This is a genomic window from Geodermatophilus sp. TF02-6, assembly GCF_003319115.1.
In the GTDB taxonomy this organism is placed as follows: domain Bacteria; phylum Actinomycetota; class Actinomycetes; order Mycobacteriales; family Geodermatophilaceae; genus Geodermatophilus.
This window is the reverse complement of sequence record NZ_QOHF01000005.1, coordinates 56,200-111,727: the sequence shown is the minus strand read 5'-3', so window position 1 is coordinate 111,727 and position 55,528 is coordinate 56,200. Positions and strand designations below refer to the sequence as shown.

Sequence of the window (55,528 nt, the reverse complement as noted above, 5' to 3'; positions counted from 1 at the left end):
CTTACTACACCCTGGTGGCGCCGGAGCCCCAAGCCGGCCACCGCAGGCCCGCAAGAGTAGTCAGCGGCCTGGGCAGGCAAGCGCGCGGGCGCCGGGCTGGCCGACGGATCGCTTGCCGAGTCGCGAAAGCGAGCGATCTATCAGTTCTCCGAGCTCTCGGAGGCAGGGATCCGTGGCGTACTTGTTGATGATTATCCGCCTTGGGCCAGGCCCTGCGACGACGTCCGTATTGCCGGCAGCTGCGACATATGCCTCGGGCTGTGACGCGACCACAGCTCCCCAGAGAAGTCAGGATCGAGGACCGTCACACGTCTTGCACTCCCGGTGGAGGGCTGGGGAGACCCGCAGCGACGGGAGGCGATGGAGCAGTTCGAGCTCAGGATGCGGTCGTGATGGGCAGCTCCCATCCGCGGGTGGTGTGGGCGAGCGGGTGGAAGCCGGCTTGCCGCAGGAAGGCGCGGTAGCCCCTGTCGTCCGGGCTGCAGTAGTCGAGCAGCCGGTCAACGTGGCCGAGGTGCAGCCAATCGGCGGCCTGGCCGAGCAGCCAGCCAGCGATGCCGCGGCGGCGGTGGGCGGGGTCGACGTGCAGGTTGCCGATGTCGGCCAAGCGGTGCTGAGCGACCAGGCGGCCGGCGTCACCACGCTGCTGAACCTCCAGATAGCCGACCGCCCGGCCGTCGAGCAGCGCGGTGAAGCGGGTGCCGTTGACCCCCAGCGTGCGGGCCACGGACAGTCCGGCCAGCGGTGACGGCGGGCGGGGCAGGGCGGAGACGTCGGCGAGCAGGACGAGCTCGGCATGCTCTCCGGGGGTGAAGCCGGCGCGGCGCAGGACGGCGTGCACGTGCGGCCACTGCTCGGGCAGCCCGTACACACCGGGAGTGGGCAGGGTCCCGTCGGCGTAGAGCCGCCGGGCGCCGGTGGCCTGCAGCCAGGTGACCGCGGCGGTGGCCAGCGCGTCGCCGGCGGCCTCGGTGTCGGGCCAGAACGGCGCCGGTGGCCAGTACAGCAGCCAGCGGATCTCCCCGACGTCCCGGTAGCTGTCCCCGACGTCACCGTCGCCGCGGTAGCGCAGCAGGTGCGCCGCGGCGACCACGCGGCCGCGCTGCTCGGCGACCAGGGTGGCGCGCTGGTCGACCCAGGGGTCGACGATGAACTCGCCCGGCTCGGCCTCCAGCTGGCTGAGCACGGTGTTCACCGACACCACGACGCCGGGCACGACGGCCTGGGCGTGCGCATTGACCAGTGCGGTCAGCTGGTCGCGGTCGGCGCGGTGGAACGGGCGCACACGGACGGGGGTCATCGGCAGCCTCCAGCGGGCGAGCGTGGTCCAGGAGGCCGCTACCGGTGCGGAACAGGCCGCACGCTACCGCCGTCCCGCCCCCGGCCCCCAGCTCCCTCTGCTGGCCAGCACTGCAGGTCCACAGGAGGACTACAGGAGAAGTACTGGAGGACCACTGAAGCGGATCCGAGGTGTACCGGAGATCGACCGGAGGATCACCCCGCCGCTACCGGGCGATCACCCAGGGCTCACTGGAGGTTCCCGGCAGAAGAACAGGAGGTCCTGTTCCTACGGTCCGCGGCCGTGATGACGCTGCACAAGCTGACCGCCGGGGACGGGTACACGTACCTGACGCGGCAGGTGGCAGCGTTCGACGCCACCGCCCGGGGCCGGGACGGACTGGGCGACTACTACACCCAGCGCGGGGAGTCACCGGGCCGGTGGGCCGGTGCCGGCCTGGCCGGCCTGGGTACGCCGGTCGCCGGGGACCCGGTCATCGAGGAGCAGATGCGGTCGCTCTTCGGCGCCGGCCGCCATCCCGACGCCGCCCGGCTCGAGCGCCAGGCACTGACCGACGGGCAGACCCCTGAGCAGGCCCGGACGGCCGGCGCGCTGGGCCGGCCGCTCCCTGTCCACACTTCCCCGGCGGACGGGTTCCGGGCACGGTGCGCCCACGAGTTCGCCGCGGTCAACGCCGCACGCGGCCGGCCACCCGGCGCGCCGCTGGCAGCCCAGGAGCGGGCGCGGATCCGCAGCGAGCTGGCCGCGGCCCTGTTCGCCCAAGAGCACGGCCGCGCTCCAGCCGACGCCCGCGAACTGTCGGGGTTCCTCGCCCGGGTATCCCGTCCGGGGTCCAGCGCGGTGGCCGGCTACGACCTGACCTTCTCCCCGGTCAAGTCGGTCTCGGCGCTGTGGGCGATCGCGCCGCAGCAGGTGGCCGAGCAGGTCGAGGCCGCGCACGCCGCCGCGGTCGCCGACACCCTGAACTGGCTGGAGCGGCACGCCAGCTTCACCCGGCTGGGCGCCGGCGGTGTGCGCCAGGTGGAGACCACGGGGCTGATCGCCGCGGTGTTCACCCACCGCGACTCCCGCGCCGGAGACCCGGATCTGCACACCCACGTGGCGGTCAGCAACAAGGTGCAGACCCGCGACGGCCGCTGGCGGGCGCTGGACGGGCGGGTGCTGCACCAGGCCGCCGTGGCCGCCTCCGAGCGCTATGACACCCGGTTGGAGGCCGAGCTGCTCGACCGGCTCGGCCTGGCCTTCACCGAACGGCCGGGCACCAAGCCCGGACACCGGCCGATCCGCGAGGTCGTCGGCGTGGATCCGCGGCTGCTGGCCGCCTGGTCCTCACGGCGCCGGGCGATCGAGGCCCGCCGCAGCGTGCTGGCCGCCGACTTCCACCGCCAGCACGACCGCCCACCCACCCCGGTCGAGGCGATCGCCCTGGCGCAGCAGGCCACCTTGGAGACCCGGGCGGCGAAGCACGAGCCGCGCTCACTCGCCGAGCAGCGAGCGGCCTGGCGGCAGGAGGCACAGGTGGTTCTTGGCGGACCGGACGGCGTGGCCGCCATGCTCGACCGCGCCCTGCACCCTCGTCGGCCACTCCCGCCCCGTTTCGGCGATGAGTGGGTGCGCGACGCCGCGACCCGCGTGGTCGACGCCGTCAGTGGCGGGCGAGCGACCTGGCAGGCTTGGCACCTGCACGCCGAAGCCGAGCGGCTGGTGCGTGCGGCCGCACTGGCCCGCGGCGACGTCGACAGGGCGGTCGCCCGGATCGTGGAGGCGGCCCTCTCCCCCGGCCTGTCGATCCCCCTGGGGGACTCGGACGAGGTGGCCGAGCCAGCGGAGCTGCGCCGCTCGGACGGCGCCAGCGTGTACACCGTTGCCGGTGCCCGGCTCTACACCAGCCAGGCGATCCTCGACGCCGAACAGCATCTGTTCACCGCCGCCGGAAACCACGACGGGCGCCGCGCCGATCCGGCCACCGTGGAACTGGCGCTGCTGGAGGCCACCGCCAACGGTGCCCGGCTCAACGACGGTCAGGCGCGGCTGGTGCGCGACCTGGCCGGCAGCGGCGCCCGGCTGCAGCTCGCGTTGGCTCCGGCCGGGGCGGGCAAGACCACCGCGCTGGCCACCCTCGCCCGCGCCTGGAGCGCCGGCGGCGGCACCGTGCTCGGACTGGCTCCGTCGGCCGCCGCGGCCGGCGCTCTGCGGAACAGCCTCGGCGGACCGTGCGACACCCTGGCCAAGCTGGCCTGGTCCCTCGGCACCGGCTCGCTGCCCGACTGGGCGGCCGACATCGGCCCGGGCACGCTCGTTGTCGTCGACGAGGCCGGTATGGCCGGCACCCTCGAGCTGTCCCGGGTCGTGGAGTACGTGCTCGGCCGGGGCGGGTCAATGCGGCTGGTCGGCGACGACCGGCAGCTGGCCGCCGTGGCCGCCGGCGGCGTGCTCTCGGCGATCGCCGCCGCCCACGGCGCAGTCACCCTCGACGAGCTGGTGCGCTTCGCCGATCCGGCCGAGGCCGCCGCCACCGCTGCCGTCCGCGCTGGTAACCCCATCGGGCTGGGTTTCTACCTCGACGCCGACCGGGTGCACATAGGCGACGTCGCCGGCTGCGCCGAGCAGGCTTACGCCGCCTGGGCCGCCGACCGCGCCCGAGGCGTCGACGCGCTGCTGCTGGCCGCCACCCGGGACCAGGTCGCCCAGCTCAACGTCCGGGCCCGGGCCGACCGGCTCGCCGCCACCTGCGGCCCGCCCGGACCGGAGGTGGCGCTCGTCGACGGCACCCGAGTGAGTGCCGGTGATCCGATCATCACCCGGGCCAACAACCGGGCCCTGCCGATCACCGCGGTCGAGTGGGTGAAGAACGGCGACCGCTTCACCGTAACCGCCGCGCACCCCGACGGCGCCCTCGCCGCCGTGCACACCGCCACCGGCCGGCAGGTCACCCTGCCCGCCGGGTACGTGCGCGAGCACGTGCAGCTGGGCTACGCGGCCACCGTGCACACCGCCCAGGGCACCACTGCCGAGGTCTGCCACACCGTCCTGTCCGGTACCGAGACCCGGCAGCTGCTGTACGTGGCCCTCTCCCGCGGACGAGCAGCCAACCACCTCTACCTGACCACCGCCGGCGGCAGCGACCCGCACACGCTCACCCAGCCCCAGACGGTGAGCCCGCCGACTGCCACCGAGTTCCTCCAGGCAGTGCTAGGCCGGGACGGCGCCCAGACTGCGGCGACCGCCGTCCGGCGCACGGACGCCGAGCCGGCCGGGCGGCTGCACCAGGTCGCCACCCGCTACGTCGACACGCTGCGGTTCGCCGCCGACCACCGCCTCGGACCGGAGACGGCAGAGCAACTGGAGGACGCCGCCGAGCAGATCCGCCACGGGCTGACCGCTGAGCCGGCCTGGCCGACGCTGCGCGGCCACCTGGCCCTGCTAGCCCTGGGCGGACCGACCCCGCCGACGCTCTACGCGCGGCCGTCGCGACCCGCGAGCTGGACAGCGCGGCCGATCCGGCCGCCGTCCTCGTCTGGCGCCTCGACGGCGGCGGACCGCCCGGGCCGCTGCCTTGGCTGCCCGGCATCCCGGCCGCCCTCGTCGACGATCCGCACTAGGGGCCTTACCTGGCCGCCTGCGCCGCCCGGGTGGGCGCCGGCGCGGATACCATCGCCCGCGCCACTGCGGCCATGACCCTCACCACCGCCCCCGGCTGTGCCCGTCCGCTGCCCGACCCGCAGCACGCCGCGCTGCGCGCCGAGCTGGCCGTCTGGCGCGCCGCCCACGGCGTGCCCGACACCGACCGCCGTCCCACCGGTCCACCCCTGCCTGGCGCCGTCGAGCGACGGCACCAGCGCCGGCTCGACGACGCCCTGAGCGCCGCCGGACCCGCCCGGTCCGGCGCGCTGTGGGCGGCGCTGGCCGACGCCCTCGACCCGCGGATCCGTCGCGACCAGCACTGGCCGGCGCTGGCCGAGCGGCTCGCGGACGCCGATGACGCCGGTCTGGACGCCGCCTCCCTCCTCGCCGTCGTCGCCGGAGCCCGGCCGCTGCCCGACGACCTGCCCGCCGCCGTCCTCTGGTCGCGGCTGACGCCCCACCTGGTCCCCGGAACCGACCCGGACCGGGCGGTCGCCGGGCCGCAACGGCCGGGCTGGTGCGCCACCCTGCTCGATCGACTCCCCGACGAGCTCCGGCGGCGGGTGCCGGCCGACCCCGCCTGGCCGGCGCTGGTCGCCGCCGTTACCGCGGGCGCCCGCACCGGCTGGCTTCCGGACACGCTGATCACCGCCGCACTGGCCGGGCTGCCCGCGGACGTGCCGCCCGGCCGGACGGCCGAGGTCCTGGTCTTCCGCATCCAGGCCCTCACCAACCCCACCCCCGTCGACACCGTCGAGCCGCTGCCGGCCGACCTACAGCCACCCGACGACGCCCACCTCCTCCCCAACACCGACGATGCCGCCGGGATCGTGGCCTGCGACGTGTCCGCCGGCGAGGCGACCTCACGCCGCCTGGCGTCGCAGCCGGTCGCCGCTGGTCCGTTCGCCCCGCCTGCCGACCCTGCCGCGGACGAGGCCGACTACCTGCTCGAGCAGCACTTCTGGGCCACCGCCGCCGTCGGTCGCGCCCGGCTCATCGAGCTCAACACCCAGACCGCCGCCTTCTACGCCGGCCGCTACCGCGACTCCTGGGCGCCTACCTACCTACGCGGTCGGCTGGGCCCCGACCTGCTCGACGACGACCGCTTCGTCGTCGGCCATGCCCCCGGCGGCTGGACCGCCCTCGTCGACCATCTGCGCGGGCTCGGCGCCACCGACGAGGAGCTCCTCGCCGCCGGCCTGGGCATCCGGGCGCGCACCGGGCACCTCGTCGACCGCTTCCGTGACCGGCTGGTCCTCCCCGTCCAGGACGCCGACGGCGCCGTCCGCGGCTTCATCGCCCGCCGCTCCCCCGCCAACGGTGACGGCCGCGTCGGCCCGAAGTACCTGAACACCCCGACCACCGACCTCTACCGCAAGGGCGAGCACCTGTTCGGCCTCGTCGAGAACCGGACCGCGCTGGCCGCCGGAGCCGTCCCGGCGATCGTTGAGGGTCCGTTGGATGCGATCGCTCTCACCCTCGCCGGTGACGGCTCCACCGTGGGGGTCGCCGCCCTCGGCGCCGGCTTGACCGAGCAGCAGGCAGACCTGCTCCGCCCGTGGATCGGCGCCGGACGGCCCGGCGTGCTGGTCGCCACCGACGACGACCCCGCCGGCTGCCGCGCCGCCGAGCGCCTCTTCTGGCAGCTGACCGCCCGCGGCGACGATCCCCGCCGACTGCAGCTGCCGGCCGGCGACGACCCCACCGCCCTGCTCTGCCGGCACGGCGCCGGCGCACTGCGGCAGGCCATCGCCACGGCCGGCAGCCTCGCCCACCAGCTGCTCGACGCCCGTCTCGCCGTCGCGCGGAGCGGCCATCGGGCCGACGTCGACGCCGCGATCCGTGACGTGGCTGCCGTCATCACCGCGCTGCCGCCGTCGCGGTGGCTGTCGCAGATCGACCGGGTCACCGAGGCTCTCCTGCTACCCGTCGGCGTCGTCCACTCGGCGGTGCTGGCGGCCAGTGACCGGCGAGCGCCGGCCGTCGACGTGCCGGCTCCCAGGCCCGGGCCGCGGCGGCCCGCATCCGGCCCCGTCTCCCCGAGGAACCACGCCCCCGAGGAGGCGTTCCTCGTCCGGCCCGCGGTGATCACGGTGGCACCCGAGCGGTAGGTCGCGCACCGAGGAACGCCTACGACTCCAGCGGAACGCTGCGCGGGGTGCCGGTGCGGGTCATGGCCGCGCCGCTCAGGCCGTTAGCTGAGCTCGGCCGTCCAGCTCGTAGGTGAGTGCGCTCCACACCCGGGCTTCGGTCAGGCCGAAGGCTTCGGCGATCTCCTCGTCACTCTCACCGGCTCGGTGGTGCCCAGACGACCTCGGTGCTCACCTCCCTGCTCCCCGGTCCCGAGCACCCATCTCCTCACCAGAGGGACCTGGGCGACACGGTGACGCGATCGAGAGCTCCGTCCGCGGCGCCGACCACCGCTCACTCCTGGAACTGGAGGAATACCGGAGATGTACAGGAGGAACGACCGACACGCTCCCGACCATGACCGTGACGCGAGGAGCCCGGACTCCGGTTGCGCCCACCGAGCTGCTGACCATCGAGCAGGCCGCTGCACACCTGGGCACCGGCGAACGCTTCGTCCGTCGGCTGATCAGCCAACGGCGGATCCCGTTCGTCAAGCTAGGGCGGCACGTCCGCTTGGAGCGCTCCGCGCTCGATGAGTTCATCGACGACGGCCGGATACCGAGCCGGTGAGGCCGACCGCCGCTCCGGCAGGACCTCCTCCGCGCGATCTGTGGACGGCCGTGCCGCCGTCCACAGGCCGCGTTGGCAGCCTGCTGAGGTCTTGACACGGTCGCGCCATGGCCAAGCGAGCCGCCTTCGGCACGGTCGACCGGCTGCCCAGCGGCCGCTACCGGGCCCGCTATGTCGGTCCCGACGGGCGCCGGCGGTCGAAGATCTTCGGCACGGTCAAGGCCGACGCCTGGGCCTGGCTGGCCACCCAGCAAGCCGATCTGGTCCGGCAGGCGTGGCGGGCGCCGGAGGCTGGTCGCCGGACCGTCGGCGCATACGCGTCCGACTACCTCGACCGTGACGACCTGCGCGAGTCGACCCGTGCGCTGTACGTCGGCCTGTGGCGGCTCCACCTCGCCGAGCACTGGGAGTCGGTCGCGGTCGGGGACGTCACCCCGGCCAAGGTGCGTACCTGGCACACCGGCGCGGCGAAGAGCACCGGCCCGACGGCCCTGGCGCAGGCCTACCGGTTGCTGCGGTCGATCCTCGGCGTCGCCGTCGCCGACGAGGTCATCACCGCCAATCCGTGCCGACTGCGCAACGCCGGCACACCCAAGGCGGCCCGCCCATCGCGAGCGCTGACCGCGGCCGAGGCCCGGCTCCTCGCCGACCAGCTCGCGGCAGACCGCCGCACCGAGCGCTACCGGACGCTCGTGCTGGTGCTCGCCTTCGGCGGCCTCCGGTTTGGCGAGGCCACCGCCCTGCGCCGCCAGGACGTCGGTGCGGACGGCGCCCGACTGACCGTGTCCCGGTCGGTGCGCTACGTGGGCGGCCGGTGGCTGGTCGGTGACCCGAAGACCGACGCCGGCCGGCGGACCGTGTCGCTGCCGTCCAGCGTCGCCGCCGCGCTCGTCGACCACCTCGACCGCTTCGTGCCCGCAGGACCCGATGCGCTGGTGTTCGGCACCAGCGCGGGGACGTACCTGCACTCGGCCAACTTCGGCGTCGTGTTCCGGCGTGCGGTGCAGCGGGCCGGCCTTCCGCCGGTCCGCCCGCACGAGCTACGGCACACCGGCGCCACCCTGGCCGCGGCTACCGGCGCGACGACCAAGGAGCTGATGCGGCGGCTGGGGCACTCCTCCTCGGCCGCGGCGCTGATGTACCAGCACGCCGCCGACGAACGTGACGGCGAGATCGCCCGGGCACTCGACGCCATGATCGGCGATGCCGCAGCGGCCCCTCCGTGACCGCCTCGCCGGGTCAGCGACGGCGGCCGCGCACTCGCTCGCTGCTCTTGGGGTGACCCGGAGCGACCTCGTGGACGAGCACGCGCCCGGCGTGCTTGCCCGCCGGCGTCCGGTCGACGAAGTACCAGATCCGCCCACCGTCGGTCAGCTTGTACTGCCAGTGGACGTACGTCGCCCCCTGGTAGACCCCGGTGCCCAGGTCGCCCTTGAGCGGGTACTGCCGCGCGCTCCGCTGCTCGGGCGCGGTGGTCAGCTGCTCCCAGGCGTCGACGGTGGCGTTGCGTGCGGTGGCCAGCATGTCGCGCCAGCCCTTCTCGGCGCCGCTGTTGGTCAGGAAGACCTCGTACTCGGCCTTGCGCAGCGGCCTGGGCAGGGAGGCATCGCGACTCACCGGCCGGCGACGGTGCTGGCGTCGGAGTCCAGCGGGGACGGGGCCGGGATCGCGTCGTCCCCCGGCTGGCCGAGGCGGGCGAGCAGGTCGGGGTCGGCGTAGATCTCCGCGGTGGACTTCCAGGCCTCGATCATCTGGTCGAACGCGGAGAAGCGGTCGACCGTGGCGCTGGCCCGCAGCACCCGGAAGAACTCGTCGAGGAAGGCCCGGCGCTCGTGCGCGGGCAGGAACTCCAGCCAGGGGTACTCGTCGCTCAACGAGTCGGCCAGGACGTCGACTAGCTCGCCGCGCTCGAGCGCGTGGGCCAGCAGGTGGGACAGCGCCGCGACCGCGTGCCGATCGCCCTCCCGCCGCCGCAGCGACGACAGCAGCAGCAGCTCCCCCCCGCGCTGGGACAGCACGACCTCGCCGTCGTCGAGGGAGTCGATGACGGGGCGGTAGTCCCGCACGAAGTTCGACAAGGGGATGGGAGCAGCCACGCACCTATACTTCTGCGAAACCGCAGAAGTGTCAACCGTCCAGCCGGTGCTGCCTTGCCCGACGGAGACGGCGCAGCGGAGTGAGTCGCAATCGAGCTCCGAAGAGACCCGCGCGAGGCGGACCCTACCGTCGGTCGACCGACCGGCTCGTGACCGCAAGATCCGCCGGGCGTCGGTCACATGCAGGTCATGGATCACTCCGCGAGAAAGCGAACAGGCCTTTGAGCAGCAAGGATGTGCACAGGTGAGTCAGCTTCCCAAGCTGACAGTGGGGGTTCGATTCCCCTCACCCGCTCCACCCGAAAGCGCAGGTCACGTGGCCGCCAGGGGTTCTGGAGACCGGAGGAGCCCCTGAAGGCCCCGTCGGTGGCCCCGGTGACCCCTGTTCTGCCGCTCGTCAGGTCATGGACAGGTCACGCCAGAGGGCACGTCTGCGCAGGTCACGAGCCCTACTTCGTCGGTCCCGACTCCGTCCGGGACGTCGTGGGCTGCCCACGGGTCGATCCGACTGCCGTTGCTCGACCTGCGCGCCTCATCGCGCACAGTCGTCGCAAGACGGCGATGGGTGCGGTGGGTCTTGATGCTGACGTCGCGCGAGCTCCCGGCATCCTCGGCGCTGCGGTCGCCCCTTCGTGCTGGCCGACAACGCCTCCGACGTCACTCGAGCCCCGTGCAGCGTCGATGATGTCAGCGCAGCTTCCGCCGGCGGCTTGCCGAGCTCAGGAGCACCCAGGCAGTCCAGATCAGGTCGACCGCGAACACGATCACCCAGATCCGGCCCGCGCCGTAGAAGAGGCTGCGCAGGCCCTCGAGCTGCGGGGAACTGCCGGACAGGAGGTGTGCGCGTAGGTCGTCGGCGACTGCGAGGTCGGCTATCCAGGACAGGTCCAGCACGAGCAGCAGCACCTGGGCGATGAGGAACAGGACGGCGTGCTGGCCCAGCTCGACGAGGCGGCGGCCGGGGCTCTTGGTCCTCGTGGAAGGGACTGCCGCCATGCGCTCCGGCGCCTCTCGGTCACCGGACATCGGCTGCTGGGCCGGCTCCGGCCGGCGCTTCGCCGCGGCCCCCTGGGGAGCGGGCAGCTCCACCGGCTCTTCGGGCCCTGCTTCTCCGGGCTCTGCTCCGCTACCGGGAGCCACGCGGTTCGTCGTCGTTCGGCCAGGCAGCGGGCCTGGTACGGCGGCTGGAACGGCGGGCGTGTGGCGCTGCGGCACGTCCGGTACGCCGAGGCGTCGGACGGCTCGGGGCACGACGACGGCACCGCCGAGGGTGACCGCGGCGAAGAACAGGCACGCCGCCGTCCACGAGCTGGTCTCGTACAGCGCGCCCGCGAGGACCGCGCCGACGGCTCCGCCGATCAGCGTGGCGGACTCGTACAGCCCGAGGCCGCGGCCGGTGCTCGCACCGGATACCTCGGCGACGACGGCCTGCTGCACCGGCAGGACGGCCGCCCAAGCCCCGCCGCTACTGACCCCCTTCTTCGCCAGCCAGGAAGCGCTGCACCTCTACGCCATGCAGCTCCTCATCGCGCGCACATCGGCACGGGTGCGTGCGCTCGACTGGCACGGTGCGGCACGGGACGTCGCCGAGCGAGCCGTCGTGGAGACGTTGCCGCTCACCGAGGAGACGCGTTTCGAGGCCGGCGGCTACTACGCCTTCCTTCCTCGCGAGGGCCCGGGTGCCACCAGCGTTTCTCGAGGTGGCGGACGCGGTCGATGCCGACCTGTACGGGCTGTACCGACGACTCGTCGACCTGCTCCGGGACGACGGTGCCATCCACCCCGGCAACGACACGGATCTGCTGCCACGCGAGCTCCAGGCGCTGGCCGAGGGTCTCGCCTTCCAGCTCGTCACCTGGCCGCACCGGTACTCGCCGATCGATGCGCGACAGGTGGTGGCCCGCTGGCTCGATGCTCTGTGCGATCCACCAGCGCCCGGGAAGTGAAGGAGTCGCGGGAGGCCGAAGGAGCTGACGGCACAGGCGCAGCCTCCCGCGGCGCGGCCGCAACGGGACCTGCTCCCGCATGGGGAACCCGATACGGCGACGTCCGGTCGAACGGGACAGGGTGGTCGGTTGCCGTGTCCGGCAGGGGATCCCTCAGCGGGACGTCCGCAGTGACGAGTCCAAGACGCTCATGAGCTGCTCGACGCGGCTCCAGCCCCGTGGGAACTCCGGATACCGGTTGAGCACATCGATCAGCACAGGCGTTGCACGGCGTCGCGCGTCCTCGATCGCCGAGGCCCCCGCGAGGGGGTCGTCGTTCGTCAATTCACGGATGCGGGCGGTGCACGCTGCTGCCCGGAGGATGTGGCCCACCTGGCGCCCCTGCGCGATCGGGTGGAGGTAGGCGGCAGAGGCGGCGTCACCCGCAGCGCGCGCAGCGAGTCGCGCAGCTTCGGTGGGCGCCTCTCTCGCGGCTCGGTGCGCGTCGAGCGACGTCATCCGCTGGAGGTTGGACCGTCTCGCACCGTTGATGAACTGCCACGCGGCATCGATCGCCGCGCGAGGACGAGGATCATCCGGGCAGACCTCCGCGAAGAACGGGTAGACGCCCTCCGCGCTCTTCGCGACGTAGTGAGCCACGGCCCGCAACTCGTCCATCGTCAGGTCGAAGTCGCCGGAAGCCGTCGTCATGGCGTCGATCATCCCGGTTGCGCCCGTATGGCGATCGCTCGTCGTGCGTCGCCCTGCGACGAAGGGGACGTGGGTCAGCATGCTGAGCGTGTGGTCTCAGGTCGGTTGGTGGCCGAGGCGGTGGACGGCGTAGGCCTTGATCGCGGCGGACAGCCAGGGCGGTAGGTCTGGGTCGACCTGGGCGATCATGGCTCGTTGGTCGGGGTTGTCGAGCAGGAGGTCGCCGAGGGCGTGGTAGGCGGCGGCATCGGCCGGCCACACGGCGAGCACCTGTGCGTGGTGTCGGGTCACCAGGTCCAGGGCCTCGGTTGCGTCGGGTGCGATGCCCAGTGCGCGGGCTCGGGACATCTCGTCCAACAGGTGCCGCCCCTCGGCGGCAGCGCGTTGGTAGTCCTGCCGACCCCAGCCGGCGGTGGCCTCTCCGGCGGCGACGAAGTGTTCTCTGGCGGCGGCGCCGTAGCGGTCGGCGAGGTCTTCGCGCAGCCGGGACCGGCCCACGGCGAGCCCGGCGAAGAACTCCTCGTCACTGACGGTGCTGTCACCGCAGAGCGTGGCGATGGTGCGCTCGACCGTATCGATGACCTGTTGCAGGCGGTCCCGCTCGCCGACCAGCTCGCCGCGGTGCCGGCGCAGCGCGGTGAGCTCGTCGGTCTGTCCGTCGAGGATCTCGCGCATCTGTGACAGCGGGACGTCGAGCTCCCGCAGCAGCAGGATCCGTTGCAGGCGCAGCAGCTGCCGGCGCCCGTACCAACGGTATCCACTGCTCGAGATCCGGGAGGGGACCAGCAGTCCGATGTCGTGGTAGTGACGCAAGGTCCGAGATGAGATCCCGGCCAGGCGAGCGAGCTGGCTGATCGAGTGCTCCACGGACACGAACATAAGTGCTGGACCTTCTCGTTACGTCAACTTCTAGCCTCGCCGGTGTGCCGCTCCACCAGCCCTTCACGGTTCGCGACGTGCGCCTCTTCGACGGCACCCGGCTGCTCGACGCCACCTGCCTGCGGGTCGTCGACGGGCGCATCGAGGCGCTCGGCGACACCTCGATCGCCCGTGCCGGTGATGCGTTGATCGACGGTGGCGGCGGCACGCTGCTGCCAGGGCTGATCGACGCCCACGTGCACCTGCTGCCCGGCTGCACCCAGCTGGCCGCCACCTTCGGCGTCACCACGGTGATCGACCAGTTCAGCAAGCCCGAGGTCATCGACCCGGAGACCGCCGCCGTCCGGACGGCCGAGGCCGGCGACGGACCGCCGCGGGCGGACCTGCGCACCTCCAGCATCGGCGCCACCGCACCGGGCGGACACCCGTCGATCGCCTACGCCCCGTTCCCGTACGTGACCGGGCCCGCCGACGCACTGCCGTTCACCGAAGCCCGGCTCGCCGAGGGCGCCACCCACCTGAAGATCGTCTACGACGACGGCTCCGGCGCCCTGCTCGACATCCCCTCCCTGGACGCCGCCACCATCGAGGCGCTCGTCGCCGCCGCCCACCGGCACGGCCTGCCGGTGGTCGCGCACGTCTCCACCGCCGCCGGTGCCGTCCTGGTCGCCCGCCGCGGGGTCGACGTGCTGGCCCACGCCCCGTTCGACCGGATGTCGGAGCTCGAGGTCCGCGACGTCGCCCGAACCGGTGTCGCGCTGATCGCCACGCTGTCCATCATCGACGGCTTCCCCGGTCCCGACGGCGTGCTGCCTGTGATGGCCCAGCCGGCGCTGGCCGCTCGGCTGAGCCCACGGTGGCGTCGGGTCCTGGCCGGCCAGGCCACCCGATGGATGCCACCGAACCCACCGGACGGGGCGGCGGCTCGGGAGAACACCATCGCGCTGTTCGAGTCCGGGGTGCGCGTGCTGGCCGGCACGGATGCACCCAACCCCGGCCTGGTGCACGGTGCGAGCCTGCACCGCGAGCTGCAGCACCTCGTCCGAGCCGGCTTGCGCCCCGGGGAAGCGCTGAGCGCCGCCACGGCCACCCCAGCAGAGGTGTTCGGCCTGACCGACCGCGGACGCGTACGCGTCGGCGCGCGCGCCGACCTGGTCCTCGTCGACGGCGACCCGACCACGGACGTCACCGGAACCCAGGACCTGCGACAGACCTGGGTAGCAGGACGCGCGGTGCGGACGGAGGACTACGCCGGCAGCTCCGGCGAGCGGCAGGGCATCGCCTGGCTGCGAGCCTCCACCGAGAGGATCGTCGCCGCGATCCGCGAGTCCTGGCCCGGCATCCCGGGCCCGGAGGAGGTCCGCCGTGACGACGGCGAGTTGCTCGGCCGCCTGACTCCCACCTCCGGCGGCTGGCAGGCCCTGACCACGTTCGGCGCTCGGCTCGGCGAGATCACCACCCACGACGAGGCGCTGGAGACCGTGCACGCTCGCGGGTTGTCCTACCTGGCCGACCCGTGGTGGATGCGCCCGGTCGGCGAGGTGGAGTGGCGCGAGGTGCACCTCGTGGAGGTCCAGCCCGACCGGATCCGGGTGCGCTGGACGGACCGGATGGTCGACCAGCCTCCCTCCGGGCGGTGGTTCGACCTCGACGACGTCGAGGTGGCGCACCAGCGCCCCGTCGTCCCGGAGGTAGAAAGGGGTGAGGGCTGAGCAGGCTCACGATGGCGTACCGGGCCGAGACGGCGACGGACCGGTGCGGGTCGCTGTGCGAGCCCGGCGCCACGCTCACGGCGGTCGCCCACAAGGTCGGCTACGGCAGCCCGTTCGCCCTCAGCACGGCGTTCAAGCGGGAGCGAGGCATCAGCCCGGCCCGCTACCGCGACGCCTGCGGCTGACCTCGCGCCCGGCTGCGAGGGACCGGGGGACACGACCACCCTCCGAGCTCGACGCCATCCGGCTCGGCAACAGCGCGGCACCCACCCCGAACGGGCAGGTCGGCCCGGCCGACGCGGGGAGGCGCTCGCGCTGATCTGTGAGACTCGAGGCGTGGACGAGTCGCCGGAGCCGGCCGGGCAGGAGGCCGCGCGGGCCGGCGTCAGCCGGCAGCGGATCCTGGAGCTGCTGCGTGCCGCTCCCGATGGGCTCGGGGTGCAGGAGCTGGCCGAGCGGACGGGGCTGCACGGCAACACGGTGCGCTTCCACCTCGACCGGCTGGTCGGGGACGGGATGGCCCAGCGGCGCGTCGAGGAGCGCGGCGAGCCGGGCCGCCCGCGACTGACCTTCACCGCCGCTCCCCGGCCGGACCCCGCCCGCGACAGCCGCAACTACCAGTTCCTCTCGGAGATCCTCGCCAGCTACCTGAGCGGCACGGCCGGGGAGCCGGCGGCGGTGGCCGTGGAGGTCGGGCGCACGTGGGGCCGCTACCTGACCGAGCGGCCGGCTCCGTACCAGCGGGTCTCCGAGGAGGAGGCGGTGCAGCGGCTGCTGCGCATCCTCGACGACATCGGGTTCGCCCCCGAGCTGGCGGCCGACGACCCCCGGCAGATCCGGATCCCGCACTGCCCGTTCCGCGAGGTCGCCGAGGCCCACCGCGAGGTGGTCTGCTCGGTGCACCTCGGTCTCATGCGGGGAGCGCTGGCGGAGATGGACGCCCCCGTGACCGCCGACCGGCTGATCCCCTTCGTCACCCCCTCGCTGTGCGTGGCCCACCTCGCGCCGGTGGCCGACGGGGAGCCGGACGCCGCGCACTGAGACCTGTCCGGCGCGATGGGCCTCGGCGGTTTCTCCCAGCCCGAGTCGTAACTACGAAGCCGAGTTGTTACGTTCGGCACGCCCCGCCGAGCCGCTCCCCGAGCGGGTGCGCGCCCGGTGCACGCCCCTCCGACGCCACGCCCCTCCGACGCAAGGAGTCCGAGTGCTCTCCGACCGATCCCGACCCGTCGTCCAGGCCACGCTCCCCGTCGTCGCCGAGAACATCGGCCAGATCGCCAAGCGGTTCTACGGGCACATGCTCGGCGAGCAGCACCCGGAGCTGCTGGACGGGGTCTTCAACCGCGGCAACCAGGCCGAGGGCACCCAGCAGGTCGCGCTGGCCGGTTCGGTGGCCGCCTTCGCCAGCGCCCTGGTGCAGGACCCCGAGCAGCTCCCCGACAAGCTGCTCTCGCGGATCGCCCACAAGCACGCCTCGCTCGGCATCCGCCCCGACCAGTACCAGATCGTCCACGACAACCTGTTCTGGGCGATCGCCGACGTCCTCGGCGACGCGGTCACCCCCGAGGTGGCCGCCGCCTGGGACGAGGTCTACTGGCTGATGGCCTACGCGCTGACCAACCAGGAGCGCGGCCTCTACAGCGCCCGCGGGGTCCGCCCGGAGACGGTCTGGCGGCCCTGGCAGGTGGAGCGGAAGATCACCGAGACCGACGACGTGGTCACCTTCGTGGTCAAGCGCATCGACGACCGGCTGGTCAAGACGTCCCTGCCCGGCCAGTACGTGACCGTGCAGATGACGATGCCCGACGGCGTCCGCCAGCCGCGGCAGTACAGCCTCACCCGCGCCGACGACGGCGAGCACCGCCAGTTCTCGGTCAAGCGGGTGCACGGGGGCGACAAGCCCGACGGCGAGGTCTCCAACCTGCTGCACGACACCGTCGACGTCGGCGACACCGTCACCATGTCCCTGCCCTTCGGCGACGTCGTCCTCGACGACTCCGGCCGCCCGGTGGTCTTCGCCAGCGCCGGCATCGGCATCACCCCGATGGCCGGCATGCTCTCCCACCTGGTCACCGCCGGTTCCGGCCTCGACGTCACCCTCCTGCACGCCGACCTCGACGAGGCCGACTGGGCGCTGCGCGGTCAGGTGGTCGACGACATCCGGGCACTGTCAGACGGCTCGGTGCACGTCTGGTTCGAGCGGGGCGCCGAGTGCAGCCTGCCCGTGGACAGCGTGCACAGCGGGCTGATGGACCTGTCCGCGGTGCAGCTGCCCGAGGACGCCGTGTACTACCTGTGCGGGCCCCTGCCGTTCATGCAGGCCGTCCGCAGCGCGCTCGTCGACCGCGGCGTGCCCCCTCGCGACATCCAGTACGAGGTGTTCGGCCCCGACCTCTGGCAGGCCGACCTGGTCACCACCCCGTCGCCGGGCGCGCAGGCGGCCGCGTAGCCGACGGCGCTCCCGCACCCGTCGCGGGGGCAGGCCGGCGGGCTCGACCGGTCGGCCCCCGCGGCATGCGGTGCCGGGCGGCTCGCCGAGCGGCCGCGGAGCGGACACCTCCCGCCCGTCGGCGTCCACACTCCCGGTGTGCCCGACGGGGAGAGCACGCCGTCCCGTACGCCATCCGACAACCCGCGCCGCCCCGAGGTCCCGGTGCCCGCTCCGCCGCACCCCGGCGCCCGGGGTTCCGTCGTCGCCCGGCTGCGCGCCGCCGGCTGCGTCTTCGCCGAGGACGAGGCCGCGGCGCTGCTGGCCGACGCCCCGACCGCCGAGCACCTCGAGGAGCTCGTCGCGCGGCGGGTCGCCGGCGAGCCCCTGGAGCTGGTCCTGGGCTGGGCGGACTTCTGCGGCCTGCGCATCGCCGTCGAGCCGGGCGTGTTCGTGCCGCGCCGCCGCACCGGCCTGCTCGTCGACCTGGCCGGCGACCGGCTGCGCGGGGCCGGCCGGCGCCCGGTCGTGGTCGACCTGTGCTGCGGCTCCGGAGCGGTCGGGGCGGCCGTCGCGGCCGCCGCCGGCCCGGTCGAGCTGCACGCGGCCGACGTCGACCCGGTCGCCGTCCGCTGCGCCCGGCGCAACCTCGGGCCGCTCGGCGGCCGGGTCCACCGCGGCGACCTCTACGCGGCCCTGCCCGCCGAACTGCTCGGCCGGGTGGACCTGCTGGCGGCCAACGCCCCCTACGTGCCCACCGCGGCGATCGACCTCATGCCGCCCGAGGCCCGCGACCACGAGCCGCGATCGGCCCTGGACGGCGGGCCCGACGGCCTGGCCCTGCAGCGGCGGGTGGCCGCGGGCGCGGCACGGTGGCTGGCGCCGGGCGGGACCCTCCTGCTGGAGACCAGCCGGCACCAGGCGGCGCGCACCGCGGCCGCGGTCGGAGCCGGTGGCCTGCAGGTGTCGGTCGTCCGCGACGACGAGCGGGACGCCACCGTCGTCGTCGGGACGGCGTCGTGAGGGGCAACCGGGCACCCGTGTCCATCCCATCACGGTCAGTCACAACATGCTGTGACCGGTACTGAACGGAGCCGTACCGACACGACCTGCGCAGATGCCGGGTCCTTGGTCCCTGCCGTCGCCCGTCGGCGCGGTCCACGATCGCTGCCATGGACGACGCGCCCGGGTTCGGCTCCGGATCAGAGGAGCAGGGCCAGCCGGCGCACCCCGCCGTTCACCCGGCCGACGAGACGCCGGCGGGCGACGGGACCGCGGTGCCCCAGGTCGAGCCGGTGCGCCTGCCCCTCCTGCACTCGCGCCGGCAGAGCCCCTGGCTGGTCGTCGACGTCGACGGCTCGCCGGCCGGGCACGGCGCGCTCGTGTGGGCGCTGCGCGAGGCCGCCCGGCGAGAGGGCACCGTGGTGGCGGTCTGCGTGCTCGACGACCCCGACGACGACGGGCTCGGCGGGCTGACCCGACCGGCGCGGCACGAGGCGGCCGCCGCGTTGGAGCGGCTCGAGGCGCAGGTGCTGCAGGCGATCGCCGAGACCGGCGTCGTGGGCCGGATCCGCACGACCGTCCTGGAGCGCCCCCTGTTCGAGGCGCTGACCGCGGCAGCCCGCGGCGCCGACCTCGTGGTGGTCAACGGCCAGGGCAAGACCCTGCTGCGTCCCGCCGTCCCCCGGCCGCCCGTCCGCCGCCTGGCCCGCGGCGCCTGACGGAGGTCGGCATCCCCACCCGTGCACCGCTGCCCTCCCAGGACCCCGACGACCGGGCCGTGACCCCGCCCGGCACCAGGGCCCCCGCTCTCCCCTCGGCCGACGTGCCCGTCCCCGGCGGGCGGACGGCGGCACACAGCGAGCAGGTCGCCGGCACGTTGCGCGGCATCGTCCGCGCGGCGGTCGCGCACACCGGTGCCACCTCCGCCGCCCTCGGCGTGCTCGACGACTCGGGCGCCCGGTTCGAGCGGTTCGTCGTCGTCGGCGCGGACGCCGCGGACCGGGCGCGGACCGGCAGGCTGCGGCCGGAGGACCTCCCTCCGGTGGCCGCGGGCTCCCCGCCCGCCCGCCGGTCCCTGGGGGTGCCGGTCCGGGTCGGGGAGGCCGTCTTCGGCCACCTCCACCTCTCCACCGACGACACCGGCGCGCCGTTGACCGCGGCCGACGAGGCGGCGGCGCGGGCCCTGGCCGCGGCGGCCGGCCTGGCGATCGCCAACGCCGAGCTGGTCGAGCGGGCCGAGCACCGGCGGGCGTGGGTCCAGGCCGGCAGCGACATCGCCACGGCGCTGCTGTCCGGGGCCGACCCCGACCGCGTGCTGCGCTCGATCGGCGAGCGGGTGGCCGCCCTGGCCTCGGCCGACGCCGCCGGCGTGCTGGTGCCCTCCGCGGAGGACGACGACGCGCTGACCGTCGTCGTCGCCGTCGGCCCGGACCAGGAGGAGGTCGCCAGCGTCGAGGGCGTGCGCATCCCCCTGCTCGACAGCCAGCTGGGGGCGGCGCACCGCTCCGGCGTCCCGCTGCTGATCGCCGACGCCCGCACCGCGGCACACGGGGGCCGACGGGCGCCGGTGCTCGGCGAGGTCGCCCGGCACTTCGGCCCGGCCCTGGTCATCCCGCTGGGCGGCCGCCCGCCGCTGGGCACCGTGGTGGCGCTGCGGTTCCCCGGCCGGGAGCCGTTCGAGCCCGACACCCTGGAGCTCGCCTCCGCGTTCGCCGCGCAGGCGGCGGTCGCGCTCGAGCTGGCCCGCAGTCAGCAGCGGGAGCGGCGGCTGCAGGTCGAGGCCGACCGGGACCGGATCGCCCGCGACCTGCACGACCACGTCGTGCAGCGGATCTTCGCCACCGGCCTGGCGCTGGACCGGATCAGCCGCTCGCTGGCGGACACCCACCCCGAGGCGGCGGCGCGGCTGGCCGAACGCGTCGACGAGCTCGACGGCACCATCGCCCGCATCCGCTCGGCGATCTTCGAGCTGCACGAGGCGCGCGACGCCTCGCCCGACGCCGTCCGCAGCCGCATCGTCGACGTCGTCCGGTCGATCACCGGCGGCCACGGTCTGCGCCCGGACGTGCGGGTGCGCGGCGACGTCGACGGCCTGCCGCCGACGCTGGTCCCGGACGTGGTCGCCGTCGTCCGCGAGCTGGTCACCAACGTGGTCAAGCACGCCCAGGCCAGCCGGGTGACGGTCACCGTGGCCGTCGGCTCCGAGGTCGGCGTGGTCGTGACCGACAACGGGGTCGGGCTGCCCGCGGTCACGGTGCGCAGCGGCCTGGCCAACCTCACCGACCGCGCCGAGCGGCACGGCGGGCGGCTGACCACCCGCGCCGGGCCGGCGGGCACCCAGATCCGCTGGACGGTGCCGCTGCCCGGCCGGGACTGATCGGCACCGGTCGCCGGTCAGGGCGGCGGGTCGGCCCGGTCGCGCAGCTCGGTGGCCAGGATGGCGGCCTGGGTGCGGCGCTCGAGCCCCAGCTTGGCCAGCAGGTGGCTGGTGTAGTTCTTCACCGTCTTCTCGGCCAGGCCCATCCGCACCCCGATCTGCCGGTTGGTCAGCCCCTCGCCGATCAGCCACAGCACCGTGCGCTCCTGCTCGGTGAGCACTGCGAGGCGGCGGTCGCGCTCGGCCGGGCGGTGGCGCGCCGCGCCGGCGGGTGCTCCGGCGTCCTGGTCGAACAGCGTCCCGCCCGCGGCCACGGTCCGGACGGCGGAGACCAGCGCCGAGCCGCGCACCTGCTTGAGCAGGTAGCCCGATGCGCCGGCGTCGACCGCGGCGGCGACCGCGTCCTCGTCGGGGAAGCTGGTCAGCACCAGGAAGCGCAGCCTGGGGGCCCACTCACGCAGCCGGCGGCAGACCTCGGCGCCGTCGCCGTCGGGCAGGCGCATGTCGACGACGGTGACGTCCGGGCGCACCGCCGGCACCCGGGCCAGCGCCTCGGCGACCGACCCGGCCTCGCCCACGACGCTGATCCCCGGGTCCTCCTCGAGGACCTCGGCGACGCCGCGCCGGACGACCTCGTGGTCGTCGACGAGGAACACCCGGATGGCCGCGGCTGCCGATCTCACGCGAGCACCCCCTCCGGAGTGTGGCGCACCTCACTCAGCGTAGGCGGTGCGGCCGCGCAGTCACCAGCCTCGGGCCGGGACCAGCAGCGCCGCGTACAGGGTCAGGCCCGGCCCGAACGCCATCGCCACGACGGGCCCGTCCACGTCGGCGAGCTCCTCGAGCACCAGCAGCACCGTCGCCGAGGAGCAGTTGCCGTGCTCGGCCAGCACCCGCCGGGAGGCGGCCAGCTGCGCCTCGGTCAGCCCCAGCTCGTCCCGGACGACGTCGAGGATCCGCGGCCCGCCCGGGTGCACCGCCCAGCCGGCGACGTCCGCCGGTGCCAGCCCGGCACCGGTCAGCAGCTCGTCGACGACGGCACCGACGTGCCGGGAGAGCACGTCGGGCACCCGCGGGGACAGCCCCATGCGGAACCCGAGGTCGGTGACGTCCCAGGTCATGTGGTCGGCGGTGGACGGGTCGGTGCGGGCGACCACCCCGGCCAGCCGCCGCCCCCGACCGGCGCCGGGCTGCAGCACGACGGCGGCCGCCGCGTCGGAGAACAGGGCGTGCGCCACCACCTGGTCGAGGTCGCGGACCGCCGGCTGCACGTGCAGGCTGGTCAGCTCGCAGCACAGCAGCACCGCCGGGCGGGTCCGGGCCGTCACGTAGTCGGCCGCGGCGGCCATGCCGGGGATGGCCGCGTAGCAGCCCATGTGCCCGACCAGCAGCCGCTGCAGGCCCGGCGGCATCCCGAGGTCGCTGGCCAGCCGGATGTCCAGCCCGGGGGTGGCGTACCCGGTGCAGGTCGCGACGGCGAACAGGCCCACGTCACCCGGCGCCAGGCCCGCGGCGTCCAGGGCGCCGGCGACCGCCTGCTTGCCCAGCGGCAGCGCCTCCTGGACGTAGCGCTGCATCCGCGCGCCGGTGCCCCAGCCGCTGAGGTCCTCGTCCATCGGGTTGGCCACCGCGTGCCGGCGGCGCACCCCCGAGGAGGCGAACACCCGCCGGGCGGCGCGGACGCCGGCGTAGTGGTCGGCGAAGAAGCCGTCCCACACGTCGTCCTGGTCGATCGTCGTCGGTACGGCCGAACCCGCACCGGTCAGGACGGCGGTCACGAGCGAACGCTGGGGCTCGGCGTCACGGCCCCGACGGTACGGGTGACCTGCCCGTCCCGCCTCACCGCTTGCGCCCGTATCCGGCGAAGACCACCGCCGTGGACCGGATCGGCTTCATCCGGACCGACCGGCGCCGGCCGAGCCGCCAGGCCAGCGCGTCCCGCAGCGACGGCCGCAGCCCCACCAGCCGCAGCTCCAGGCCGAGCGCGTCGGCGGCGGCCAGCAGCCGGGCGCGGTCGACGAACAGCGCCGGGTCGTGGATCCCCGGCGGCGGGCCGCCGGGCAGCCGCTCGGCCACGGTCACCATGAGGAACCGCCCGACCCGGGTGTCGGCCAGCGCGTCGATCACCAGGGTGCCGCCGGGGCGCAGCAGCCGGGCGCACTCGGCCAGCACCGCCACGTCGTCCTCGACGTGCTCGAGGATCTCGCCGGCCACGACGACGTCGGCGCACCCGTCGGCCAGCGGGACGGCGAGCACCGAGCCGCGCAGCGGGTGCAGGCCGTGCTCGCGCGCCACCCGCAGCCCGCGCTCCCCCAGGTCGACGCCGACGTGGCGGTAGCCGAGGCGGGCGACGTGCGGCGCCATGAGCCCGCCTCCGCAGGCCAGGTCGACCAGCACCGCGCCGGGCGCCGCCGCCGGCGGGATGTGCTCGGCGCGCGAGGCGGCCAGCCAGTGCAGCGCGGCGAACCCGCCGGAGGCCTCCCACCACTGGTCGGCGAGCTGGTCGTACTGGGCGGGGTCGTTGCGCCGGAAGCGGCTCACCGGTCCTTGAGCGGGTCGTGCCCCCAGTTCATCAGCGAGTAGCGCCAGCGGGAGGTCTCGATCTCCTCCTTGGCCGGCCGCTGCGCCAGGTGGCGGGCGACGTAGCCGTGCACCTTGCGCATGTGCGCGAGGTCGTCGTCGGTCAGGTCGGCCTTCTTCTTCCGCAGCATCTCGACGATGCGGCGTCCCTCCGCGTGGCCGGTGGACTCGCCGCCGGCCTCCTTCTGCTGCCCCACCGACTGCGACTCGTCGGTCTGCAGCCACCGCGCCAGCTCGGCCGCGGTCATGTTGACCGCCTCGGCGAACTCCCGGCGGGTCGTGTCCGCGTCATCTCTGCCGGTGTCGTCTCTGCCGGTGTCGTCCTGGGCCATGCTCGCCTCCGCGTGTCGTGTCCTGCTCGACGCGGTACCGCAGCCGTGTGGTGCAGAAACGGACGGACGTGGCCACCACGGCCCTGGCCCGTGGCGAGACGCCGGAAGAGGTGCTCGACCGCAACCTCGCCGAGCTGCTGCAGGAGACCCGGGTGGCCATCACCGGGGTGCAGATCCTGTTCGCGTTCCTGCTCACGTTGCCGTTCGCCGCGCGCTTCGACGGGCTCGACGCCTTCGGGACGGCGGTCTACACGACCACCCTGCTCAGCACGGCGACCGCGACGCTGGTGCTCATCGCGCCGGTGTCCTTCCACCGCATCCTGTTCCGCCAGCGGCGCAAGGAGGAGCTGGTCACCTTCGCCGACCGCGCCCTGCTGACCGGCCTCGCCCTGCTGCTGCTCGGTATCGCCGCGGCGGTGCTGCTCGTGCTCGACGTCGTCCTCGGCCGCTGGCCGGCGCTGGTCTGCTGCGCCGTCGTGGTCGTGGTCGGCGCGCTGACCTGGTACGCGCTGCCGCTGCGTCAGCACCGGAGGGCCCACCGGTGAACGTCACCGTCGTCGGGAGCCTCAACGAGGACGTGCTGGTGCGCGTGCACCGGCTGCCCGGCCGGGGCGAGACCGTCGTCGGCCGGGACACCGTGCTCGCGCCGGGTGGCAAGGGGGCCAACCAGGCCGCGGCCGCCGGCCGGCTGGGCGGCGGGGTCGCCATGGTCGGCCGGGTGGGCACCGACCCGGCCGGCGAGCGCCAGCTGGCCGCCCTGGCCGCGGCCGGGGTCGACGTCACCTCCGTGCACCGGACGCCGGACGTGCCCACCGGCACCGCGACCATCCCGGTCGAGGAGGGCAGCGGCGAGAACCTGATCGTCGTCGTCCCGGGGGCGAACGCCGAGCTGCGGCCGGAGGACGTCGCGGTCGAGCCGGTGCGCCGGGCGCGGGTGGTGCTGCTGCAGCTGGAGGTGCCGATGGCGACCGTGCAGGCCGCGGCGGAGGCCGCCACCGGCACCGTCGTCCTCACCCCCGCGCCGCCGCAGCCGCTGCCCGCGGGACTGCTCGCGCGGGTCGACGTGCTGGTGCCCAACGAGCACGAGCTGGTGCAGCTGGCCGGCGCGGCGCCCGGCGTCCGCACGCCGGCCGAGCTGGCGGGCCTGGCCCGTTCGTTGACGGTCGGCGCGGTGGTGGTCACCCTGGGCGCGCGCGGCGCGCTGCTGGTGCCGGACGACGGCCCGGTGCTGCTGCAGCCCCCGCCGCCGGTGCGGCCGGTGGACACCACCGGGGCGGGCGACTGCTTCTGCGGCGCGCTCGCCGTCGCCCTGGCCGCGGGGGCCGCGCCGGAGGAGGCGGTCGCGGCCGCGGTCACGGCCGCCGCGCTGTCGACCACCGGTCCCGGAGCGCGCGGGGCCCTGCCCGACGCCGGCGGTGTGGCCGCGGCCCGCGACCCCCTCCCGGAGTCGGTCCGGGTGGGTTGACCGGGCGGCTGCGCGGGCACAGGCTCGGCCAGCCGACGACCGAGGAGGACGGCGATGAGCGAGCCCGAGCGCCCGGCCCGTAGTCCCGAACCCGCCGAGGGCGGCGACCCGCCCGGTCAGGAGGATGCCGGCCGCACCCCTCGCAGCGAGGAACCCGCCGAGGGCGAGGACCTGCCCGGCGAAGGCGCCGACACGCCCTGACCGGCCCTGGCGGCGGGGGTCGCCGGTCGGGCAGGCTGCGGTGCCGTGCTCCTCGACGCGACCCTCCCCGCCGGGCTGGACGACGTCCCCGCGGTCGCCTGCGAGCTCGAGCGGCGGGGATACGCGGGCGTCTGGGCCTCCGAGACCAACCACGACCCGTTCCTGCCGCTGCTCGTGGCCGGCCGCGCGACCACCCGGCTGCAGGTGGGGACGGCGATCGCCGTCGCCTTCGCCCGCTCGCCGATGACCGTCGCGACGACCGCCCACGACCTGCAGCGCTACACCGGCGGTCGGTTCGTGCTGGGCCTGGGCACCCAGGTGCGCGCGCACGTCGAGCGGCGCTTCTCCATGCCCTGGAGCGCGCCGGTGCCGCGGATGCGGGAGTACGTCGCCGCGCTGCGGGCCATCTGGTCGGCGTGGCAGGAGGGCACCCCGCTGCGCTTCACCGGCGAGCACTACCGGCACACCCTGATGACGCCGGTGTTCACCCCGGAGCCGCACGAGTGGGGCGGGCCGCCGGTGCACCTGGCGGCGGTCGGGCCGGGGATGACCCGGCTGGCCGGTGAGGTCGCCGACGGCCTGCTCGTGCACGCCTTCACGACGCCCCGGTACCTGCGTGAACGCACCCTGCCCGCGCTCGCGGAGGGGCTCGCCGCGGCCGGCCGGTCGCGGGAGCAGGTCACCGTGAGCCTCCCGGGCTTCGTCGTCACCGGGACCACGGAGGCCGAACGGGCGGAGTCGGCCGCCGCCGCACGGGCGGCCATCGCCTTCTACGGCAGCACCCCCGCCTACCGCCCGGTGCTGGAGCTGCACGGGTGGGAGGCGCTCGCCGACGAACTGCACGCGCTCTCCGTGGGCCGCCGCGAGGACCGGTGGACGGCGATGCGCGAGCTGGTCGACGACGAGGTGCTCGCCGCGTTCGCCGTCGTCGCCGACCCGGCCGACGTCGGGCGGGAGGTGCGAACCCGCCTCACGGCGCTGGTCGACCGGTTCAGCGTCTACGCGGCCGCGCCGTCCCGGCTGGACCTGTGGGAGCCGCTGGCCGCGGAGCTGGCCCGGTCCCGTAGCTGAGAGTGACCGATCTCTCGCCGTCTCGGCTCCACCTCCCCGGAACGGGTCTGTTCTGCCCGCGTCCCGGAGGGGAGGCTGGACGCATGGCGGACACGCAGCGTGAGCCCCGGGTGGGCGACGAGACCCCGATCGAACGACAGGCCGACGAGTCACCGACCGGCCAGGCCGCGGCCGCCCCGCTGGCGCGACTGCTGGCCAACCCCCGGCGGGTGCGCCGGACCTGAAGGAGGACCCGTCCTCCCCACCCCTCGGAGAAGGACCCCCTGCCCCCCGCCACTCGCAGGCTCGCGGCGGGACCCTGCAGGGGGCCGGCGGGGCCCGGGACGGGGCCGGCGCGGCCCGGGAGGGGCCGCGCTCGGAGAGGCCGTGGACGGGGCCGGGCTCGGCGTCACTGATCGTCACACCGACCCCAGCGATCCCCGGGGTCCCGAGCTGCCCGCGACGCAACTCGTCACTCACCGCAACCACCCCTCGGCCGACCCCGGCGTGCCGCGACCTGCTCCGATCCGCGCTGGGGCAGCATCCCCGGCGTGAGCGCAGCCGCCATCCCCCCTCACCGTCGACGACGCCGCTGCTGACGACGCCGCTGCTGACGACGCCGCCGCTGACGACGCCGCGGTCCCCGTGCGCCGGAGCCGGGCCGAGCGGCAGACCATCGTCCTGGACACCGCCGAGCGGCTGTTCGCCAGCCGCAGCTCACGCAGCATGGGCATGGACGAGCTGGTCCGCGAGACGGGCCTGGGCAAGATGACGGTCTACCGGCTCTTCAAGAGCAAGGACGACCTGGTCGGCGCCTACCTCGCCCGCAAGGCCGCCACCGGATTGGCCTTCATCGACGCCGAGCTCGCCCGCTTCGAGGGAGACCCGCGAGCGGCGCTGTTGGCGGTGGTCGACACCGTCGAGCGCGACGTCACCCGCACCGGCTTCCGCGGCTGCCCGTTCACCAACGTCAGCAGCGAGTACGACGACCCGCAGCACCCTGCCCGCAGCGCCGCCGCCGACTACGAGTTCGAGCTGCACGCGCGGTTGGAGCGGCTGGCCGAGCAGGTCGCACCCGACGCCGGCGAGGACCTCGCCGCCCAGATCCACCTCGTCCTCGACGGCATGTACCTCTCCGGGGGGCTGCTGGGCCCGACGGCCCGGCGGCGCACGGCCGCGAGCTGGCCGAGCGGCTCATCGACGTCGCCGCCGCCCGCTGACCGGGCACGCCGCGGTGCGGGCCCGCAGGATGGCGCGGTGACGACCGACCGCACCCGGCCCGACCTCGACGACGCCACCGTGGAGGCCCTCGGCAGGCTCTCCGAGGCCCTCGAGACCGTCGAGCAGGCCCGCGGCCAGCTCTACGGCTTCCACCAGCACTCCGGCAGGGCCGACCTGCTGCTGCAGGACGCCGTCGAGCTGTTGCGGAAGGCCGGCCACACCCGGCTCGCCGCCGACCTCGACCGGGACCTGGTCGGCCGCAACGTCGTCGCCGACCGGTGGACCTTCCAGCTCGTCGAGGACTACGACGCGACCTACTGGTCGGTCTTCCGCGACTTCGACGCCCGCGCCCGCCAGGAGCTGGCCGGCGGCGACCGGCACGTGCTCGAGGCCCGGATGAAGCAGCGGGAGCGGACGCGGGGGCACCCCCACCACCAGGCCGGCTCTGCGCTCGGTGAGTAGGCGGCCCACCGTCCGACAGCGCTGCCCTCGAGGGCATGGGAAGCGATACCTGCGTCCCGGGGCTCCAGGACGCAGGTATCGCTTCCCATGCCTCGGGGAGCCCCATGCCTCGGGGAGCCCCATGCCTCGGCGAGCCCAGCCCTCGTCAGGGGAGCCTCCGGACGATCGGTCCACCGAGTGGCCGCGGTGTCACCCGGCAGGCGACTATGGGACCGTGACCATGCCCCAGCCCGACGAGCAGCGCGAGACCGGCCCGCTCGGCAGCGAGGTGGCCCCGCCCGGCGACCCTGAGTCGCAGGGCGGCACCGAGGAGCCGGCCGGCGGCGCCGCCGGACCCAGCTACCCCCCGGCGGAGACCGAACCGGACGCGCGCCGCTGACAGGTGCGCAGAAGGCTGCCGCGCAGCAGACTCGATCCGTGACTGCTCCCGGCTCCGACCCCCTGAGCCGCCCTCCGGGCACGGCCGGCTACCCGGCGCCCGGCACCCCCGGCGGCGGCCCCTACGGCATACCGCCGGCGACCACCCCGCCGGAGCGACGGCCCGGACGGGTGGTCGGCCGCTCGCTGTACCAGGCGTTGCTCCTCGTCGTCCTGGTGATCCTGGTGCTGTTCGTCGTCTACAACACCCAGACGGTCGAGATCAGCCTGGTGTTCGGCACCGTGCAGGCGCCGCTGGTGCTCGCGCTGGTCATCGCCGCGGTGCTCGGCGCGCTCCTCGGCTGGCTCGCCTCCAGGGTGCGGCGTGTCCGCCGTCGCCGCTGAGGTCACCTCCACCGTCTCCCCGGGCCCGGGACCGCTCTGGTCCCGGGCCCGGGCCCGGGTCCCCCTCCGTCGGGGTCTCCGGCGCGCCCTGATCGGGTCACCGGCCGGTGACACGGCTCGTCACCCGCGAGTACGGACTCACCGGACGGCACGGCGCACGAGAGCCACGCGCATGAGCCACTACACCGCCAACCTGCAGGACCTCGAGTTCACCCTCATCGAGTTCCTCGACACCAAGGACAGGTTCGACAGCGGGCCCTTCGCCGAGATGGACGCCGGGACCGCGCGTGGCGTGCTCGCCGAGATCCGCCGCCTGGCCGAGGGCCCGATCGCCGAGTCCTTCACCGACGCCGACCGCAACCCGCCGGTCTTCGACCCGGCCACGCACTCGGTGACCCCGCCCGAGCTCATGGAGGACACGGTGCTACGTAGGTGGCCGTCGTGACCCGCTCGATCCCGCACCGGGAACTGCGCAACAACAGCTCGGCGATCCTGCGCGCCGTGCAGGCCGGTGAGACCTTCGAGATCACCATCCACGGCGAGGTCGTCGCCCTGCTCGTCCCGCCGAACGCCTCGCGGCCGCTCTCGGTCCGCCCGGCCCGGTCCGAGGGCAGTTTCGCCGACATCCCCCGGGTCCGCCTCGACCACCTGGTGCAGGGGACGCTGGACGACCTGCGCGGGACCGGTGACCGTCCACATCGACGTGTCCGCAGCCGCCAAGCTGCTCGTCGAGGAGTCGGAGTCACCGGCACTGGAACGGCACCTCGACGACGTACGCGGCGATGGCACGACGGTGGCCTGCTCGAGACGGAGCTGCGCCGGATGGCCGCACGCGAGGGGATCGATCAGGGCACGGTCACGATCGCGCTGGATCGACTCGTCCTGGTGGACGTCGACCGGGCGCTGGTCCGCGAGGCCGGCCTGCTGCCGGGCCGCAACCTGCATAGCCTGGATGCGCTGCACGTGGCGGCTGCCAGCAGGCTCGACTCCGAGGTCTTCGCCTCCTACGACGACCGCCAGGCGGCGGCCGCGAGGTCGGCCGGGCCGCGAGTGCTCGCGCCGTCCTGACCGCCGGGCATGGATCGCCTCCCTCCCGGGCATGTGCCGAGCGACCGGACGACAGGGAGGACGACGATGACCGACCCCGCGGGCAGCGACCGGATCCAGCAGGACATCCCGACCGCGTCGGGCACCGGCGACAACAGCAGTACCGGGACGGGCTTCGACGAGGTGCCCCTCACCCGTGAGGAGGCGGTCGAGCGGGACGCCGCCCAGCCCGACGAGCTGCCGGCCCGGGCCGACAGCGACGTGGCGCGCGCCGAGCGGGGCAGTACCGGCGGCAGCCTGTGAGCCAGGACTCCCTTCCGGCGGAGGAACCCCCTCCTGGCTCCCTTCGCACGCTCGGTGCAAGGACCGCCTCCCCCCACCCCTCGTTGAAGGACCCCGTCCTCCCCACTCTTCGCAAGCTCAGGGCGGGGCCGTACCCGGGAGGCGGCCGGAGGGGGCCGAGCTCGGGGACGCCGAGAAGGGGGCTACGAAGCACAGAGGACGGAAGCACAGAGGACGGAAGCACAGAGGACGAAGGAGCGACATGAGCCAGCCACAGCCAGCGGGCGGCGGGACCGGCCCGGCGGAGGACAACCTGGTCGACGGCGTCCCGGGGCAGGACCGTTCCGACGGCGGCGAGCGGGACACCGCTCCCGGCGTCGACACCCCCCTGACCACCGACGACGAGGCCCAGCGCGACGACCTGCCCGTGCAGCCCGGCAACTCTTGAGGCCCTCCCGGTAGAAGGACCCCTCCTGTAGGAGGACCCTGTCCTCCCCACCCTTCGCAGGCTCAGCGGGGCCGTGCCCGGGAGGCGGCCGGAGGGGGCCACGCTCGGCGACGCCGAGGCGGGCGGCCCTCCTGCGGGGTCTCGCCGCGGGCCTGGGAGCGGTGGGGGGTCCTTCTGGCTCCAGCCGTGCCGGCGCGCCGCCTCTACCGCGGCGTGCCGGTTCGGTACGGCCAGCAGTTCAGTGCGGCCACCCGCCGGCCCACGCCCCGGCCGGGTGTGGGGATCCGTCGCGGAGACCCCAACTGTGTGTGCGCCGCGGTGCGGCCGGCCACCGGCTACCGTCCCCTCATGACGACGACCAGGTCCCTCTCCGGCCGCCGAGCCCTCGTCACCGGCGCGGCGTCCGGCATCGGCCGGGCCTGCGCCGTCCGCCTCGCCGAGGCCGGTGCCGACGTCGTCGTCCTGGATCGGGACGCGGACGCGGCCAAGGCGGTCGCCGAGGCCGTCGACGGCACGGCCGTCGCCGTCGACCTGACCGACCTCGACGCCGTGGACACCCTGGACCTCGACGTCGACGTGCTGGTCAACAACGCCGGGCTGCAGCACGTCGCCCCGCTGCACGAGTTCCCGGTCGACCGGTTCTCGCTCATCCTCCGGCTGATGCTGGAGGCGCCGTTCCGGCTGGTCCGCGGCGCCCTGCCGCACATGTACGAGCGCCAGTGGGGGCGGATCGTCAACGTCAGCTCGGTCCACGGCCTGCGCGCCTCGCCCTACAAGAGCGCCTACGTCACCGCCAAGCACGGCCTCGAGGGGCTCTCGAAGGTCATCGCGCTCGAGGGCGCCCCGCACGGGGTCACCTCCAACTGCGTGAACCCCGCGTACGTGCGCACCCCGCTGGTGGAGGGGCAGATCACCGACCAGGCCCGGACGCACGGCATCTCGGAGGACGAGGTCGTCGAGCAGATCATGCTCGCCCCGGCCGCCGTCAAGCGGCTGATCGAGCCGGAGGAGGTCGCCGAGGCGGTGGCCTACCTGTGCTCACCCGGAGCCGGCTCGATCACCGGCAGCTCGCTGGTCATGGACGGCGGGTGGAGCGCCCACTGAGAGAGGACCCCTCCTCCCCACCCCTCCCAGGCTCGGAGCGGGGCCCGGGACAGGGCCCGCTCCTGAGTCCCCTCGCAGGCTCGGGGACGCCCTGGAGGAGGCCGGCGCGCGCCCTGCCAGGGAGGACGGCCGCACCCGACGGTGGTGTCCACCCCTCCTACCCTGGACCGGTGCGCCCCGACGTCCTCCCCGCCGTCGAGTGGACGGCCCGCGCGGCGGCGCACCGGGAGCGGATGGCGACCTGGCTGACCCCGCACGCCGAGCGGCGCCGGCGCGGCGAGGCCCACCCGGTGCTGGACTTCCTGTTCACCTACTACTCCGAGACACCCAGTCGGCTGCGCCGCTGGCACCCAGGCGCGGGCGTCGCCCTGGCGCCGGGGCCGGACGGGCCGGCCCCGCACGCCGACTGGCGCTGGTACGCCACCGGGGACGACGGCGCGGTGACGCTGGACCGGACCGCGTTCCTGGCCGACCGGGGCGACACCGCGCGGTTCGTCCGGGACCTGCTGGCGGCCACCGCGTCCCGGCCGGCGTCCACCGGCTGCTTCGGGCTGCACGAGTGGGCGATGGTCCACCGCGCCGACGAGCAGCGGCACGCGGTCCCCCTCCGCCTGGGCCAGGAGGGCACCGACGCCGTGGTCGAGGGCTCCACGATCCGGTGCACCCACTACGACGCGTTCCGGTTCTTCACGCCGTCCGCCGTCGGGCTCAACCGGCTGCAGCCCACCCGCGCCACCCAGGTCGACCTCGAGCAGCCGGGCTGCCTGCACGCGACCATGGACCTCTACAAGTGGGCGTGCAAGCTCGCCCCCGCGGTTGCCGGGGACCTGGTCGCCGACTGCTTCGAGCTGGCCGTCGAGGTGCGCGAGCTGGACATGCGGGCCTCGCCCTACGACCTGCGCGCCTGCGGCTACGCGCCGGTGCCGATCGAGACGCCGGAGGGCAGGGCCGAGTACGTCGCCGCCCAGCGGGGGTTCGCCCGTCGCGGCGCCGGCCTGCGGGGGCGCCTGATCGAGGTCTGCGACCGGCTGCTCGACGGCTGACCGGGCGCGGCCGCCGTCGTCCTGGCTCACCTCCGCGCGTCCCGGCTTCCCGCCGACGGCGAGCTCGGACGCCGGATGACCAGTTCAGCTGATCACGGCCGGGCGCCGGCGCGGGGACAGGCCGGCGCACGTCACACGGTCGGCAGCGAGCAGGCGAGTGTGCCGGTCGTACCGTCGTAGGGGTGACTTCCGCATCCCCCGACCTCGTGCGCACCGACCGCTGGCTGCGGCTCGAGGGGACGACGAACACCCGCGACCTCGGCGGCCTGCCGACCCGCGACGGCGGGACGACGCGGCCCGGCCGGATCCTGCGCAGCGACAACCTGCAGACGCTGAGCGACGCCGACGTCCGCCGGCTGGTCGAGGACGTGCGGCTGCGCGAGGTCGTGGACCTGCGCTCCACCGCGGAGGTCCTGCTCGAGGGCCGCGGCCCGCTGCGCGCGGTGCCGGCGGTCGAGCACCGGCACTTCACCCTGCTGCCCGAGCGCGGCCACCACACCGACGTGTTCGCCGTCGAGAACGCCGACCTGCCCGAGCTCCCCGACGACTGGGCCGACTCGGTCCTGCCGCGGCAGGTGGCCGAGAGCGACCAGGGCGAGCCGCCGGCGGTGCGCTCCTACCTGGGCTACCTGGCCCACCGGCCGGAGAACGTGATCGCCGCGCTGCGGGTGCTCGCCGCCGACCCGGGCGGCGCCACCGTCGTGCACTGCGCGGCGGGCAAGGACCGCACCGGCGTGGTCGTCGCCTTCACGCTGGCGGCGGCCGGCGTCCCCCACGAGGAGATCGTCGCGGACTACGCGATGACCGCCGACGTCATCGACGCGCTGGTGGCCAAGCTCGCCGCCTCGCCGACCTACGCCGAGGACATGGTCCGCCGCGACGTCGCCAGCCACACCCCGCGGGCGGAGACGGTGGACCGGCTGCTCACCCTGCTCGACGAGCGGTACGGCGGCCCGCTGGGGTGGCTCTCCGCGCACGGCTTCGGCCCCGCGGAGCAGGCGGCGCTGCGCGCCCGGTTGCGCGACTGACGCACCGAGGCGCAGGCACCGAGGCGCAGGCACCGAGGCATGGGAAGCGATCCCTACGTCAGGAGCGCCGAGACGTAGGGATCGCTTCCCATGCCTGGCCCGGGCGGGTCAGCCCCCGACGGCGTCCGGCTCGTCGCGCCGGAGGTGCTTGTGCCGGTACATCTCGGCGTCCGCGGTGCGCAGCAGCGCATCCGCGCTGCCCTCCGGACCGCCGTGGACGGCGACCCCGATGCTGGTGCCGACGCGGATCTCGCTGCCGTCCAGGCGGAAGGTCTGGTCGAAGCAGCCCAGGACGCGGGCGACGACGCGGTCGGCGTCGGCGGGTCGGGCGAGGCGGGGCAGCAGCACGGCGAACTCGTCGCCGCTGAGCCGGCCGACGGTGTCACCGGGGCGCACGGCGGCCCGCAGCCGCGCGGCGACCTGGCGCAGCAGCTCATCGCCGGCCGCGTGGCCGAGGGTGTCGTTGACCGCCTTGAAGCGGTCCAGGTCGCAGAAGAGCACGCCCACGTGCCCGTCGGGGGCGAGGGCGGCCAGCGCGGCCTCCATCCGGTCGCGGAACAGCGCCCGGTTGGGCAGTCCGGTGAGCCCGTCGTGCGTCGCCTGGCGCCGGACGGTCTCCAGCAGCCGGACCCGCTGCAGCGCCGTGGCGGCCTGGTCCCCGACACCGCGGAGCCGGACGAGCGCATCCCCGGCCAGCACGGCGGGCGCCCGGCCGGCCGGCCAGCTGGCGGTCGCCACCCCCAGGAAGGTCCGGCCGGCCAGCACCGGGACGGCGACCACGTCGGTGAGGTCGAGGGCGTGCAGCAGGTCGCGCAGCAGCGGGCTGCTCGAGTCCGGTCGCAGGAAGCGCGGCTCCCGGTCGCTCAGCATCCCGACCAGCTCGGGGACCTCCTCCGCGTACAGCACCGTCGACCGCACGAGCCGACGCTCCGCGGAGTCGACGGAGGCGGCCGTCCGCAGACAGCCCTCGGCGGGGTCCCACAGCATCACGGAGGCGCTGTCGCAGCCGACCACGCGAGGGAGCGCCTCGGCCACCACCGTGCACACGGCCGCGGCATCGGTGGCGCCGGCGAGCTCGTGCGCCAGGCTGAGCAGCGTGCCGGCCCGGTCGGCCTCCCGCCGGGCGTCCGTGAGCGCGATGAGCAGGTCCAGCGCGGCGGCGGCGTACCCGGCGTGGGCGGTGAGCATCGCCGCCTCGTCGCCGAGCAGGCCCACGCCGGGTGCGTACAGGGCCGCGAGCCGACCGTGCCGGCGACGGGCGGAGGCGACGTCGACGACGACGGCGTCCGGCCCCAGGTGCTCGCCGGCCAGCAGCCGCGCCGTCATGGCCGGCACCTCCTGCTCCGGCAGCCCGGCGCTGTGCACCAGGTGCGGCCCGCCGCCGGGGTCGGCCACGGCCAGCAGGTAGGCGGGGGCGAGCACCGCCTCGCCGGCGCGGGTGACGATCCGGCGCAGCACCGTGTCCACGTCGTCGCTGGCGACCAGGTCGGTCGCGGTCGACTGCAGCGCCCGCAGCTGCGCGCGGAGCGCGGCGAGCTCGGCGTCCGCCGCGTGCGGGGGGCGCCGCAGCCGGCGGTGACGCTCCCAGGTGACGTGGTAGACGCAGGCCGGGTACCCGTCGGACTCGCACTCGTCGTGCCGGATGCTCGCCGGTGCCAGCCCGAACACGGCCGGCACCATGCTGATCAGGCCCTGCGCGTAGTCGCAGTCCAGCCGGGAGTGGGCGTAGCCGTCGTGCAGGGTGAAGCGGACAGTGGCGGAGCCGGCGCCGCAGTCGACGACCTGCATGGTCGACGTCGTGGAGAACTTGGCCACGGCCGGCGGCAGCCTGCGGTACACCTGCCGCGGCGAGCCCATGACGCGGATCAGCAGCACCTGGCCGGCGTGCATCCCGTGGGTCAGGGCCTCCCGGCCGACGCGGAACATCGTCGCCGGGTCACCGAGGACGTCGGTGGCGGCCCGGAACAGCCGGATGCGGGTGTCGTAGCTGGTCCAGTGCGACGGTTGGGACAGCTCCTCGGCGGTCCAGGGCACGCCGGCCCGGCGCAGCACCTCCTCCACCGCCGGCTCCCCGCCGTGCTTGCGGACGTAGCCGACCACCAGCCCGGTCGTGGCGCCCGAGGTCTCCCGCGGCTCGGCTGTCGCCGCGCCGGTCACCGCCGGCCGCCCGCACTGCTCATGCCCCCCTCATCGGCACCCCGGCCCGGTCGGTTGAGCGCGACGCCCCGAAGGGAGGACGTCGGCCCGCCGTCCGGACCCGGACAGCGAGCGACCCCGGTCTCCACGAGGCCGGGGTCGCGGATCTGTCCCCCTCCGGCCGCCTCCCGCCGCGAGCCTGCGGGTGGCGGGGGCAGGGGGCGGCCCTCCTGCAGGGTCCCGCCGCGAGCCTGCGAGTGGCGGGGGCAGGGGGCGGCCCTCCTGCAGGGTCCCGCCGCGAGCCTGCGAGTGGCGGGGGGCAGGGGGCAGGGGGGTCCTTCCTCAGCGGAGGCTGATGCCGCTGGCGTTCGCCATCGTCAGCAGCTCGTCGCGCATCGCCGGGCTGCTGCTGCGCGTGAGGGCGCGGTCGAGCGCCCGGCGCGTCCGCGCCGCCTGCCGACGCCGCCGCCAGTTGGAGGTCGTGCTGCTCATCTGTAGCCGTCTTCCTCTCGGGCTCGTGGGACCTATACCTGTGACAGCGCAGGTACAGGCCCGGTTGTTCCGAAGGAAGACAGGCAGATCGCCGGGCGCGCCGATGGTCCTTCACCCAGCGCGGCGGAGCGCCGGCCCCGGCGCCCCTCCTCGCCGCGACGCTCCCCGGGCTGTCAGCCGGCGCCGAGGGCCTCGCGCGCCGCGGCGCGGGCCGCCCGCGGGTCGTCGGCTCCCAGCGCCGCCTCGGCGGCGCGGCGGCAGGCGTCGCTGTCGGTGACGGCCAGCCGCGCTCCGACGCCGGCGATCGAGGACACCGCGCACGACAGCGACGTGATCCCCAGGCCGACGAGCACGCAGCCCAGCAGCGGGTCGGCCGCGGCCTCGCCGCAGACCCCGACCGGCCGGCCGGTGCGCTGCCCGGCCTCGGCGGTGACCCCCACCAGCTCGAGCAGGGCCGGCTGCCACGGGTCGGTGAGGTCGGCCAGGTCCGCGGAGAGCCGGTCGGCGGCGAGCGTGTACTGCGACAGGTCGTTGGTGCCGATCGACAGGAAGTCGACGTGCCGCAGCAGCCGCTCGGCGTGCAGGGCCGCCGACGGCACCTCGATCATCACGCCGGGGACCAGCCCGCGGGCGCGCACCAGCTCGGCGAACCCCGCCGCCTCCGCGACGGTCGCCACCATCGGCGCCATCACCCACGCCTCGGCGTCGGTGCGCCCGGCGGCCTCGGCGATGGCGTCCAGCTGGCGTTCGAGCAGCCCGGGGTCGCGGCGGGCGACCCGCAGGCCGCGGACGCCGAGCGCGGGGTTGGCCTCGTCGGGCATCGTGGCGAACGCCAGCGGCTTGTCCGAGCCGGCGTCCAGGGTGCGGACGACGACCCGCCGGCCGGGGAAGGCCTCGAACACCTCGGCGTAGCCGCGGGCCTGCTCCTCCACCGAGGGCTCCTCGGTCCGGCTGAGGAAGTCCAGCTCGGTGCGCAGCAGGCCGACCCCCTCGGCGTGCGCCGCGGCCGCGGTCCGCGCGCCCGCGCCGTCCTGGACGTTGGCCAGGACCTTCACCGCGAGCCCGTCCCGGGTGCCCCCCGGGCCGCGGTAGCCGGCCAGGGCCGCCGCGGCGGCCTGCGCGGCGTCCACCCGGGCACGCGCCTCGGCCGGGTCGGGGTCGACGGTGACCGTGCCCTGCTCGCCGTCGAGCAGGACGGTCGCTCCCTCCGGGACGTCGTCCAGCCCGCCGACGGCGACCACGCAGGGCAGCCCGAGCTGGCGGGCGATGATCGCCGTGTGGCTGGTCGTCCCGCCCAGGCGGGTGCCCAGCCCGGCGATGCGGGCGGGGTCCAGCCCCGCGGTGTCGGCGGGCGCGAGGTCCTCGGCCAGCAGGACCGAGGGCGCCTCGGGGCGGGGCACGCCCGGCTCGTGCTGGCCGGTCAGCTGGGCGACGATCCGGTCCCGGACGTCGCGCACGTCGGTCACCCGCTCGGCCATGACCCCGCCCAGGCCGGTGAAGAGGTCGACGAACTGCTGGGCGGCCTGCACCGTCGCGACCGCGGCGGGCGAGCCCGCGTCGATCCGCTGCTCGACCGCCGACAGCAGGCCGCGGTCACGGGCGAGCCCGGCCGTGGCGGCCAGTACCTCCGCGCTCGCCCCGGTGGCCGCGCCGGCGCGTTCGGAGAGGCGGTCGGCGACCATCTCGGCGGCCGCGGTGAAGCGCTCCCTCTCCGCCGCCCGCTCCTCCTCCGCGACGACGGCGCCGTCGTCGGCGGGCAGCCGGACCGCACCGGAGGGGCGGACCACGGGCCCGTAGGCCACTCCCGGGACGACGGGGGTACCGGTCAGCACCGCCGAGCCGTCCGGGGAGGACAGGGCTGCGGTTCCGGGAGCGGTGGCGGACATGGGCACCTCGCAGAGCGGGTCGGGGTCCTGCGGGACACGAGCGGGGGGACGGCTGCAGCACACTCATCCTCTCCCGGTGACCAGAGTCACGAAAGGTGTTGACTTGTCAAAGTAACGGACGTAGAACAACGCCATCACAACGCCGAAACCACACAAACGGGCACGGTGGTGGCCCGGGGTGCGGGGTGGGCGGGGGAGGAGGCTGGCCGTGTACGCCGAGGAACGCCAGCAGACCATCGCCGCGCTGGTCACCGACCGCGGCCGGGTCTCGGTCACCGCCCTCGCCGAGGAGTTCGCGGTCACCACCGAGACCGTCCGGCGCGACCTGGCCCTCCTGGAGCGGGCCGGCATGCTGCGCCGGGTGCACGGTGGCGCGGTCCCGGCCGGCGCTCTGACGTACGTGGAGACCGCCCTGGGCGAGCGGCACGGCACCCGCAGCGAGCAGAAGCGCAAGATCGCCGCCGCGGCGCTCGACCTGCTGCCCGGTGCCGACGGCAGCCTGCTGCTCGACGGCGGCAGCTCCACGGCCGCCCTGGCCGAGGTGCTGCCCGGCGACCGGCGGCTGTTCGTGGCCACCAACTCGGTGCCGATCGCGGCCCGGCTGGCCTGCGCCCCCGGCGTGACCCTGCAGGTCCTCGGCGGCCGGGTGCGCGGCATCACCCAGTGCACGGTCGGCGAGTCGGCGGTCGGTGCCCTGGCCGACCTGCGGGTCGACGTCGCCTTCCTCGGGGCCAACGGCATCACCCCCGCCCACGGCTTCACCACGCCCGACGAGGCGGAGGCCTCGGTGAAGCGCGGCATGGCCCGCTCCGGGCAGCGGGTGGTGGTCCTCGCCGACAGCAGCAAGCTCGGCCGGGAGCACCTGGTCCGCTTCGCGTCGCCGGACGACGTCGACGTGCTGGTCACCGACGCCGACGTCGTCCCCGCGGACGTCGCCCGCCTGGAGGACGCCGGCGTCGAGGTCGTGGTCGCATGAGACCCGTCGCACGAGCACTCGCATGAGCACGCAACCCAGGAGGTCGTCCGTGCCCGCTCCCCGCGTCGTCACCCTCACCGCCAACCCGAGTCTGGACCGCACCCTCTCCCTACCCGGCCCGCTGGTGCGCGGCAGCGTCGTCCGCCTGGCGCCGAGCTCCACCGAGCCGGGCGGCAAGGGCGTCAACGTCGCCCGCGCGGTCGCCGCGGCCGGCGAGGAGGTCGTCACCGTGCTGCCTGCGGCCGACGACGACCCGATCGTGGGGGCCCTGCAGCGGCTGCGCCTGCCGATGGCCACGGTGGCCGTCCCCACCGCCGTCCGCACCAACTACACGGTGGCCGAGCCCGACGGCACCACCACCAAGCTCAACGAGCCCGGCGCCCCGCTGGACGTCCGCACCCGCGCCGCCCTCGCCGACGTGCTGCACCGGTACGCCGAGGGCGCCCGCTGGGTGGTCCTCTCCGGCTCGCTGCCGCCGGACACGCCGGTCGACTGGTACGCCGAGCTGGTGCGCTCGCTGCGGGACACCGGCGCCCGCATCGCCGTCGACACCTCCGAGGCGCCGCTGGTGGCGCTGATGTCCGCCGGTCCGGACGCCGCCCCCGACGTGCTCAAGCCCAACTCCGAGGAGCTGGCCCAACTGTCCGGGGTGCCCGAAGCCCACCTCACCACCGACCGAGCGGCCGCGTTGGCCGCCGTGGCCACGCTGCACGAGCGCGGGGTGGCCGAGGTGCTGCTGACCCTGGGTGGGGACGGCGCGCTGCTCTCCAGCGCCGAGGGCGTGTGGTCGGCCGTCCCGCCGCGCATCGTCGTCCGCAGCACCGTGGGCGCCGGCGACTGCAGCCTGGCCGGGCTGCTGCTGGCCGACCTCGCCGGCGCCGCACCCGCCGAGCGGCTGCGCACGGCGGTCGCCTACGGCGCGGCCAGCGCCTCGCTGCCCGGCTCCGCCGTCCCGATCCCCGACCAGGTGGACGGCGCTGCGGTCGAGGTCACCACCGTCCGGACCATCGCCGCATCGGGCACCGGCCCGACCAGCACCACCCCTGCACCGAGCACCACCCCCGTCCCGGCCGCCGGCCGCGACGTCCGCTGACGCCTCCGGGAGAGGTCCGACATGCCCCCACTGATCACCCCCGACCTGGTCGCGCTCGACGCCGACCTGGGTTCCGACAAGAGCTCGGTGGTCCGCCGGCTCGCCGCCCTGGTCGCCGCGGACGGCCGGGCCGCCGACGCCGACGCGCTCGCCGGCGACGCCTTGGCCCGCGAGGCCCAGGCGCCCACCGGCCTGCCCGGCGGCATCGCGATCCCGCACTGCCGGTCGGCCGCGGTGACCGATGCGTCGCTGGCCTTCGCCCGGCTGGACCCGAAGGTGGACTTCGGCGCGCCCGACGGCCCGGCCGACCTGGTCTTCCTCATCGCCGCGCCGGCGCACGGCGACGCCGACCACCTCACGCTGCTGACCGCGCTGGCCCGCGCGCTGGTCCGGTCGGAGTTCGTCGCCTCGCTGCGGTCGGCCGGGTCCGCCGCCGAGGTGGTCCGGCTGGTGCAGGAGGTCGTCTCCCCGGAGCCGGCCGCCGCACCCGCGGCCGCCCCAGCCGCGGCCGCGGTCGGCGCGACGGCCACCTCCGCCGGCGCCACCCCGCCGTCCACGGCCTCGACCGGCACCGCCACCCCGGACGGCGCCGCCGGCCGACGCCGCATCGTGGCCGTCAGCGCCTGCCCCACCGGCATCGCGCACACCTACATGGCCGCCGACAAGCTCACCGCCGCGGCGCAGGAGGCCGGGGTGGACCTGCAGGTCGAGACCCAGGGCTCCTCGGGCTCGACCCCGCTGGACCCGGCCGTCATCCGGGCCGCCGACGCGGTGATCTTCGCCGTCGACGTCGGCGTCCGGGACCGGGACCGCTTCGCCGGCAAGCCGGTCGTGCAGTCGGGCACCAAGCGGGCGATCAACGAGCCCGACGTGATGATCCGCGAGGCGCTGGCCGCGGCCGACGACCCGAACGCCAACCGGGTGTCCGGCGGCGAGGCCGCGGCCGCCGACAGCGCCGGCGCACCGGCCGGACGCCCCGGGGTGGGCACCGAGATCCGGCGCTGGCTGCTCACCGGCGTCAGCTACATGATCCCGTTCGTCGCCGCGGGTGGTCTGCTCATCGCCCTCGGTTTCCTCTTCGGCGGTTACCAGATCGCCCTCACCGACCCGAGTTCGGACGCCGGGAACAGCTACGGGCTGAACTGGGTGCTGAACAACACGTTCCTCAACCTGCCGTCGCTGCCCCAACCCGTCGAGGGCCTCAACGACGGCTTCTGGGGCTACCTCGGGGCGATCTGCTTCGTCCTCGGCGGCGCGGCGTTCGGCTTCCTCGTCCCGGCGCTGGCCGGCTACATCGCCTACGCGATCGCCGACCGTCCCGGCATCGTCCCCGGCTTCGTCGTCGGCGCGGTGTCGGTGACCGTGGGCGCGGGCTTCCTCGGCGGCCTGGTCGGCGGCATCATCGCCGGCTTCGCGGCGCTGTGGATCAGCCGCTGGAAGCTGCCGGCCGGGGTGCGTGGTCTCCAGCCGGTCGTCATCGTCCCGCTGCTCGCGACGCTCATCTCCAGCGGCATCATGGCCGTCCTGCTCGGCCGCCCGCTGGCCAAGGCCCTCACCGGCCTGGGCAACTGGCTCAACGGCCTGACCGGCACCTCCGCGGCCCTGCTCGGGATCATCCTCGGCCTGATGATGTGCTTCGACCTCGGTGGCCCGGTGAACAAGGCGGCCTACGTCTTCGCCACCACCGGCCTGACCGCCAACGCCAGCCGCGGCTCCCTGGTCATCATGGCGACCGTCATGGCCGCCGGCATGGTGCCCCCGCTGGCCATGGCGTTGAGCACCCTCATCCGGCCGAAGCTCTACACCCCCGCCGAGCGGGACCAGGGCAAGGCGGCCTGGCTGCTGGGCGCCTCGTTCATCTCCGAGGGCGCGATCCCGTTCGCCGCGGCCGACCCGATCCGGGTCATCCCGTCGATGATGCTCGGTGGCGCCACCACCGGCGCGATCGTCGCGGCCAGCGGGGTGCAGCTGCGCGCACCCCACGGCGGCATCTTCGTCCTCTTCGCGATGACCGGGATCCTGTGGTTCCTGATCGGCCTGCTCGCGGGGACGGTCGTGGGCGGCGTCGCGGTGACCATCGCCAAGAGCATCGGCCGGCCCAAGGCCCAGTCCGTCCCCGAGGACGCCGTCGACCTGGACCACGCGCACTCCGCCGCCCCGGTCACCCAGCCGGCTCGGGCCTGAGCAGGCAGGCTGTACCCGACCCGTCCCGCCAAGCGAGGGAGACACCCATGCCCAGTCAGACCGTCACCGTCGGTTCCCGGGTCGGGCTGCACGCCCGGCCGGCGGCACTCATCGCCGAGGCCGTCGGCAAGGCCGGCGTGCCGGTCACGCTGGCCACGGCCGGGGGCAACCCGGTGGACGCCGGCTCGCCACTGATGATCATGACGCTCGGCGCCAAGCAGGGCACGGAGGTCGTCGTCTCCAGCGACGACCCCTCCGTGCTCGAGCAGATCGCCGGCCTGGTCGCCCAGGACCTCGACGCCGAGTAGAAAGAGGACCCCCTTGCCCCCCACCGCTCACGAGCTCGCGGCGGGACCCTGCAGCGGGGCCATCACGGACGACGGCGCCCGTCCCCTGCAGAAGGGGCCGGGCGCCGTCTCGTGCGCGCGGTCAGGTCACGGCTGGTCGGGCCGCGAGACCTCCCCGCGCCAGGCACCGGTCTGGGTGCCCCGGCTCTCGATGAACTCCTTGAACCGCTTGGCGTCGGCCTTGACCTGCCGGTCGTCGAAGCCGAGGGCCGCCCCGGCCTTCTCGACGATGCCCTGGGGCTCCCAGTCGATCTGGATCATGACGCGGGTCTTGTTGTCGTCGAGCCGGTGGAAGGTGACCACCCCGGCGTGCTTGGCCTCGCCGCCGGTGCTGGTCCAGGCCACCCGCTCCTCGGGGCGCTGCTCGGTGATCTCGGTGTCGAACTCCCGCTTCACGCCGTCGATGTTGGTGACCCAGTGGTTGTGGGTGTCGTCGAGCTGGGTGATCCGCTCGACCCCGCCCATGAACTGCGGGAAGGTCTCGAACTGCGTCCACTGGTCGTAGGCGACCCGGATGGGGACGTCGACGTCGACGGATTCCTGCACGCTGGCCACAGCTGCTCCTCTGCTCGGTCCCGTTGGGTGGAGTCGCTCTACCCCGGCCTCCCCGACCGGACACGTCGGCGATCGGTGCTCACCGCAGCGCGGCGGCCACGCTGCCGCGCACCGGCCGGCCCGCGTCCAGCAGGAACATCTGGGCCAGGTGGTAGGCGTCCGGCTGCCCGGCCCAGGTGCCCGACGCCACCTCGCCGGTCGGGGTCAGCTCGTGGTGCCAGTTCCCGGTGGCCGGGTCGGCGAAGCGGGCCTCCCCGTGCTCCCGGTAGCGCTCGGCGAGGTCCCGGTACTCCTGCTCGCCGGTGACCTGCGCGAGGACGGCGGCCGCGGCGACCGCCTCGCACAGCACCCAGTGCATGCGGGCGGTGACCACCGGCCGGTCGTCCCAGTCCAGCGTGTAGGGGAAACCGTCGTGACCGTCGGCGGCCCAGCCGCGGGTCTGCGCGGCGCGGAACAGCCCGACGGCGTCGTCGAGCAGCCAGGCCGGCGCGTCGGGGGTGACCGCGCGCAGGTGCAGCGCCAGCCGCGACCACTCGAGCTGGTGGCCGACGGTGACGCCGTACGGGCGGAACGGGTGCGCGGGCTCGTCGCGGTTGTACTCCGGCAGCGGCTCCCAGTCCGCGGTGAAGTGCTCGGGCAGCCGCCAGTCGCGCTCCCGCGCCCAGCCGTGCACCACGCGTTCCGCGGTGCGCAGCGCCTGGCGCCGCAGCTGCGCGGCCCGCGGGTCGTCGTCCCCCAGGGCGTCGGCGGCGGCGAGGGAGGCCTCCACGCCGTGCATGTTGGCGTTGACGCCGCGGTAGCCGTCCAGCCGGGTCCAGCCGGGGTCCCACTCCTCGACCGCCAGCCCCGCGGCGTCGTCCCAGAAGTGCTCCTGCCAGACGCCGAGCGCCTCGTCGAGGAGCGCTCGGCCGCCGGGAGCCCCGACCGCCGTCGCGGTGGACCCGGCCAGGACGGCGAAGGCGTGCACGTACGCGGTCTTGGCCCTGTCAGCGTTGCGGGGGTCCTCGGTGGAGGGGGACCAGCCACCGTGCTCGGCGTCGTGCAGGGGACCGTCGGTGAGCGCCTGCACCCCGTGACGGACCAGGTCGTCGGCCCCGGGTCGGCCCAGCAGGTGCGCCAGCCCGAAGACGTGCGTCATGCGCGCGGTGATCCACGTCTCCACCGGCCGGTCCGGCAGCACGGTGCCGTCGTCCCCCAGGTAGCCGAACCCCTGGGGCACGGCCGAGCGCTCGGCGAAGTCCAGCAGCCGGTCCAGGTCGGTCATGATGCCTCCTCGTCGGCCCTCGTGCAGGGTCCCACCGCAGGCCCCGTCCCGGGTCCCACCCTGAGCTGGCGAAGGGTGGGGAGGACGGGGTCCTTCTCCGGTGGGGGCAGGAGGGTCCTCTTTCAGAACGCCAGCGCCGTCCCGGGGTCGGACAGGACGGCGCCGACGTCGGCCAGGAAGCGGCTGCCCAGCTCGCCGTCGATGATCCGGTGGTCGAAGGAGAGCGCCAGCGTGGTCACCTGCCGCGGCCGCACCTTCCCGCCCCCGCCCTTCCCGCCCCTGTGCACCCACGGCATCTCCCGGACCGCACCGAAGGCCAGGATCGCCGACTCCCCCGGGTTGAGGATCGGCGTCCCGGTGTCCACGCCGAACACCCCGACGTTGGTGATGGTGATCGTGCCGCCGGTCATGTCCGCAGGCGCCGTCCGCCCGGCCCGCGCGGTCTCGGTCAGCTCGGCCAGGGCGTCCGCCAGCCCGGCCAGCGACAGCCGGCCGGCGTCCTTGACGTTCGGGACGACCAGGCCGCGCGGGGTGGCCGCGGCGATGCCCAGGTTCACCTGCCCGTGGACGACGATCTCCTGCGCGGCCTCGTCCCAGGAGCTGTTGACCATCGGGTGCCGGCGCACCGCCAGCAGCAGCGCCTTGGCGACGAACAGCAGAGGAGACACCTTCCGCCCGGCGAACTCCGGACGGGTGGCCAGCCGGTCGCGCAGCTTCATCGTCCGCGTCACGTCGACGGTGAGGAACTCGGTGACGTGCGGCGCGGTGAACGCGCTGGCCACCATCGCGGCGGCGGTGTGCTTGCGCACCCCCCTCACCGGGATCCGCCGCTCCCCCGCCGTCGCCACCGGAGCAGGGACGGCGGCCGGGGCCACGGGGGCTGGCGCCGGCTCCGCCGACACGGCCGTCTCGACGTCGGCGCGGGTGATGACCCCGCCCGCGCCGCTGCCGGCGAGCGCGGCCAGGTCGACGCCGAGGTCCCGGGCGAGCTTGCGCACCAGGGGTTTGGCCAGCGGGCGCGGCCGGCGGTGCCCGCGCTCGGCCGCCCGGGACGGCGCCGCCTCCTCGGCCGCGGCGTGCGCCTCGGCCTGCCGCCCGACCTCCAGCCCGCCGTGCCGGACGGGCTTGACCGTGGCGTCCGGCGCGGTGGCCAGCAGCGGCGGGTGGGGGTCGCCACCGGCGTCGGCGCCGGGCAGCGGTGGGCGCGGGGTGCCGCCCGAGCCGTAGTCGGCGCCGGGCAGCGGGGCGGGAGCCGGGGAGGCGGGGGCGGCGCGGCGCGGGCGCCGGCGGGCCTCGGTGGTCCGCGGCCCGTAGCCGACCAGCACCGCGGTGCGGCCGCCGGGCGCCTCCCCGCCGATCAGCCCCGCGGCGACCTCCCCGCCCGTCCCGCCGGCGCCGTCCGGGGCCGGGGTCGTGGCGTCCTCGCCGGTGTCGATGGTGATGATCGGCGTCCCGACGTCGACGGTGTCGCCGGCCTCGTGCAGCAGAGCGGTGACCGTGCCGGCGTACGGCGAGGGCAGCTCGACGGCGGCCTTCGCCGTCTCCACCTCGCACAGCGGCTGGTTGACCGTGACCGTGTCGCCGACGGCGACCAGCCACTGCAGGATCTCGCCCTCGGTGAGGCCCTCACCGACGTCGGGCAGCTTGAACTGGCGGAGCACTGACGTCATCCCTCCTTCAGAACCCCATCGCCCGGTCGACGGCGTCGAGCACCCGGTCCAGGTCGGGCAGGTACTCCTCCTCCAGCTTCGACGGCGGGTACGGGATGTCGTAGCCGCCCACCCGCAGCACCGGCGCCTCGAGCGAGAAGAAGCACTCCTCGGTGACCCGGGCGGCGATCTCCGCCCCGAGCCCGAGGGTCACCGGCGCCTCGTGGACGACGACGCAGCGCCCGGTGCGCCGCACCGACTCGAACACCGGGTCGAGGTCGAGGGGGCTCACCGTGCGCAGGTCCACGACCTCCAGCGAGCGGCCCTCCTCCGCCGCGGCCTCGGCCGCCTGCAGCGCGGTCTTCACCATCGGGCCGTAGGCCAGCACGCTGACGTCGTCCCCGCCGCGGACCACCCGCGAGGCGAACAGCGGGCCGGGGGTGGCGTCGGGATCGACCTCGGCCTTCTCCCAGTACCGCCGCTTGGGCTCGAGGAAGACGATCGGGTCGGGGTGCGCGATCGCCTGCTGGATGCCCCAGTAGGCGTCCACCGGGTTGCTGACCGCGACCACCTTGAGCCCGGGGGTGTGCGCGAAGTAGGCCTCGGGGCTCTCGCTGTGGTGCTCGACCGCGCCGATGCCGCCGCCGAACGGGATGCGGATCACGATGGGCATCGGCAGCTTGCCCCGTGAGCGGGCGTGGATCTTGGCGACCTGGGTGACGATCTGGTTGTAGGCCGGGAAGACGAAGCCGTCGAACTGGATCTCGCAGACCGGCCGGTAGCCGCGCATGGCCAGCCCGACCGCGGTGCCGAGGATGCCGGCCTCGGCCAGCGGGGTGTCGACGACGCGGTCCTCGCCGAAGTCCTTCTGCAGGCCGTCGGTGATGCGGAAGACCCCGCCGAGGCGGCCGATGTCCTCGCCCATGAGCACGACCTTGGCGTCGTCCTCCATCGCCCGGCGCAGGCCGAGGTTGAGGGCCTTGCCGATGGTGAGCGTCTGGCTGGTCACTCCCCGCCCTCCTCGAACGACGCCTGGTAGGCCTCGAACTGCGCCTGCTGCGCGGCCAGGGGCGGGGTCTGCTCGGCGTACGCCTGGTCGAACATCGCCGTCCCCGGCGGGTCGGGCATCTCGACCGTGCCGCGGCGGATGCGCGCGGCCAGCTCGTCGGCCTCGGCCTCGACGGCGGCGAAGAAGTCCGAGCCCGCCCTTCCGCTGCGCGCCAGGTACGCCTTGACCCGGGCGATCGGGTCGCGCAGCTTCCACTCCTCCAGCTCGCTGGCCAGCCGGTAGCGGGTGGGGTCGTCGGAGGTGGTGTGCGCGCCCATCCGGTAGGTGAAGGCCTCGACGAACGTCGGCCCCTGCCCCTCCCGAGCGGCGGCGAGCGCGGCCTTCGTGACCGCCAGGACGGCGAGGACGTCGTTGCCGTCGACCCGGACGCCGGGGAAGCCGAAGCCGGCGGCCCGCCGGTACAGCGGCACCCGCGACTGGCGTTCGAGGGGCACGCTGATCGCGTACTGGTTGTTCTGGCAGAAGAAGACGACCGGGGCGGAGAAGCTGGCCGCCCAGATCATCGCCTCGTTGACCTCGCCCTGGCTGGTGGCGCCGTCGCCGAAAAAGGCCAACACCGCGGCCTCCGCGCCGTCGCGCTGCAGGCCCATCGCGTAGCCGGTGGCGTGCAGGCACTGCGCGCCGATGACGACGGTGTAGAGGTTGAAGCCGGTGGCGACCGGGTCCCAGCCGCCGTTGTCGACGCCGCGGAACAGGCTCATCACGTGCAGCGGGTCGACCCCGCGGGTCCAGGCCACGCCGTGCTCGCGGTAGGTCGGGAAGGCCGTGTCGCCGGGTGCCAGCGCGCGGCCGGCGCCGATCTGCGCGGCCTCCTGGCCGAGCAGGGAGGCCCAGATGCCCAGCTCCCCCTGCCGCTGCAGCGCGGTGGCCTCGACGTCCCAGCGGCGGACCAGCACCAGGTCGCGGTAGAGGTCACGCAGCTGCTGGTCGTCCAGGTCGACCGAGTACTCCGGGTGCTCGACCCGCTCCCCCTCGGGGGTCAGCAGCTGCACCAGGTCGGGTTGCTGCGGTAGGTGGGGCGCCTGCGCCCCCGGTACGGGGTCGACCACCTCGGTGGTCACGCTGGACAGGCTCACGTGCTCCTCCTCGCCGTCGTCCGCCGCTGCCGGGGTCGCCGCGCTCGAGCTGGCGGTGCTGGACGTCTCGCGACACCGGGGTGTGGTGCCACTCACACATCGTGGCACGACCTGGTGTCGGCGAGGAGACCACCGTGCCGGCGAGATGCGCAAGGGGTGGCCCGGTCGGTGCGCAGATCGCGCAGTCGAGGGCGGGCCGCCCATGTCAGACTGAGCACCGTGCCTGCCGTCGACGCCACCGACGCCCGTCTGCTGCAGGCCCTGACCGAGGACCCGCGGGCCACCGTGATGGCGCTGTCCCAGCGGCTCGGGCTGGCCCGCAACACCGTGCAGGCGCGACTGGCCCGGCTGGAGGGCAGCGGCGTGCTGGCGCCCTTCGCCTCCCGGGTGCGGCCGGAGGCGCTCGGCTACCGGCTCGCCGCCTACGTCACCGTGCAGGTCGTCCAGCGCAGCCTGGCCGACGTCGGGGAGGCGCTGGCCGACATCCCCGAGGTGCTGGAGGTGACCGCGCTGTCCGGGGTCGCCGACCTGCTGGTGCGGGTGGTGGCCACCGACGCCGACGACCTGTGGCGGATCACCGAGCGGGTGCTGGCCATCCCCGGCGTCCAGCGCACCGACACCGCCCTGGCGCTGCGCCGGCTGGTCGACCACCGCATCGCGCCGCTGCTGGAGCGCACCACCGAGTGAGGAGCTCCTTGCCCCCCGCTCGCACGCTCGCGGCGGGGCCGTGCAAGGGGCCGGGGTCCTTCCGCCTGCAGAGAGGCCTCAGTGCCGCCGGCGCACCCGCACGGGCCCGCGGGCCGTGCCGACGTCGACCACCGCGCCGCGCTGGGTGACCTCCGCCCGCCCGGCCGCGGCCAGCCGGCCCGCCGCCGCACGGGCCGCGGGCATCAGCGCGCGCCAGCCGTCGGGGTCGACGGCGCGGGCGGCCTCCGAGGGGCAGATCGTCGCGCCGGCCCGCCGGTCGTCGAGCAGCGCCTCGAGCGCCCGCTCCAGCCGCGCGCCGACGTCGTCCACGGCGTCCACGGCGTCCACGGCGTCCACGGCGTCCAGCGTCGGTGACGCGCCGCAGCCGTGCCATCCGACGTCGGGATGGGGCGCCGTCGGCACCCCGTGGTCGCGCTCACGGGTGGGACCGTGTTCGCCCGGGTGTGCGCCCGCGGCGCGCCGGGGTAGAGCGGACCCATGGCGAAGCGCACCCCGCTGGGGACGATCGGCAAGGGACGACGCGGCATCGGCGTGCTGGGCTGGGCCCTCCGCGGGGCGGCGGCGGGGGCGGCGGGCAGCACCGCGCTCAACGGCGTCACCTACCTCGACATGGCCGTCCGTGGCCGCCCGACCAGCTCGACCCCCGAGCAGACGGTGGAGAAGCTGGCGGACAAGGCGCACGTGCCGATCCCGGGGGACGACGAGAAGCGGTCCAACCGCGTCCAGGGCCTGGGCCCGATGACCGGGCTGGTCGCCGGCGTGGGCGTGGGCGTCGTCGTCGGGCTGGTGCGGGCGGCCGGCTTCCGCTCCCGGCCGCTGGTGGGCACCCTGCTCACCACCGCGGGCGTCCTGGTCGCCGCCAACGGGCCGATGACCGTGCTCGGCATCACCGACCCGCGCACGTGGTCGGCGACCGACTGGGTCAGCGACCTGGTGCCGCACCTGACCTACGGCGCGGTGGTCAAGACGACGATGGACGCCTTCGACACCCCCTGAGCCGCACCGAGGACTGCGAACCCGTGGCGATCAGGAGCTGATGGCCACGACGTCGTGACCCTCGGCGTCGAGACGGCGGCCGGTCACACTGTGCAGGTGCACGAGATCACCAGCGAGGTACAGCTGCGGGAGCTGCTCGGGGAGCCCGCGCCGCCCGCCCTCGCCAAGGAGCGGGACCGCCTGCACGAGCTGGACCGGACGTGGCTGGCGGCGTCCCCGTTCTGCCTGGTGGCGACCAGCGGCGCCGACGGCAGCTGCGACGTCTCCCCCAAGGGCGACCCGCCCGGGTTCACCCTCGTCCTCGACGACCGGACGATCGCCCTCCCCGAGCGCGCCGGGAACCGGCGGGCCGACGGCTACCGCAACGTCCTGACCAACCCGCACGTCGGCCTGCTCTACCTGCTGCCCGGGCGCGGCGACACGCTCCGGATCAACGGCCGGGCCCACCTCACCCGCGACCCGGCCCTGCTCGACCGGATGGTGGAGAAGGGCCACCGGCCGCTGCTGGCCCTGGTGGTCGAGGTCGAGCAGGTGTTCTCCCACTGCGCCAAGGCGTTCCTGCGCGCAGGCCTGTGGGACCCCGCCACCTGGACGCCGGACACCGTCCCGTCCCGGGCCCGGATCGCCGCCCAGCTGGAGCGGCGCGGGGAGCGGCTGGAGGACATCGAGCGCTACTACGGCGAGCAGTACTCCGCCGGGCTGTACCCCAGCACCTGACGAGATCGGCGCTCAGGGCCGCCAGCCGCGCTCGTCCACCCCGCCGGGCACCGGGGCCTCGGGGTCGTAGGGGGTGCGGGTGAAGACGAACGTGCCCAGGTCGAGGTGGTCGTCGGCGATGCGCAGCGGCTCGCCGGCGGAGTAGCCGTCCAGGCCCACCCACGTGCCGTCGTCCCGCGGGGTGAACCGGCTGGCCCGTCCGGCCCGGCCGGGCAGCGGGCCCAGGTGCAGCAGCCCGCCGGGCAGCGCGCGCAGCACGTGCGGCGCCGGGCCCCAGAACCAGACGCCGAGGCACTCCAGCGGCACGGGCGGCGGCGACGGCGTCCACGGCTCGACGACCAACGGCTCGGCGGCGCGCAGGTCGGCCAGCAGGCCGGGCAGCAGCGGGTCCAGGCCGCTGGTGGTGTTGGCCAGTGAGACCGCGCCGGTGCGCTCGTCGCGGTCGACGAAGACCCCGGCGAGGAACCCGGGCATCGACCCGCCGTGGCCGACCAGCGTGCGCCCGTCGACCCGCAGCACCTGCAGGCCCAGGCCGTACGCCGACCACCCGGGCACCGAGGGGTCGACACCGGCGGGCACGGTCATCTCCGCCAGCGTCGCCGGGGCCAGCACGCCGCCGGTGTCGCCGAGCAGGAAGACGGCGAAGCGGGCGAGGTCGGCCAGGGTCGCCCACAGCTGCCCGGCGGCGGCCATGACCCCGGCGTCGTGCTCGGGCTCGGGCAGGACGACGTCGGCCCACGGGTGCACCGCGCGGCCCTCGGCGGCGGGGGCGACCGGTCGCGGCGTCGTGCGGGTCATGCCCAGCGGCGCGAGCACCTCGGTGCGGACGACGTCGGCCCACGGCCGCCCGCGCAACCGGGCCACCAGCTCGCCGAGCAGGCCGAAGCCCAGGTTGGAGTAGTGGAACCGGCGCGCGGCGCCGAGGACGACGTGCTCCTCGCTCAAGGCCAGGTCCGCGAGCGAGCCGCCGGGCGTGCGCTCCCACCAGCCGCCGGGGCTCTCCGCGGCGGCGCCGGCGACGTGCGCGAGCAGCTGACCGACGGTGCGGTCGCCGAGCGGGGTACCGGGCACGTGCCGGTCGAGCGGGTCGTCCAGGTGCAGCCGGCCCTCGTCGCGCAGCCGCAGCACGGCGACCGCGGTGACCGTCTTGCTGATCGACCCGAGCCGGTACTGGACGTCGGCGTGCGGCTCGGGCACGTCGCCGCGGCCGGCCGACCAGGCCAGCCCGCCCTCCCGGACGACGCCGGCGACGAGGCTGGGCGCCCGCCCGTCGCGCTGGGCCCGGGCGGTGCGGGCGAGCAGCAGGCGGGCGGTGGAGGGCAGGACGGCGACGGGCACGTCCGGGACGGTAGCGGCGAGCGGTGGGCCGGGGGCGGGTCAGGACGAGGTCGGGGCGGGCACAGGGAGCCGGCCGGTGCGGGTGGCCGAGCGGTCGAACCAGAGGGTGGCCGGCGGCGGCACCGAGGCGGCGAGGGCGACGGCGCGCGGGGTCACCCGCTGGGAGGTGCGCCTGCCCGGCGGCGTCCGGGCCCGGTTCGTCTGGGGCCTGTTGCAACAGGTGGTCGACCGGATGCCGTGATCACCGGCAGGTGGCGGTGCCCCTCGGCGTGTCGGGCGACCGCCCGCCGATGATCGCGGCAGGGGGCCTTCGCAGCCGATGGTCGTGGCAGGGGGCCTCCGTCATCCGGCGATGCGGTTGAACTTCGGCGTGGCGCCCATGACGTCCACGCTGGCGACCTTGACGACGTCGCCGGACGTCGGCGCGTGGACCATCTGCCCGTTGCCGAGGTAGACGCCGATGTGGCTGACCGGGCTGTAGAAGGCCACCAGGTCGCCGGGGCGGGCCTCGGCCCGGGAGACCGGCGTCCCCATGGCCGACTGCATCCGGCTCGAGTGCGGCAGGCTGATCCCCGCCGCGCCGAAGGCGTACTGCACCAGCCCCGAGCAGTCGAAGGAGCCCGGCCCGGAGGCCGCCCACACGTAGGGCTTGCCGCGCTGCGCCATCGCCGTGTCGACGGCGGTCTGGATCGCGCCGCTGCCGGCGGCTGCGGCCGTTGCCCTCCCGGCCCCGGCGGCAGACGCCGCCGGCTCCTCGCGCTCGACTCGGCTGGCCCGCTCGGTGTCCCCGTCGGCCCGATCCCCGTCGGCCCGGTCCCCGTCGACCCGGTCCCCGTCGACCCGGTCCTCGGCGTCCTGCGCCGTGGCGGCCGCCTGCTGCGCGGCCTGCGCGGCCGCGGCGGCCTCCAGCGCCGCCCGCCGCTCCTCGGCGGACAGGCGGGCGTAGTCGTCCTGGTAGTCCTGGATCTGCGCCTGCAGGTCGGCCTGCTGGGCGACGACGGCGTCGTAGCGGTCCTGCGCCTCGCGCGCGGCGCGGTCGGCCTCGGTGCGCGCCCGCGCCGCGGCCTCGCCGGCGGCGACGGCCTGGTCGAGCAGCACGTCCTGGTGCCCGGCCACGGCCTGCAGCAGGCCGACCCGGTCGACGAACTCGTCGGCCGAGCCGCTGGTCATCAGGGCCTGCAGCGAGCCCATGCTGTCGCCGGTGAAGGCGCTGCGCGCGATGCCGCGCAGCTGCTCCTGGGCGGCGTCGGCGGCCGACTGCGCCTCGGACACCGCCGCGGCGGCGGCCTGGGCGGCCGCCTGCTGGGCGGCCAGCCCCTCGCGGGCCTCGTTGAACTGCTCGGTGAGGACCTCGAGGTCGTGCCCGCGGGCGGCGACGAGGGCGGCGGCCTCCTGCGAGGTGGTCGGTTCCTCGGCCCCGGCCGAGGCCGGGGTGAGCGCGAGGCCGATGGCCCCGGCCAGGACGAGGGCGGCCCGGCGGGCGGTGCGAGGGGACGCCATGCTGCGGCGGCACTCCGTTCGTCGACGAGCCGCCTACCGGTCCGGGCGGGACGACGCCCGGCGAGGCCGTGCGCGCTCCACCCCGGCGCTGCGGTGGGTCCCCGGCCCGTCGCTCGGGGAGAGCGCCGGTGCGGCGGCGTCCGGGAGGTGTCACCCAGGCTGGTGACGGAGCGCCCCGCCGGATGCACTGACCGTAACGGTCGTGACCTCGGCGTGACAATCACCCGCGGGGATTTCGTGGACTCTCGACTCGACTGCGCAGGCCGCGCGCGACGGACGGGACCCGTGGGGCGGGCGGGGTTCGCCACCGGTACCCCTGGGCACCAGCGGGTGCATGGACCTCAAGCGGCCCCTGGTCGTGCTGGCCGTCGCCGGGGTGCTCACCGGGTGCAGCAGCAGCAGCGGTTCCAACACCGACGTCGACCGCGGCACGACCGACTGCGGCGCCGCCGAGGCCGGCGCCCAGGACCGGGCCGACTGCTCGGACAGCGAGGACGCCCCCAGCAGCGAGAGCTCCGCCAGTTCCAGCCAGAGCGGCTGAGACCCCCGCCAGCGGCCACGTCCGCCGATGCGCGTGCGCAGCAGGTACGACGCCGTCGTCGTGGGGGCCGGGCACAACGGGCTGGTGGCCGCGGCCTACCTGGCCCGGGCCGGCTGGTCGGTGCTCGTCCTCGAGCGGCTCGGGGAGGTCGGCGGGGCCGCGGTGAGCCGGCAGGTCTTCCCGGGCGTCGACGTCCGGCTCTCGGCGTACTCGTACCTGGTCAGCCTGCTGCCGGACCGGATCGTCGCCGACCTCGGTCTGCAGGTCACCCTGGCCGACCGCGCGGTGGCCTCCTACACCGCCGTCCCGGGCGGCGCCGGGCTGCTGGTCGAGGGGGAGGAGGGCCCGGCGACCACCGCGTCGTTCCGCGCGCTGACCGGCTCCGCCGCCGAGCTGACCGGCTGGCGCCGCTTCTCCGGCCGGGTGGCGGCCCTCGCCGAGGACCTCGCCCCGACCCTCACCGAGCCGCTGCTCTCCCCCCAGCGAATGGCCGGCCGGCTGCGCGACCCGCGGCTGTGGCACGACCTGCGCGAACGGCCGCTGGCCGACGTGGTCGCCGACGAGCTGACCTCCGACGTCGTCCGCGGGGTGGTGCTCACCGACGGGCTGATCGGCACCTCCGCCGACCTGCACGCCGCCGACGGCCCGGCCGGGCGCTGTTTCCTCTACCACGTGGTCGGCAACGGCACCGGGCGGTGGCGGGTGCCGGTCGGCGGGATGGGCGCGGTCACCGGCGCGATGGCCGCCGCGGCGCGGCGGGGCGGGGCGGGGCTGGTCACCCGCGCCGAGGTGACGGCGCTGGACCCGCGCGCCGACGCCGTGACCGTGCACTGGACCGGCGACGACGGCGCCGAGCACGCGGTGGAGGCCGGGCACGTCGTCGGCGGCGCCGCGCCCGCGGTGCTCGACCGGCTCACCGGCGCCGCGCCCCGGGACACCTCGGACGGCGCCCAGCTCAAGGTCAACGCGGTGCTGACCCGGCTGCCCGGCTGCGCTCGGGCGTGGACCCCGCGGTCGCCTTCGCCGGCACCTTCCACGTGGACGAGGCCGCCTCCCAGCTCGACGCCGCGTACGCGCAGGCCGCCGCGGGCCGGCTGCCCGACGTCGTCCCGTTCGAGGTCTACTGCCACTCGCTGACCGACCCGTCGGTCCTCGGGCCGGCCGAGCGGGCCGCGGGACGGCACACGCTCACCCTGTTCGGCCTGCACACCTCGGCCGGGCT

60 protein-coding genes (2 of these 60 running past the window's edge) are annotated in these 55,528 nt (G+C 75.3%); 39 read left to right on the top strand and 21 right to left on the bottom strand.

Annotated elements, in window-relative coordinates:
* Positions 1-60 carry the 3' end of a hypothetical protein gene (locus DQ238_RS06575; RefSeq protein WP_113780501.1) on the top strand. It extends 630 nt beyond the left edge of the window, so 60 of the gene's 690 nt are visible here — the last part of the coding sequence; the start codon falls outside the window, past its left edge; the stop codon is at positions 58-60.
* A 316-nt stretch (positions 61-376) separates the two neighbouring features.
* On the opposite strand, the gene DQ238_RS06570 is transcribed toward DQ238_RS06575, so the two are convergent.
* A complete protein-coding gene (locus DQ238_RS06570) occupies positions 377-1,300 on the bottom strand; it encodes a GNAT family N-acetyltransferase (RefSeq protein ID WP_113780500.1) in 924 nt (307 codons plus the stop codon).
* Between the two features lie 285 nt (positions 1,301-1,585).
* Here DQ238_RS06570 and mobF point away from each other — a divergent pair, with 285 nt between their 5' ends.
* The 4 genes from mobF to DQ238_RS06555 all read left to right on the top strand — a co-directional run bounded on the left by mobF (position 1,586) and on the right by DQ238_RS06555 (position 8,850).
* A complete protein-coding gene (gene mobF / locus DQ238_RS23615) occupies positions 1,586-4,978 on the top strand; it encodes a MobF family relaxase (RefSeq protein ID WP_233495768.1) in 3,393 nt (1,130 codons plus the stop codon).
* On the top strand, positions 4,975-7,035 hold the full coding sequence (locus DQ238_RS23610) for a toprim domain-containing protein (RefSeq protein ID WP_233495767.1): 2,061 nt from the start codon (positions 4,975-4,977) through the stop codon (positions 7,033-7,035). The genes mobF and DQ238_RS23610 overlap by 4 nt, the downstream gene beginning before the upstream one ends.
* Positions 7,036-7,411: 376 nt before the next feature.
* Positions 7,412-7,624: a helix-turn-helix domain-containing protein gene (locus tag DQ238_RS06560; protein ID WP_113780499.1), complete on the top strand. Its 213-nt coding sequence runs from the start codon at positions 7,412-7,414 to the stop codon at positions 7,622-7,624.
* Between the two features lie 107 nt (positions 7,625-7,731).
* A complete protein-coding gene (locus tag DQ238_RS06555; RefSeq protein ID WP_113780498.1) occupies positions 7,732-8,850 on the top strand; it encodes a site-specific integrase in 1,119 nt (372 codons plus the stop codon).
* Between the two features lie 13 nt (positions 8,851-8,863).
* Here the strand turns inward: DQ238_RS06555 and DQ238_RS06550 are convergent, their stop codons facing one another.
* From DQ238_RS06550 to DQ238_RS06535, 3 genes are all read right to left on the bottom strand, one after another.
* Positions 8,864-9,241, bottom strand: a complete 378-nt coding sequence (locus DQ238_RS06550; protein ID WP_199506173.1) for a hypothetical protein — start codon at positions 9,239-9,241, stop codon at positions 8,864-8,866.
* A complete protein-coding gene (locus tag DQ238_RS06545; protein ID WP_147263013.1) occupies positions 9,238-9,720 on the bottom strand; it encodes a hypothetical protein in 483 nt (160 codons plus the stop codon). The genes DQ238_RS06550 and DQ238_RS06545 overlap by 4 nt, the downstream gene beginning before the upstream one ends.
* A 687-nt stretch (positions 9,721-10,407) precedes the next feature.
* Positions 10,408-11,157 carry a hypothetical protein gene (locus DQ238_RS06535; RefSeq protein WP_113780496.1) on the bottom strand — a complete coding sequence of 250 codons (750 nt, stop codon included), beginning with the start codon at positions 11,155-11,157 and terminating at the stop codon, positions 10,408-10,410.
* Positions 11,158-11,270: 113 nt separating this feature from the next.
* On the opposite strand from DQ238_RS06535, the gene DQ238_RS06530 reads away from it, so the two are divergent.
* Complete coding sequence (locus DQ238_RS06530; protein WP_113780495.1) at positions 11,271-11,666, top strand: TetR family transcriptional regulator C-terminal domain-containing protein; 396 nt, start codon at positions 11,271-11,273, stop codon at positions 11,664-11,666.
* Between the two features lie 153 nt (positions 11,667-11,819).
* Here DQ238_RS06530 and DQ238_RS06525 read toward each other — a convergent pair whose 3' ends face one another.
* On the bottom strand, positions 11,820-12,437 hold the full coding sequence (locus DQ238_RS06525; protein WP_199506172.1) for a putative immunity protein: 618 nt from the start codon (positions 12,435-12,437) through the stop codon (positions 11,820-11,822).
* A gap of 15 nt (positions 12,438-12,452) precedes the next feature.
* On the bottom strand, positions 12,453-13,235 hold the full coding sequence (locus DQ238_RS06520) for a MerR family transcriptional regulator (RefSeq protein WP_113780494.1): 783 nt from the start codon (positions 13,233-13,235) through the stop codon (positions 12,453-12,455).
* A 77-nt stretch (positions 13,236-13,312) separates the two neighbouring features.
* Between DQ238_RS06520 and DQ238_RS06515 the strand changes: the two genes are divergently transcribed.
* From DQ238_RS06515 to DQ238_RS06485, 7 genes are all read left to right on the top strand, one after another.
* Entirely contained in the window at positions 13,313-14,947 is a 1,635-nt protein-coding gene (locus DQ238_RS06515; RefSeq protein WP_199506171.1) for an amidohydrolase family protein, read from the top strand.
* Between the two features lie 11 nt (positions 14,948-14,958).
* Entirely contained in the window at positions 14,959-15,132 is a 174-nt protein-coding gene (locus DQ238_RS06510; RefSeq protein ID WP_113780492.1) for an AraC family transcriptional regulator, read from the top strand.
* Positions 15,133-15,283: 151 nt separating this feature from the next.
* The gene (locus DQ238_RS06505; RefSeq protein WP_113780491.1) at positions 15,284-15,988 is read left to right on the top strand and encodes a metalloregulator ArsR/SmtB family transcription factor; all 705 of its coding nucleotides are present in this window, start codon (positions 15,284-15,286) and stop codon (positions 15,986-15,988) included.
* 163 nt (positions 15,989-16,151) lie between these two features.
* A complete protein-coding gene (locus tag DQ238_RS06500; RefSeq protein ID WP_113780490.1) occupies positions 16,152-17,396 on the top strand; it encodes a globin domain-containing protein in 1,245 nt (414 codons plus the stop codon).
* A gap of 204 nt (positions 17,397-17,600) precedes the next feature.
* Positions 17,601-18,398, top strand: coding sequence for a putative protein N(5)-glutamine methyltransferase (locus tag DQ238_RS06495; RefSeq protein ID WP_113780489.1), 798 nt, complete (start codon positions 17,601-17,603; stop codon positions 18,396-18,398).
* Between the two features lie 149 nt (positions 18,399-18,547).
* The gene (locus DQ238_RS06490; RefSeq protein ID WP_113780488.1) at positions 18,548-19,096 is read left to right on the top strand and encodes a universal stress protein; all 549 of its coding nucleotides are present in this window, start codon (positions 18,548-18,550) and stop codon (positions 19,094-19,096) included.
* Positions 19,097-19,155: 59 nt separating this feature from the next.
* A complete protein-coding gene (locus tag DQ238_RS06485) occupies positions 19,156-20,754 on the top strand; it encodes a GAF domain-containing protein (protein ID WP_113780487.1) in 1,599 nt (532 codons plus the stop codon).
* Positions 20,755-20,771: 17 nt separating this feature from the next.
* Here the strand turns inward: DQ238_RS06485 and DQ238_RS06480 are convergent, their stop codons facing one another.
* The 4 genes from DQ238_RS06480 to DQ238_RS06465 form a co-directional block, all read right to left on the bottom strand.
* Positions 20,772-21,437, bottom strand: a complete 666-nt coding sequence (locus DQ238_RS06480; protein ID WP_113780486.1) for a response regulator transcription factor — start codon at positions 21,435-21,437, stop codon at positions 20,772-20,774.
* 60 nt (positions 21,438-21,497) lie between these two features.
* A complete protein-coding gene (locus DQ238_RS06475; RefSeq protein WP_113780485.1) occupies positions 21,498-22,532 on the bottom strand; it encodes a type III polyketide synthase in 1,035 nt (344 codons plus the stop codon).
* Between the two features lie 61 nt (positions 22,533-22,593).
* Positions 22,594-23,295: a methyltransferase domain-containing protein gene (locus DQ238_RS06470; protein ID WP_113780484.1), complete on the bottom strand. Its 702-nt coding sequence runs from the start codon at positions 23,293-23,295 to the stop codon at positions 22,594-22,596.
* Positions 23,292-23,666: a DUF3140 domain-containing protein gene (locus DQ238_RS06465; protein WP_113780483.1), complete on the bottom strand. Its 375-nt coding sequence runs from the start codon at positions 23,664-23,666 to the stop codon at positions 23,292-23,294. Before DQ238_RS06465 ends, DQ238_RS06470 begins: the two co-directional genes overlap by 4 nt.
* A 68-nt stretch (positions 23,667-23,734) precedes the next feature.
* On the opposite strand from DQ238_RS06465, the gene DQ238_RS06460 reads away from it, so the two are divergent.
* The 15 genes from DQ238_RS06460 to DQ238_RS06400 all read left to right on the top strand — a co-directional run bounded on the left by DQ238_RS06460 (position 23,735) and on the right by DQ238_RS06400 (position 33,779).
* Entirely contained in the window at positions 23,735-24,211 is a 477-nt protein-coding gene (locus tag DQ238_RS06460) for a DUF6328 family protein (RefSeq protein ID WP_233495765.1), read from the top strand.
* Positions 24,208-25,131: a ribokinase gene (locus DQ238_RS06455; RefSeq protein ID WP_113780481.1), complete on the top strand. Its 924-nt coding sequence runs from the start codon at positions 24,208-24,210 to the stop codon at positions 25,129-25,131. The genes DQ238_RS06460 and DQ238_RS06455 overlap by 4 nt, the downstream gene beginning before the upstream one ends.
* A 54-nt stretch (positions 25,132-25,185) precedes the next feature.
* The gene (locus DQ238_RS22715; RefSeq protein WP_158550722.1) at positions 25,186-25,332 is read left to right on the top strand and encodes a hypothetical protein; all 147 of its coding nucleotides are present in this window, start codon (positions 25,186-25,188) and stop codon (positions 25,330-25,332) included.
* Positions 25,333-25,377: 45 nt separating this feature from the next.
* Positions 25,378-26,403 carry a TIGR03617 family F420-dependent LLM class oxidoreductase gene (locus tag DQ238_RS06450; protein WP_113780480.1) on the top strand — a complete coding sequence of 342 codons (1,026 nt, stop codon included), beginning with the start codon at positions 25,378-25,380 and terminating at the stop codon, positions 26,401-26,403.
* 83 nt (positions 26,404-26,486) lie between these two features.
* A complete protein-coding gene (locus DQ238_RS22710; RefSeq protein ID WP_158550721.1) occupies positions 26,487-26,627 on the top strand; it encodes a hypothetical protein in 141 nt (46 codons plus the stop codon).
* 400 nt (positions 26,628-27,027) lie between these two features.
* Positions 27,028-28,065, top strand: coding sequence for a TetR/AcrR family transcriptional regulator (locus DQ238_RS23605; protein WP_233495764.1), 1,038 nt, complete (start codon positions 27,028-27,030; stop codon positions 28,063-28,065).
* 214 nt (positions 28,066-28,279) lie between these two features.
* Positions 28,280-28,444 carry a hypothetical protein gene (locus tag DQ238_RS23065; protein WP_199506170.1) on the top strand — a complete coding sequence of 55 codons (165 nt, stop codon included), beginning with the start codon at positions 28,280-28,282 and terminating at the stop codon, positions 28,442-28,444.
* Positions 28,445-28,482: 38 nt separating this feature from the next.
* Positions 28,483-28,827 (top strand): LapA family protein, encoded by a 345-nt coding sequence (locus DQ238_RS06435; protein ID WP_233495763.1) that lies wholly within the window; start codon positions 28,483-28,485, stop codon positions 28,825-28,827.
* Between the two features lie 172 nt (positions 28,828-28,999).
* Positions 29,000-29,272, top strand: a complete 273-nt coding sequence (locus DQ238_RS06430; protein ID WP_233495762.1) for an acyl-CoA dehydrogenase N-terminal domain-containing protein — start codon at positions 29,000-29,002, stop codon at positions 29,270-29,272.
* On the top strand, positions 29,269-29,895 hold the full coding sequence (locus tag DQ238_RS06425; RefSeq protein ID WP_147263012.1) for a type II toxin-antitoxin system prevent-host-death family antitoxin: 627 nt from the start codon (positions 29,269-29,271) through the stop codon (positions 29,893-29,895). The genes DQ238_RS06430 and DQ238_RS06425 overlap by 4 nt, the downstream gene beginning before the upstream one ends.
* Before the next feature lie 66 nt (positions 29,896-29,961).
* Positions 29,962-30,177 (top strand): hypothetical protein, encoded by a 216-nt coding sequence (locus tag DQ238_RS06420; RefSeq protein WP_113780477.1) that lies wholly within the window; start codon positions 29,962-29,964, stop codon positions 30,175-30,177.
* 241 nt (positions 30,178-30,418) lie between these two features.
* Entirely contained in the window at positions 30,419-30,604 is a 186-nt protein-coding gene (locus DQ238_RS06415; protein WP_113780476.1) for a hypothetical protein, read from the top strand.
* Between the two features lie 348 nt (positions 30,605-30,952).
* Entirely contained in the window at positions 30,953-31,708 is a 756-nt protein-coding gene (locus tag DQ238_RS06410; RefSeq protein ID WP_113780584.1) for a 3-hydroxybutyrate dehydrogenase, read from the top strand.
* 170 nt (positions 31,709-31,878) lie between these two features.
* Positions 31,879-32,751: a 3-methyladenine DNA glycosylase gene (locus DQ238_RS06405; protein ID WP_113780475.1), complete on the top strand. Its 873-nt coding sequence runs from the start codon at positions 31,879-31,881 to the stop codon at positions 32,749-32,751.
* A gap of 182 nt (positions 32,752-32,933) precedes the next feature.
* Positions 32,934-33,779 (top strand): tyrosine-protein phosphatase, encoded by an 846-nt coding sequence (locus tag DQ238_RS06400; RefSeq protein ID WP_113780474.1) that lies wholly within the window; start codon positions 32,934-32,936, stop codon positions 33,777-33,779.
* Positions 33,780-33,887: 108 nt separating this feature from the next.
* Here DQ238_RS06400 and DQ238_RS06395 read toward each other — a convergent pair whose 3' ends face one another.
* The 3 genes from DQ238_RS06395 to DQ238_RS06390 form a co-directional block, all read right to left on the bottom strand.
* A complete protein-coding gene (locus DQ238_RS06395; protein WP_113780473.1) occupies positions 33,888-35,936 on the bottom strand; it encodes a diguanylate cyclase domain-containing protein in 2,049 nt (682 codons plus the stop codon).
* A 321-nt stretch (positions 35,937-36,257) separates the two neighbouring features.
* The gene (locus DQ238_RS23060; RefSeq protein ID WP_199506169.1) at positions 36,258-36,407 is read right to left on the bottom strand and encodes a hypothetical protein; all 150 of its coding nucleotides are present in this window, start codon (positions 36,405-36,407) and stop codon (positions 36,258-36,260) included.
* A 173-nt stretch (positions 36,408-36,580) separates the two neighbouring features.
* Positions 36,581-38,293 carry a phosphoenolpyruvate--protein phosphotransferase gene (locus DQ238_RS06390; RefSeq protein ID WP_113780472.1) on the bottom strand — a complete coding sequence of 571 codons (1,713 nt, stop codon included), beginning with the start codon at positions 38,291-38,293 and terminating at the stop codon, positions 36,581-36,583.
* 208 nt (positions 38,294-38,501) lie between these two features.
* Here DQ238_RS06390 and DQ238_RS06385 point away from each other — a divergent pair, with 208 nt between their 5' ends.
* The 4 genes from DQ238_RS06385 to DQ238_RS06370 are packed head-to-tail and all read left to right on the top strand — an operon-like array spanning position 38,502 to position 42,854.
* On the top strand, positions 38,502-39,269 hold the full coding sequence (locus tag DQ238_RS06385) for a DeoR/GlpR family DNA-binding transcription regulator (protein WP_113780471.1): 768 nt from the start codon (positions 38,502-38,504) through the stop codon (positions 39,267-39,269).
* A 49-nt stretch (positions 39,270-39,318) separates the two neighbouring features.
* The gene (locus DQ238_RS06380; RefSeq protein WP_233495761.1) at positions 39,319-40,362 is read left to right on the top strand and encodes a 1-phosphofructokinase family hexose kinase; all 1,044 of its coding nucleotides are present in this window, start codon (positions 39,319-39,321) and stop codon (positions 40,360-40,362) included.
* A gap of 21 nt (positions 40,363-40,383) precedes the next feature.
* Complete coding sequence (locus tag DQ238_RS06375; protein WP_113780469.1) at positions 40,384-42,546, top strand: fructose-specific PTS transporter subunit EIIC; 2,163 nt, start codon at positions 40,384-40,386, stop codon at positions 42,544-42,546.
* A 47-nt stretch (positions 42,547-42,593) separates the two neighbouring features.
* Positions 42,594-42,854: an HPr family phosphocarrier protein gene (locus DQ238_RS06370; RefSeq protein WP_113780468.1), complete on the top strand. Its 261-nt coding sequence runs from the start codon at positions 42,594-42,596 to the stop codon at positions 42,852-42,854.
* Between the two features lie 126 nt (positions 42,855-42,980).
* Here DQ238_RS06370 and DQ238_RS06365 read toward each other — a convergent pair whose 3' ends face one another.
* From DQ238_RS06365 to pdhA, 5 genes are all read right to left on the bottom strand, one after another.
* Positions 42,981-43,448, bottom strand: a complete 468-nt coding sequence (locus DQ238_RS06365) for an SRPBCC family protein (protein WP_113780467.1) — start codon at positions 43,446-43,448, stop codon at positions 42,981-42,983.
* Between the two features lie 79 nt (positions 43,449-43,527).
* Positions 43,528-44,712 carry an AGE family epimerase/isomerase gene (locus tag DQ238_RS06360; protein ID WP_113780466.1) on the bottom strand — a complete coding sequence of 395 codons (1,185 nt, stop codon included), beginning with the start codon at positions 44,710-44,712 and terminating at the stop codon, positions 43,528-43,530.
* A 122-nt stretch (positions 44,713-44,834) separates the two neighbouring features.
* Positions 44,835-46,382: a dihydrolipoamide acetyltransferase family protein gene (locus DQ238_RS06355; protein WP_113780465.1), complete on the bottom strand. Its 1,548-nt coding sequence runs from the start codon at positions 46,380-46,382 to the stop codon at positions 44,835-44,837.
* Between the two features lie 7 nt (positions 46,383-46,389).
* Entirely contained in the window at positions 46,390-47,370 is a 981-nt protein-coding gene (locus DQ238_RS06350) for an alpha-ketoacid dehydrogenase subunit beta (RefSeq protein WP_113780464.1), read from the bottom strand.
* Positions 47,367-48,506 (bottom strand): pyruvate dehydrogenase (acetyl-transferring) E1 component subunit alpha, encoded by a 1,140-nt coding sequence (gene pdhA / locus DQ238_RS06345; RefSeq protein WP_113780463.1) that lies wholly within the window; start codon positions 48,504-48,506, stop codon positions 47,367-47,369. Before pdhA ends, DQ238_RS06350 begins: the two co-directional genes overlap by 4 nt.
* A 219-nt stretch (positions 48,507-48,725) precedes the next feature.
* Between pdhA and DQ238_RS06340 the strand changes: the two genes are divergently transcribed.
* Positions 48,726-49,193, top strand: coding sequence for an Lrp/AsnC family transcriptional regulator (locus DQ238_RS06340; RefSeq protein WP_199506168.1), 468 nt, complete (start codon positions 48,726-48,728; stop codon positions 49,191-49,193).
* Positions 49,194-49,271: 78 nt separating this feature from the next.
* On the opposite strand, the gene DQ238_RS06335 is transcribed toward DQ238_RS06340, so the two are convergent.
* Positions 49,272-49,550, bottom strand: coding sequence for a DUF3253 domain-containing protein (locus DQ238_RS06335; protein ID WP_233495760.1), 279 nt, complete (start codon positions 49,548-49,550; stop codon positions 49,272-49,274).
* A 141-nt stretch (positions 49,551-49,691) separates the two neighbouring features.
* Between DQ238_RS06335 and DQ238_RS06330 the strand changes: the two genes are divergently transcribed.
* Both DQ238_RS06330 and DQ238_RS06325 read left to right on the top strand, forming a co-directional pair.
* Positions 49,692-50,210: a hypothetical protein gene (locus DQ238_RS06330; RefSeq protein ID WP_113780462.1), complete on the top strand. Its 519-nt coding sequence runs from the start codon at positions 49,692-49,694 to the stop codon at positions 50,208-50,210.
* Between the two features lie 96 nt (positions 50,211-50,306).
* On the top strand, positions 50,307-50,927 hold the full coding sequence (locus DQ238_RS06325; RefSeq protein ID WP_113780581.1) for a pyridoxamine 5'-phosphate oxidase family protein: 621 nt from the start codon (positions 50,307-50,309) through the stop codon (positions 50,925-50,927).
* Positions 50,928-50,939: 12 nt separating this feature from the next.
* Here DQ238_RS06325 and DQ238_RS06320 read toward each other — a convergent pair whose 3' ends face one another.
* Entirely contained in the window at positions 50,940-52,265 is a 1,326-nt protein-coding gene (locus DQ238_RS06320) for a serine hydrolase (protein ID WP_113780461.1), read from the bottom strand.
* Positions 52,266-52,341: 76 nt separating this feature from the next.
* On the opposite strand from DQ238_RS06320, the gene DQ238_RS22705 reads away from it, so the two are divergent.
* On the top strand, positions 52,342-52,506 hold the full coding sequence (locus tag DQ238_RS22705) for a hypothetical protein (RefSeq protein WP_158550720.1): 165 nt from the start codon (positions 52,342-52,344) through the stop codon (positions 52,504-52,506).
* Between the two features lie 101 nt (positions 52,507-52,607).
* On the opposite strand, the gene DQ238_RS06315 is transcribed toward DQ238_RS22705, so the two are convergent.
* On the bottom strand, positions 52,608-53,765 hold the full coding sequence (locus tag DQ238_RS06315) for an NlpC/P60 family protein (RefSeq protein WP_113780460.1): 1,158 nt from the start codon (positions 53,763-53,765) through the stop codon (positions 52,608-52,610).
* A 334-nt stretch (positions 53,766-54,099) separates the two neighbouring features.
* On the opposite strand from DQ238_RS06315, the gene DQ238_RS06310 reads away from it, so the two are divergent.
* The 3 genes in view from DQ238_RS06310 to DQ238_RS23600 are tightly spaced (at most 27 nt apart) and all read left to right on the top strand, a layout consistent with a single transcriptional unit that may run on beyond the window.
* Complete coding sequence (locus DQ238_RS06310; RefSeq protein WP_113780459.1) at positions 54,100-54,306, top strand: hypothetical protein; 207 nt, start codon at positions 54,100-54,102, stop codon at positions 54,304-54,306.
* A gap of 27 nt (positions 54,307-54,333) precedes the next feature.
* A complete protein-coding gene (locus DQ238_RS06305) occupies positions 54,334-55,443 on the top strand; it encodes an NAD(P)/FAD-dependent oxidoreductase (RefSeq protein ID WP_233495759.1) in 1,110 nt (369 codons plus the stop codon).
* A protein-coding gene (locus DQ238_RS23600; RefSeq protein ID WP_233495758.1) for a hypothetical protein crosses the window boundary here: on the top strand, positions 55,344-55,528 show its beginning. Its footprint extends 361 nt past the window's final position; only the first 185 of its 546 coding nucleotides appear in the window; its start codon is at positions 55,344-55,346; its stop codon lies off the right edge, out of view. Before DQ238_RS06305 ends, DQ238_RS23600 begins: the two co-directional genes overlap by 100 nt.

Coding starts and splice junctions, on each gene's coding strand:
- DQ238_RS06570 (WP_113780500.1), bottom strand. CDS start 1,300: ATGACCCCCGTCCGTGTGCGCCCGTTCCACCGCGCCGACCGCGACCAG.
- mobF (WP_233495768.1), top strand. CDS start 1,586: ATGACGCTGCACAAGCTGACCGCCGGGGACGGGTACACGTACCTGACG.
- DQ238_RS23610 (WP_233495767.1), top strand. CDS start 4,975: ATGACCCTCACCACCGCCCCCGGCTGTGCCCGTCCGCTGCCCGACCCG.
- DQ238_RS06560 (WP_113780499.1), top strand. CDS start 7,412: ATGACCGTGACGCGAGGAGCCCGGACTCCGGTTGCGCCCACCGAGCTG.
- DQ238_RS06555 (WP_113780498.1), top strand. CDS start 7,732: ATGGCCAAGCGAGCCGCCTTCGGCACGGTCGACCGGCTGCCCAGCGGC.
- DQ238_RS06525 (WP_199506172.1), bottom strand. CDS start 12,437: ATGCTGACCCACGTCCCCTTCGTCGCAGGGCGACGCACGACGAGCGAT.
- DQ238_RS06520 (WP_113780494.1), bottom strand. CDS start 13,235: ATGTTCGTGTCCGTGGAGCACTCGATCAGCCAGCTCGCTCGCCTGGCC.
- DQ238_RS06510 (WP_113780492.1), top strand. CDS start 14,959: ATGGCGTACCGGGCCGAGACGGCGACGGACCGGTGCGGGTCGCTGTGC.
- DQ238_RS06490 (WP_113780488.1), top strand. CDS start 18,548: ATGGACGACGCGCCCGGGTTCGGCTCCGGATCAGAGGAGCAGGGCCAG.
- DQ238_RS06465 (WP_113780483.1), bottom strand. CDS start 23,666: ATGGCCCAGGACGACACCGGCAGAGACGACACCGGCAGAGATGACGCG.
- DQ238_RS22715 (WP_158550722.1), top strand. CDS start 25,186: ATGAGCGAGCCCGAGCGCCCGGCCCGTAGTCCCGAACCCGCCGAGGGC.
- DQ238_RS22710 (WP_158550721.1), top strand. CDS start 26,487: ATGGCGGACACGCAGCGTGAGCCCCGGGTGGGCGACGAGACCCCGATC.
- DQ238_RS06430 (WP_233495762.1), top strand. CDS start 29,000: ATGAGCCACTACACCGCCAACCTGCAGGACCTCGAGTTCACCCTCATC.
- DQ238_RS06420 (WP_113780477.1), top strand. CDS start 29,962: ATGACCGACCCCGCGGGCAGCGACCGGATCCAGCAGGACATCCCGACC.
- DQ238_RS06415 (WP_113780476.1), top strand. CDS start 30,419: ATGAGCCAGCCACAGCCAGCGGGCGGCGGGACCGGCCCGGCGGAGGAC.
- DQ238_RS06410 (WP_113780584.1), top strand. CDS start 30,953: ATGACGACGACCAGGTCCCTCTCCGGCCGCCGAGCCCTCGTCACCGGC.
- DQ238_RS23060 (WP_199506169.1), bottom strand. CDS start 36,407: ATGAGCAGCACGACCTCCAACTGGCGGCGGCGTCGGCAGGCGGCGCGG.
- DQ238_RS06390 (WP_113780472.1), bottom strand. CDS start 38,293: ATGTCCGCCACCGCTCCCGGAACCGCAGCCCTGTCCTCCCCGGACGGC.
- DQ238_RS06375 (WP_113780469.1), top strand. CDS start 40,384: ATGCCCCCACTGATCACCCCCGACCTGGTCGCGCTCGACGCCGACCTG.
- DQ238_RS06370 (WP_113780468.1), top strand. CDS start 42,594: ATGCCCAGTCAGACCGTCACCGTCGGTTCCCGGGTCGGGCTGCACGCC.
- DQ238_RS06360 (WP_113780466.1), bottom strand. CDS start 44,712: ATGACCGACCTGGACCGGCTGCTGGACTTCGCCGAGCGCTCGGCCGTG.
- DQ238_RS06355 (WP_113780465.1), bottom strand. CDS start 46,382: ATGACGTCAGTGCTCCGCCAGTTCAAGCTGCCCGACGTCGGTGAGGGC.
- DQ238_RS06330 (WP_113780462.1), top strand. CDS start 49,692: ATGGCGAAGCGCACCCCGCTGGGGACGATCGGCAAGGGACGACGCGGC.
- DQ238_RS06315 (WP_113780460.1), bottom strand. CDS start 53,765: ATGGCGTCCCCTCGCACCGCCCGCCGGGCCGCCCTCGTCCTGGCCGGG.
- DQ238_RS06310 (WP_113780459.1), top strand. CDS start 54,100: ATGGACCTCAAGCGGCCCCTGGTCGTGCTGGCCGTCGCCGGGGTGCTC.
- DQ238_RS06305 (WP_233495759.1), top strand. CDS start 54,334: ATGCGCGTGCGCAGCAGGTACGACGCCGTCGTCGTGGGGGCCGGGCAC.